General features: G+C 37.8%; 40 protein-coding genes. 24 read left to right on the forward strand and 16 right to left on the reverse strand.

The window, feature by feature from the left end:
• Positions 1-115: 115 nt before the first annotated feature.
• Positions 116-1,636, reverse strand: a complete 1,521-nt coding sequence (gene exaC / locus ACFQIC_RS11520; protein WP_204710291.1) for an acetaldehyde dehydrogenase ExaC — start codon at positions 1,634-1,636, stop codon at positions 116-118.
• A 220-nt stretch (positions 1,637-1,856) separates the two neighbouring features.
• Here exaC and ACFQIC_RS11525 point away from each other — a divergent pair, with 220 nt between their 5' ends.
• A complete protein-coding gene (locus tag ACFQIC_RS11525) occupies positions 1,857-2,732 on the forward strand; it encodes a 5'-3' exonuclease (protein WP_204710292.1) in 876 nt (291 codons plus the stop codon).
• Positions 2,733-3,028: 296 nt separating this feature from the next.
• Here ACFQIC_RS11525 and ACFQIC_RS11530 read toward each other — a convergent pair whose 3' ends face one another.
• The 4 genes from ACFQIC_RS11530 to ACFQIC_RS11545 all read right to left on the reverse strand — a co-directional run bounded on the left by ACFQIC_RS11530 (position 3,029) and on the right by ACFQIC_RS11545 (position 6,449).
• Positions 3,029-4,291 (reverse strand): helix-turn-helix transcriptional regulator, encoded by a 1,263-nt coding sequence (locus ACFQIC_RS11530; RefSeq protein ID WP_204710293.1) that lies wholly within the window; start codon positions 4,289-4,291, stop codon positions 3,029-3,031.
• A gap of 184 nt (positions 4,292-4,475) precedes the next feature.
• On the reverse strand, positions 4,476-5,108 hold the full coding sequence (locus ACFQIC_RS11535) for an SDR family oxidoreductase (RefSeq protein WP_204710294.1): 633 nt from the start codon (positions 5,106-5,108) through the stop codon (positions 4,476-4,478).
• Positions 5,109-5,181: 73 nt separating this feature from the next.
• The gene (locus ACFQIC_RS11540) at positions 5,182-6,126 is read right to left on the reverse strand and encodes a PD-(D/E)XK nuclease family protein (protein ID WP_204710295.1); all 945 of its coding nucleotides are present in this window, start codon (positions 6,124-6,126) and stop codon (positions 5,182-5,184) included.
• 14 nt (positions 6,127-6,140) lie between these two features.
• Positions 6,141-6,449, reverse strand: coding sequence for an MGMT family protein (locus tag ACFQIC_RS11545; protein ID WP_204710296.1), 309 nt, complete (start codon positions 6,447-6,449; stop codon positions 6,141-6,143).
• A gap of 92 nt (positions 6,450-6,541) precedes the next feature.
• On the opposite strand from ACFQIC_RS11545, the gene thiD reads away from it, so the two are divergent.
• The 3 genes from thiD (at position 6,542) to ACFQIC_RS11560 (ending at position 8,097) form a co-directional block, all read left to right on the forward strand.
• The gene (gene thiD, locus ACFQIC_RS11550; RefSeq protein ID WP_204710298.1) at positions 6,542-7,345 is read left to right on the forward strand and encodes a bifunctional hydroxymethylpyrimidine kinase/phosphomethylpyrimidine kinase; all 804 of its coding nucleotides are present in this window, start codon (positions 6,542-6,544) and stop codon (positions 7,343-7,345) included.
• Positions 7,346-7,460: 115 nt separating this feature from the next.
• Complete coding sequence (locus ACFQIC_RS11555) at positions 7,461-7,619, forward strand: hypothetical protein (protein WP_204710300.1); 159 nt, start codon at positions 7,461-7,463, stop codon at positions 7,617-7,619.
• Positions 7,620-7,641: 22 nt separating this feature from the next.
• On the forward strand, positions 7,642-8,097 hold the full coding sequence (locus tag ACFQIC_RS11560; RefSeq protein ID WP_204710302.1) for a YrvL family regulatory protein: 456 nt from the start codon (positions 7,642-7,644) through the stop codon (positions 8,095-8,097).
• Between the two features lie 18 nt (positions 8,098-8,115).
• Here the strand turns inward: ACFQIC_RS11560 and trhO are convergent, their stop codons facing one another.
• The 3 genes from trhO to ACFQIC_RS11575 all read right to left on the reverse strand — a co-directional run bounded on the left by trhO (position 8,116) and on the right by ACFQIC_RS11575 (position 10,999).
• Positions 8,116-9,057 (reverse strand): oxygen-dependent tRNA uridine(34) hydroxylase TrhO, encoded by a 942-nt coding sequence (gene trhO / locus ACFQIC_RS11565; RefSeq protein WP_204710303.1) that lies wholly within the window; start codon positions 9,055-9,057, stop codon positions 8,116-8,118.
• A gap of 146 nt (positions 9,058-9,203) precedes the next feature.
• Positions 9,204-9,752 (reverse strand): cysteine hydrolase family protein, encoded by a 549-nt coding sequence (locus ACFQIC_RS11570; protein ID WP_204710304.1) that lies wholly within the window; start codon positions 9,750-9,752, stop codon positions 9,204-9,206.
• Between the two features lie 77 nt (positions 9,753-9,829).
• Positions 9,830-10,999 (reverse strand): MFS transporter, encoded by a 1,170-nt coding sequence (locus tag ACFQIC_RS11575; protein ID WP_204710305.1) that lies wholly within the window; start codon positions 10,997-10,999, stop codon positions 9,830-9,832.
• A gap of 475 nt (positions 11,000-11,474) precedes the next feature.
• Here ACFQIC_RS11575 and treP point away from each other — a divergent pair, with 475 nt between their 5' ends.
• The 5 genes from treP (at position 11,475) to ACFQIC_RS11600 (ending at position 17,867) form a co-directional block, all read left to right on the forward strand.
• Positions 11,475-12,884, forward strand: coding sequence for a PTS system trehalose-specific EIIBC component (gene treP, locus ACFQIC_RS11580; protein WP_204710306.1), 1,410 nt, complete (start codon positions 11,475-11,477; stop codon positions 12,882-12,884).
• Positions 12,885-12,914: 30 nt separating this feature from the next.
• Positions 12,915-14,600, forward strand: coding sequence for an alpha,alpha-phosphotrehalase (treC, locus tag ACFQIC_RS11585; RefSeq protein ID WP_204710307.1), 1,686 nt, complete (start codon positions 12,915-12,917; stop codon positions 14,598-14,600).
• A 24-nt stretch (positions 14,601-14,624) separates the two neighbouring features.
• Entirely contained in the window at positions 14,625-15,338 is a 714-nt protein-coding gene (treR, locus tag ACFQIC_RS11590; RefSeq protein WP_204710308.1) for a trehalose operon repressor, read from the forward strand.
• 394 nt (positions 15,339-15,732) lie between these two features.
• Positions 15,733-16,236 (forward strand): DUF6933 domain-containing protein, encoded by a 504-nt coding sequence (locus ACFQIC_RS11595; protein WP_204710309.1) that lies wholly within the window; start codon positions 15,733-15,735, stop codon positions 16,234-16,236.
• Positions 16,237-16,460: 224 nt separating this feature from the next.
• Positions 16,461-17,867 (forward strand): MBL fold metallo-hydrolase, encoded by a 1,407-nt coding sequence (locus ACFQIC_RS11600; RefSeq protein ID WP_204710311.1) that lies wholly within the window; start codon positions 16,461-16,463, stop codon positions 17,865-17,867.
• Positions 17,868-18,133: 266 nt separating this feature from the next.
• Here the strand turns inward: ACFQIC_RS11600 and ACFQIC_RS11605 are convergent, their stop codons facing one another.
• Positions 18,134-19,414: a helix-turn-helix domain-containing protein gene (locus tag ACFQIC_RS11605; protein ID WP_204710313.1), complete on the reverse strand. Its 1,281-nt coding sequence runs from the start codon at positions 19,412-19,414 to the stop codon at positions 18,134-18,136.
• A 333-nt stretch (positions 19,415-19,747) separates the two neighbouring features.
• Here ACFQIC_RS11605 and ACFQIC_RS11610 point away from each other — a divergent pair, with 333 nt between their 5' ends.
• Positions 19,748-21,697: an aconitate hydratase gene (locus tag ACFQIC_RS11610; protein ID WP_204710370.1), complete on the forward strand. Its 1,950-nt coding sequence runs from the start codon at positions 19,748-19,750 to the stop codon at positions 21,695-21,697.
• A 50-nt stretch (positions 21,698-21,747) separates the two neighbouring features.
• On the opposite strand, the gene ACFQIC_RS11615 is transcribed toward ACFQIC_RS11610, so the two are convergent.
• From ACFQIC_RS11615 to ACFQIC_RS11625, 3 genes are all read right to left on the reverse strand, one after another.
• On the reverse strand, positions 21,748-22,704 hold the full coding sequence (locus ACFQIC_RS11615; RefSeq protein WP_204710315.1) for a ring-cleaving dioxygenase: 957 nt from the start codon (positions 22,702-22,704) through the stop codon (positions 21,748-21,750).
• Positions 22,705-22,815: 111 nt separating this feature from the next.
• On the reverse strand, positions 22,816-22,965 hold the full coding sequence (gene sda, locus ACFQIC_RS11620; protein WP_204710316.1) for a sporulation histidine kinase inhibitor Sda: 150 nt from the start codon (positions 22,963-22,965) through the stop codon (positions 22,816-22,818).
• Between the two features lie 17 nt (positions 22,966-22,982).
• Complete coding sequence (locus ACFQIC_RS11625) at positions 22,983-23,510, reverse strand: helix-turn-helix domain-containing protein (RefSeq protein WP_204710318.1); 528 nt, start codon at positions 23,508-23,510, stop codon at positions 22,983-22,985.
• Positions 23,511-23,799: 289 nt separating this feature from the next.
• Here ACFQIC_RS11625 and ACFQIC_RS11630 point away from each other — a divergent pair, with 289 nt between their 5' ends.
• Positions 23,800-24,411 carry a trimeric intracellular cation channel family protein gene (locus tag ACFQIC_RS11630; protein ID WP_204710372.1) on the forward strand — a complete coding sequence of 204 codons (612 nt, stop codon included), beginning with the start codon at positions 23,800-23,802 and terminating at the stop codon, positions 24,409-24,411.
• Positions 24,412-24,733: 322 nt separating this feature from the next.
• Here ACFQIC_RS11630 and cysK read toward each other — a convergent pair whose 3' ends face one another.
• The 3 genes from cysK to ACFQIC_RS11645 all read right to left on the reverse strand — a co-directional run bounded on the left by cysK (position 24,734) and on the right by ACFQIC_RS11645 (position 27,352).
• Entirely contained in the window at positions 24,734-25,663 is a 930-nt protein-coding gene (gene cysK / locus ACFQIC_RS11635) for a cysteine synthase A (RefSeq protein WP_204710320.1), read from the reverse strand.
• A gap of 94 nt (positions 25,664-25,757) precedes the next feature.
• Positions 25,758-26,417, reverse strand: a complete 660-nt coding sequence (locus ACFQIC_RS11640; RefSeq protein WP_204710322.1) for a YpmS family protein — start codon at positions 26,415-26,417, stop codon at positions 25,758-25,760.
• A 17-nt stretch (positions 26,418-26,434) separates the two neighbouring features.
• Complete coding sequence (locus tag ACFQIC_RS11645; RefSeq protein ID WP_204710324.1) at positions 26,435-27,352, reverse strand: SGNH/GDSL hydrolase family protein; 918 nt, start codon at positions 27,350-27,352, stop codon at positions 26,435-26,437.
• A gap of 174 nt (positions 27,353-27,526) precedes the next feature.
• On the opposite strand from ACFQIC_RS11645, the gene ACFQIC_RS11650 reads away from it, so the two are divergent.
• Complete coding sequence (locus tag ACFQIC_RS11650; RefSeq protein ID WP_204710325.1) at positions 27,527-29,800, forward strand: helicase C-terminal domain-containing protein; 2,274 nt, start codon at positions 27,527-27,529, stop codon at positions 29,798-29,800.
• Between the two features lie 1,121 nt (positions 29,801-30,921).
• Positions 30,922-31,986, forward strand: coding sequence for a PQQ-dependent sugar dehydrogenase (locus ACFQIC_RS11655; RefSeq protein ID WP_204710326.1), 1,065 nt, complete (start codon positions 30,922-30,924; stop codon positions 31,984-31,986).
• 51 nt (positions 31,987-32,037) lie between these two features.
• On the opposite strand, the gene ACFQIC_RS11660 is transcribed toward ACFQIC_RS11655, so the two are convergent.
• Positions 32,038-32,436, reverse strand: a complete 399-nt coding sequence (locus tag ACFQIC_RS11660) for a hypothetical protein (RefSeq protein WP_204710327.1) — start codon at positions 32,434-32,436, stop codon at positions 32,038-32,040.
• Positions 32,437-32,607: 171 nt separating this feature from the next.
• Between ACFQIC_RS11660 and ACFQIC_RS11665 the strand changes: the two genes are divergently transcribed.
• The 11 genes from ACFQIC_RS11665 (at position 32,608) to ACFQIC_RS11715 (ending at position 42,473) form a co-directional block, all read left to right on the forward strand.
• On the forward strand, positions 32,608-33,708 hold the full coding sequence (locus ACFQIC_RS11665; RefSeq protein WP_204710328.1) for a M24 family metallopeptidase: 1,101 nt from the start codon (positions 32,608-32,610) through the stop codon (positions 33,706-33,708).
• Positions 33,709-33,895: 187 nt separating this feature from the next.
• Positions 33,896-34,249, forward strand: a complete 354-nt coding sequence (locus ACFQIC_RS11670) for a lmo0954 family membrane protein (RefSeq protein WP_204710329.1) — start codon at positions 33,896-33,898, stop codon at positions 34,247-34,249.
• Between the two features lie 18 nt (positions 34,250-34,267).
• Positions 34,268-34,909: a PspA/IM30 family protein gene (locus ACFQIC_RS11675; protein WP_204710331.1), complete on the forward strand. Its 642-nt coding sequence runs from the start codon at positions 34,268-34,270 to the stop codon at positions 34,907-34,909.
• Positions 34,910-34,997: 88 nt separating this feature from the next.
• Entirely contained in the window at positions 34,998-35,717 is a 720-nt protein-coding gene (gene liaF, locus ACFQIC_RS11680; RefSeq protein WP_204710332.1) for a cell wall-active antibiotics response protein LiaF, read from the forward strand.
• Positions 35,714-36,757, forward strand: a complete 1,044-nt coding sequence (locus ACFQIC_RS11685; RefSeq protein WP_204710333.1) for a sensor histidine kinase — start codon at positions 35,714-35,716, stop codon at positions 36,755-36,757. Before liaF ends, ACFQIC_RS11685 begins: the two co-directional genes overlap by 4 nt.
• Complete coding sequence (locus tag ACFQIC_RS11690) at positions 36,754-37,386, forward strand: response regulator transcription factor (RefSeq protein ID WP_204710334.1); 633 nt, start codon at positions 36,754-36,756, stop codon at positions 37,384-37,386. Before ACFQIC_RS11685 ends, ACFQIC_RS11690 begins: the two co-directional genes overlap by 4 nt.
• A gap of 370 nt (positions 37,387-37,756) precedes the next feature.
• A complete protein-coding gene (gene rpiA / locus ACFQIC_RS11695; RefSeq protein WP_204710335.1) occupies positions 37,757-38,458 on the forward strand; it encodes a ribose 5-phosphate isomerase A in 702 nt (233 codons plus the stop codon).
• Positions 38,459-38,542: 84 nt separating this feature from the next.
• A complete protein-coding gene (locus ACFQIC_RS11700; RefSeq protein ID WP_204710336.1) occupies positions 38,543-40,069 on the forward strand; it encodes an RQC-minor-2 family DNA-binding protein in 1,527 nt (508 codons plus the stop codon).
• 110 nt (positions 40,070-40,179) lie between these two features.
• Positions 40,180-40,821: a DUF4166 domain-containing protein gene (locus ACFQIC_RS11705; RefSeq protein ID WP_204710337.1), complete on the forward strand. Its 642-nt coding sequence runs from the start codon at positions 40,180-40,182 to the stop codon at positions 40,819-40,821.
• 9 nt (positions 40,822-40,830) lie between these two features.
• Positions 40,831-41,676, forward strand: a complete 846-nt coding sequence (gene kynA, locus ACFQIC_RS11710; protein WP_390217111.1) for a tryptophan 2,3-dioxygenase — start codon at positions 40,831-40,833, stop codon at positions 41,674-41,676.
• A gap of 83 nt (positions 41,677-41,759) precedes the next feature.
• Positions 41,760-42,473 (forward strand): hypothetical protein, encoded by a 714-nt coding sequence (locus tag ACFQIC_RS11715; RefSeq protein WP_204710341.1) that lies wholly within the window; start codon positions 41,760-41,762, stop codon positions 42,471-42,473.
• Positions 42,474-43,274: the final 801 nt, after the last annotated feature.

Genomic DNA, 43,274 nt, shown 5'->3' on the forward strand with positions numbered 1-43,274 from the left:
TACGGCACCCAGACACTCGAGTCATAAGCAATCTACCTACGTGAAGACAGTACACTTCACTTCGACATTTTGCTTATGCTAGTCGTGTCTACCAGGGTGACTCCGCATTTCAACCTTAAAAGAATCCTAGTTTTTGTGGGCTGTAGCTTACGAGTAGGTTTTTGGTTTGCTGGTAGTGATCGAGCATCATTTTGTGATTCTCACGTCCGACTCCGGACATCTTATAACCCCCGAAGGCTGCGTGTGCTGGATAGGCGTGATAACAATTTGTCCACACGCGCCCTGCTTGGATGCCGCGTCCGAATCGATAAGCAGTGTTCATATCACGAGTCCAAACACCTGCACCTAATCCGTATAGTGTATCGTTTGCGATTTCCATTGCTTCTTCGTCGTCCTTAAAGGTTGTTACAGATAGAACCGGACCAAAGATTTCTTCTTGGAATACTCTCATTTGGTTATTACCTTTAAACATGGTTGGCTGGACATAGTATCCATCAGCTAATTCTCCATCCATTTGATTGCGCTCGCCACCAATCAGGCATTCTGCTCCTTCTTCTTTACCAATATTTAGATAGGAAAGAATCTTATCAAGTTGCTCAGAGGAGGCTTGAGCACCCATCATCACTTCAGGATCTAGTGGATTTCCTGTTTTTATCGCTTTGACTCGTTCAATAACTTTTTCCATGAATTTATCATAAATTGATTCATGAATAAGAGCTCTAGATGGACATGTACATACTTCTCCTTGGTTTAAAGCGAACATAACCATTCCCTCAATAGTTTTATCTAAGAAGTCATCATCCTCGTTCATTACGTCTTTAAAGAAAATATTAGGTGATTTCCCGCCAAGCTCAAGAGTAACAGGTATAATATTTTGTGATGCATATTGCATAATTAGCCTACCTGTTGTAGTTTCTCCTGTGAAGGCGACTTTATTAATTCGGGGATTTTGTGCGAGTGGCTTACCAGCTTCTAATCCAAAGCCATTCACTATATTTAAAACACCTGCTGGTAGTAAATCTTCAATCATTTCTAGTAAGTATAATAAGGAAGCGGGTGTTTGTTCTGCCGGTTTTAAAACGACTGCATTTCCTGCTGCTAAAGCAGGTGCTATTTTCCAAGTTGCCATAAGGATAGGGAAGTTCCAAGGAATAATTTGTCCAACAACTCCAAGAGGTTCCTTAAAGTTATAGGCAACCGTATCATTGTCTATTTCACCTATTGACCCCTCTTCGGAACGAATGACAGATGCGAAGTAGCGGAAATGGTCAATTGCCAAAGGAATGTCTGCATTTAATGTCTCACGAACAGCCTTGCCATTTTCCCATGTCTCGGCTACAGCTAAATTTTCTAGGTTTTCTTCCATACGATCGGCGATCTTATTTAAAATGCGGGAACGTTGGGTCACTGAAGTTTTACCCCATGAGTCTTTTGCTTTATGAGCAGCATCGACGGCAAGTTCAATATCCTCTTCCGTGGATCGAGCTACTTGGCAAAAGTTTTTTCCTGTCACTGGGGAGACATTATCAAAGTATTGTCCTTTAGCAGGAGCTGTCCATTTTCCACCGATGAAATTATCGTAACGTTCTTTAAACTGTACAATCGAACCTTCTGTGTTTGGAAATGCATAAACCATCTGATTAATTCCTCCCGTTATTATCTCATTTTAGTGCAACCGCTTACAAAAAACTTCATGCAAAAGATTGCGCTTAACTTGAAATTATCATTGTATCTGAATTTTGTCAATTATTAGACAATGATAAGGCATATAATCAGATTAAATTTCATAAGTGGACTCACAACCCTTAACCCTTTTGATATAATAGACACATCTTTAATGTAAAAGGGGAACAAGGATGACAACGACTAACCGAATTATGCTAGTAGATGGAATGGCTTTGCTCTTTAGAGCGTTTTATGCAACCGCCATGAGCAATTATTATATGATTAATAGTAAAGGGATGCCAACAAATGGTGTTTATGGAATGCTGAAACATTTATTTACGGCCATCGATACGTATCAACCTACACATGTAATCTGTTGTTGGGATATGGGTAGCAAAACTTTTAGGAATGAGCTTTTCGAAAATTATAAAGCCAATCGAAATGCTCCTCCTGAAGAGTTGATTCCTCAATTTGATCTAGCTAAAGAAGTTGTGGAAACTTTAGGAATACCAAATATAGGCACTGTAGGTTATGAAGCTGATGACTGTATGGGTACTTTAAGTCGAATGTATAGCGAGCATTCTCAAGTGTTTATCTTAACAGGGGACCAAGATATGCTTCAGCTCTTGCAACCTAATATATCTGTTGTTTTATTGAAAAAAGGTTACGGCAATTATAATGAATATCGAGAAGAATCTTTTTATGATGAAAAGGGAATTACTCCTCGACAAATGATTGATTTGAAAGCATTAATGGGGGATAGTAGTGATAATTATCCTGGTGTTAGAGGGATTGGAGAAAAGACTGCACTGAAACTCTTAATGGAGCATGAAACCATCGAGGGAATTCTTGAGAACCTCGATCAATTAACTAAGGGGCAGCGCTCGAAAATTGAGCAAGATTTAGAAATGCTTCACCTATCTAGGAAACTTGCAAGAATTGATTGTGAAGCGGATGTGGATTGCTCACTTGAGGATGCTCTGTTTTTAATCGATGAAGCACGGATGGCTAGTAAATTTGAAGAACTAGAATTTAAAAATTGGCAGAAGAACCTTATAAGTTTTTAAAAGTCGTGGTACGTCAACAGTCCAATTAGACATAATTGGACTGTTGATTTTTTTATTTAACAAGGTTTATAGATAAATAAAAGGCAAATTAGAACCAAAGAAAGAAATGTTTCACTTTCCGCGGATGAAAAGCGCTATTTCCCTGATCAACCTCTTATCATATCGATGATGGAATAACCAAACGTCTATGCTTAGTTATTCATTATGTTACCTAATATTTTTTACTCTACAACCGAACCTGTTAACTTATGAGTTCTGAGTATATTTGTTTGTCAAACAGGTTGACGAACAAATGATTAAAGCAAATCCTTTCTCTGTGTGAATTTGTAACGATTAGCTTCGATAAAAAGCATTGAACATTTTTTATACAATCTTTTTTCATAGCAAATTTCTCCGAGAAGCTCCAAATGGTTTTTGTAGTCCTTATATTCATTTAGAGTACGGAAGTCTGGAATGATTTCTTTTTCCAATTTTTCTATAAATGAATCCTGAAAGGTTGTCTCCAATAACAGATGCTTTAAAACAAAAAACTTGTGTTGGTATTTTAGCTCGTCTTGTTTTACAGCCTCCCTTTCCCCTTTATTGATGTATTTCCAACTTGAATCTTGATTATCTCTCCGATAATGGGTTTGGGCAAGTAAGTATAGAGTACTGACAGAGGAAACATTATGTTCTTCCTTCAGTTGTAGAGCCTCGTTTAAGTAATGAAGAGCTTGATCATAGCTTTCCTCTTGAAAATAAATATAGCCTAAATTGTGATATATTTTTCCGTTTTCAATCGGGCTTAATTTTTCTTTTGATCCTTTCAAGAGGTTGAAGAATAGCCTCTCAGCAACTTGGTGGAGGCCTAAATAATTATAGTTGATGGCCAGCATCATGTGGCAATCTGTAATTCTAGAATAGTTAAGCGATTTCTGATAACCCTCAAGAGCCATATCTGCATAGTAGTTCGATTCTACGAACATTTGAAGACGCGTATACGCTAAGGAAAAATGATAGTAAAGTTCACTATCGATAGTCGGAAGTTTTCCCATCATCTCTTCTGCTAGTTTAAAGTGTGTGGTTGCTTTCTTATAATCATAATTTAAGAAATGGTGGATCCCGATTGTTTTATAATAAAGGAAGCGATATTCATAAGAAGATTGGGATAACACATCATGGAGTTCCTTAGAAGTCTTTTTAGGTAGAGGCATTTTATTGATGGTCAGTTCATACCTTGAATGGACTATTTTATATAAGTTCGACAATTCAATATTATGATTCGTATTTAATAACTTTTGGCACTTTTTATATAATTCCTTCATGAGAGGGAAGTCCTTAAGTTGAATGGTCTCATGCCACTTCATTAATTGAGTATAAATTTTTTCGTCGAAATCTTCATTTAAATTCTCTAAGCGGATGTTTAATCTTTTACCTAAAAGACGATAAATTTCATCGCTGGCATTGATGGTATTATGTTCAATTTTACTTAAGTAAGACACGGAACATATACCTGAAGACAAGTCTTCTAATGTTAAATTCTTGAACTTACGGTGCTGCTTAATTAATTGACCTTTCAAAATTGTCACCTCTTCATCATACAAATAAAGTATATTAATTATATCAAAATATCTATACTAGTAGTACGAAATTGGGTAATTTGTCATATTTTTCTTGGTAGCGTTAAGGTATGTGATACTCAATTTAATGATTACATAAAAAGTGTCGGTAAGATTTAAACTCTTACCGACATTTCAAAAAATATTATAAACTTTTTAGAGCATCCTCAATTTGGGTTTCCCCAGAAACCATTTCAAATGTTTTATGATAGGCATTCGGTTCTTGAAGTGCTGAAATCATTGTTTTCGCAACATCTGCTCTTGAGATAGAATCACGCTCTACTTTTTTACCAACTTTTATTTTACTATTACTATCTTCGTTGGTTAGACCGCCGGGACGGACAATTGTATAATCTAACTCAGTACCTTGTAAGTACTCATCCGCTTCAAGTTTCATTCTCAGGTAATGCTCCATGGGACCTGAACCTTGGCTTGGATCATCGGCTGAAATCGCACTAAGCATAATGAATTTCTTAATACCAAGGTTTTCTGTTGCTTTAATTAGATTAATAGCTCCATCACGATCTACTATTGTTGTTTGATCAGAACCTGTACTTGAACCGGATCCAGCTGCGAACATTACGGCATCCATCCCTTTTACAGCGTGACCAACATCTTTTGTAAGGTCAGCTAATACGGGTATGCCTCCTAGACTTTCAATCACACTTTTCTGATCCTCTTTACGAACCATGCCATACGCTTCATGTCCATCTTCTTTTAAATATTGTATAAGCAAACGTCCAGTTGTACCATTTGCTCCTGCTACGAGTACTTTCATAAGTCAAAAATCTCCCTTCGTTGAAATCCTTATCCACAGTATAATGTAGCCGATTAATCGGAAGGCTAAACATTTAGAGAGTGGAAGGGAAGCATAATTCCTGATAATTGCAGCGAGCACATACACGAGGATCCTCTTGCATAGGGAAATACTCAATCGGCTTGGGTGCATTTTTATTAGAGTCTTCTAGATAAGATTGCATTTGTTCCATACTAATACTATAGAGGCGCTGAACGTTGATCAAGTCATATTCAGTTAGCTTATATTCCACGTGTGTAGCGTCTAGTAAATATTCGTTACGAATGATGATATCATCAAGTGATTCAATATTGTGTTTCTGTTGTAAATACAAAGCATAAAGAGCAAGTTGATTTCGATCCTCATCTGATGATTTACCTGTTTTCCAGTCTACAATCACCCATTTGTTATTAAGTAAATCTTTATAGACTAAATCCATGACAATGAAGATTTTCACACCATCAACTTTCATAAAACGAAATTTTTCTGACTCCATAAATTGCATATCCCGTTTGTTCAGTACATCAGCAAAGGACTGACTGGCGAAAAAATTTTTCACTGTAGTATGGAGACGATTTGTGATTTTTTCGATTTTTCCTTTAGGAAGTGTATTCGTCTGGCTATAGTAGATTTCATGAAGCATCGTGTAGTGTTTAGGGCGATGCTGCCATAGGTGTTCTTTTTTTGTTGATTCTGTAAAACCACGGTTTAAATGGTGACGAATCTCATCAACTATTGTTTCTTCACTAGGTATCTCTTGATTATTGAGTACTTGCTGAATAATTTGATAGATTAAATCATGAACAATACTACCAAAGTGCATTTCTAAATTGGTGATCTTTTTTAGGCGATACGCTTGTTTTGCTAATGAATCTGCGTTCTTTAACCAACCGTTATGAGACGTATAATAATCATAAGCGTATTTTCTTAAACAGGTCAGCATCGTTTTATGCCGCGATAATGACCATGACAATTCAGGATAATCTCTCACTTCAAACATGTAGCTATATCACCTTAACTTTCCTTCTCGTACTGAAATTGATTTAGGCTTATTCTTCCGTTAATAACAACAATACCCTCGCTTTCAAGAGACATCTGTTGTTCATAGGCTGCTTCCTCATTCTTCAAAGCAATTTCTCCCTTTGCATTGATCACACGATGCCAAGGAAGTCCGTATTTCCTGCTCATTGAATGCAACACCCGAGCGACCTGTCTCGCAGCACGTGGACTACCGGCAGCACGAGCTACTTGTCCATAGGTCATGACCCGTCCTTCAGGAATAGAACGAATCACTTCCAACACATCTTCGGTAAAAGGTTTCAACTTCAAACGCTCCTTTTCCGCTTCAAGAATAGCCTAAGTATAACAAAATTTGATACAATTCAGCTAACCCCAATGAGAACGGAGATTTTCCTATGAGTATACCACGAGCTTTAACCATTGCTGGTTCTGCTGCACAAGGAAGTGCAGGTATCCAGGCTGACCTTAAAACCTTTCAAGAACTAGACGTTTACGGAATGAGTGCCATTACCGCGATCGTCGCGAATAACTCAACAACCGATCAAGGTATCTTTACACAACCCCTGGAGGCGATAGAAGCTCAAATACACGCAGCATTTGAACATGTAGGACCAGACGCCCTCAAAACCGGCATGCTTTTTACAGAGGATATCATTCAATTAACAAGCGAGCTCATACAATCTTCTGGAATAAAAAAGGTAGTAGTCGACCCAGTTATGATTGGGAAAATGGGATCACAGCTTCTCCGGGATGAGGCAATTGAAACGCTAATTAAATACCTGCTGCCAGCTGCAACGATAATCACCCCCAATTTAGAAGAAACGGCGCGTATACTAGACGCGCCTGTCCCTGATTCACCTGAAGCCATGGAGAAAGCCGCCCGAGAACTTCATCAGCTAGGCCCTCAGTATGTATTAATAAAAGGTGGATCTCTTCAAGATCATGCTGCAATAGATATCCTATTTGATGGAGAGAAGATCACGAAATTTGAATCAGCTCGTGTTCCAACCATTCATACGAGTGGAGCAGGATGTACGTATTCAGCAGCTATTACAGCTGAGTTGGCTAGAGGCAAGTCTGTAGAAGTAGCCATTCAACAAGCGAAGGCATTCGTGACGCTGGCCATTCAACACGCTCTTTCTTTTGATAGAGGAATTGGCTCGACTAATCACGCTGCTTATCGGAAATATAGTGAGTAGGGGAGAAGGTTTTTGAAAAATAATCATTTGTTTTAATTTGGTCAAAAATTAATAAGGTAAATCAAACGCACCAATTGTTGTTCTCTATATTGATGCAGTTGTGGCTGCACATTAATTGAAATGGAAGGAACAACAACACCTAAAGCGGGCAGTTAAAGAATTAAATGTTCCGGTTGGATATGGAATTGCAGAACAATCAAGTATCGATATAAAGAATAAACAACTCACAACTATAGAAGGCTATGTACAGTTAGAAAACTACACGACTTCATAATCCGAGTGGAAGGGAGACTGTTATGTCGAAAAAGAAGCCATTCAACGAATTAGATATAAAAACAAGGGTCATATTCATTACAAGTCTTTCCTTTATTATTCTTTTTGGGATAACCGTTGTTTTGGTAGGGTTCTTTTTAGGGATGGTAGGTTTCTTTCAAGTGACAGGAGTTACTTATGCTTCGAAGCAATCTCTACTGCTTTTCGGCACTTTGGTTTTTTTAATCGGTTTTATATTTGAAGTATTTGGTAAGATTGTCACCTCATATAGTTTGAAATTTCAATTAAAGAGCTCAGCATATCTAAAAGTGAAAATCGCTATTGAATTCCTGTTCGCATGGTTTGCCGTTTATGCCGTTAATAAAGTAGTTGCAAGTGTTTCCATGCCTTTGTGGTCACAAGGAGTGTTCGCGTTATTACTCATTGCGGTTGATTACGCTTTTGACGATCGCCAACTAAAAAAACAAAAACTCGCTTAAATGTAAGCGAGTTTTGCTCTAACCAGAAATACGGTCATATTTGTCGATTTGCTTCTGACGTTCTGCATCCCAACGATTTTCGGGATGTTCTTTACACTCTGTTGTACAGGCTGCATGTTGTTCAATTTCACAATCTTCACAGCAAATATACTGACGGTTACACACTGGATTACTGCAGTTGATCATGCGATCTTCTGCTTTTCTGCAATGTTCACACTCAGCAACTACATTTTCTTCTACCTGATTAACCGGTACAGCGATCCGCTCATCGAATACATACATTTTTCCATCAAAAAGCTGGCCTTTAACCTCAGGATCCTTGCCATACGTTGTGATACCACCTTCTAACTGGTACACATCTTCAACGCCGTTTTTCTTAAGAACGCCGGTGAGTTTCTCACAACGGATACCTCCTGTGCAGTAGGTGATCACTTTTTTGTCTTTCCATTGATCGGCATTTTCAGCGATCCATTCTGGAAACTCGCGGGAGTGATCGACACCGGGGCGAATCGCATTGCGGAAGTGACCGATACGATATTCGTATTCATTTCTTCCATCAATAACGACTGTATCTTCATCTTTGAGCATTTCGTAAAATTCTTTTGGCTTCAAGTGTTTGCCACCAAATGATTTAGGATCTATATCATCATCCTCAATACCCCAGTTAACAAGTTCTGGTTTCACGCGGCAGTGCATTTTCTTAAAGGCATGCCCTTCGTGTTCGTCGATTTTAAAGTGAATATCTGCAAAACGTTCATCGGAACGCACATAGTTCATATATTGCTCGACCTGTTCAACCGTTCCAGAAACTGTCCCATTGATACCTTCAGGAGCTACAATGATACGACCACGCAAATCGAGATCTTTACAGAATTTTAGATGGTCATCGCAATATTCTTGATAATCAGGTAGATCTACATATTTGTAGTACAACAGAACTCGGTAATCTTTTGAGCTCATGGTGATTCCTCCTATATATGTTGCTAATTACTATTAAAATTCACAACTGTCCATATCCCATAATATTCGATTTACGCAATAAATTCAAATGGAATTTTATAGATGCAAAGTAAAACACCGTTTTAAATCAACAGTGTACAAGAAAGTTATTTAACAGTAGCTCCCAGGACAGATTCAAAATGCCCAAGCGCCCAATCATGACCTGTTTGATTAAAACTGGCTACCGCATTTCTGTGAATTGTAATCGCATATCCAAGGTTATAGGCATCAACTGCTGTGTGAAGAACACAAATATCCGTACATACACCAACGAGGTGAAGTTCTGCAATCCCTCTATCACGTAATTTGATATCTAAATCGGTCCCGCAAAAAGCACTATATCTTGTTTTATCCATGTAAAATACATGATCTTCATGTTGGTGGTTTTCATAAACATCACTTATTTTTCCGTAAAGATTACGGCCTTCTGTTCCTCGTAAATTATGCGGTGGGAATAGTTGAGTTTCAGGGTGGTAAGAATCATCCTTCTCGTGAACATCAACAGCAAAAATCACAACCTCATCCTTTGAAATAAATTCCTCTGACTGACTAATAATATTATCTTCAATACTTTGCCCTGGTTCTCCACAAGTTAAAGCTCCTTCTGATGCAACAAAATCATTCGTGTAATCGATGACTACTAATGCACGTTTCATATCGTAAGCCCCCTATGGACATGTGTATATACACATATTCTAACATAAGGAGTAGAGGATTAAACAGAATGAGTATCCTAGAGTGATGAAGAATTTTTTTGTGAAGCCATGAGTAATACCGCACCGCATAAAATGAGCAGTGTACTTGTAACGAAAAATACAGAGGAAAATCCGTATAACCCAGAAAGCATTCCGCCCATAGCAGGACCTATAATATTGCCAAGAAAACGCAAACTTGTGTTATAACCGAGGACTTCTCCTTGCATAGCAATCGGTGCTTCTTGACGAATATAGGCTGTACGTACAGGTATAATCCCGCCAATGGAAATACCGAGTAAGAAACGCAAGAGGACCAGCTGCCAAATATTTGTAACAAAAGCGGCTGGAAAATAAACGACACCCGCCATAAATAAGAGGAAAATCAATATTTTAATATAACCTATACGATCAGCGAGAGATCCCCACCGTCGGGCCATAAGTAAATTACCAAGACCAGCAGCAGAAAAAGCGATCCCTGAGAATAATGCTAAATTTTCAGGACCGTGTAAATCTTCTACATATAGCGATAATATTGGTTGGATACTAAAATGGGCGACTTGTACAAATAAGGAAATCAACATGACTACAAATAAGACCGGGTTTTTAATAATATGAACAAAAACTTCCTTAGTAGTATAGCTTGTCTTTTCATTTTCATCTTCTGTTTCAATTTGCTGCTCGTGAATACCAAAGAAAACTATAAAAGCTGAGACGAATACGAAGATTGAAACAAACTGAAAAGTCGTTCCATAACCAATGGCATCTGCGATAACTCCTCCAATCAATGGCCCGAGTAAAGCCCCTGTTATACTCCCGGTCTGAAGAGTACCGAGTACTTGTCCAGCAATACTTCTGGGAGTTTGGGTCGAAATTAAAGCCTGAGACATAGGGATGAAACCAGTGAAGATTCCCATAAATAATCTTAATAAAAATAACTGCCATACAGTAGTAACAAATCCCATTAACAAAACAGATAAGGCCAGGCCGGTAGCAGAGATGATGAGAATATTTTTTCTGCCATATCGATCGCCAATTCGACCCCAGATAGGGGAACAAATAAAAGCTGTGACAAAAGTGATTCCAAAAACCCACCCTGACCAAGTTTGTACAAAAGACTTTGAAAAATTTCCTAATTCATCAATATATAAAGACAAAAATGGCAAAACCATTGTAATACTACCCGCAATAAAAAAATTAGCGAACCACATAATCCAAACATTTCGTCTGGATCGTTGTTCCTGTGTGAGGATAACAAATCCCTTCTTCCATAATTATTTCGGTACACTAAACGTTATTTATACCATAGGAGAGAAAATATATAAAGAATATAAAATTGATTAAAAGCACTAATTCTAGGGATCTATAATAAACTACTAAACTCTTTTATAAAAACGCTTGCAAAACATGTATATACAAATTATAATCATAACTAGATCTTGTATATACACGTTATGTAAGCGGTTAAAGGGGATGCCGTTGTTTGAAAGATAGTAAGACATAAATTGTAGGGTGAGGATCAATTGTTGATAAAAACCTAGTAAAAGAAAAGACTAAGACTTCAGTCACACTAACGACCCATTATTAGCGTGGTGACTTTAAAACTAGGGTGTTCTAAAGAAGGACAAGCAAGTCTGGTCAACTAGGTAATTAAAGTTCATAACTAATAATTTAGGAGGGGAAATAATGGATCATAAAAAACAAGCCGAACAGATTTTAGAGGCAATCGGTGGAAAAGAAAATATTTCCGCCGCCACACACTGCGTAACTCGACTTCGTTTAGCATTAAACGACGAGGAAATCGTTGATGATAAGAAGCTTAACGACATTGATGCAGTAAAAGGGTCGTTCTCAACCAATGGTCAGTTCCAAATTGTTGTTGGACAAGGAACAGTTGATAAAGTATATAAAGAATTAGTCGCTCTTGCTGATATTGGGGAGTCTTCTAAAGATGAAGTGAAGGAAGCTTCTAAAGAAAAAATGAATCCATTGCAACGAGGAATTAAAACGTTAGCTGATATTTTCATTCCGATTTTGCCGGCAATTGTTACAGCAGGTTTATTGCTTGGTATTAATAACATCTTAACGGCGCAAGGAATATTTTGGGACGAACAGTCCGTCATCGACGTTTACCCACAGTGGGCTGACATAGCCAATATGATTATAATTATAGCCAACACCGCCTTCACCTTCTTACCTGGGTTAATTGGTTGGTCGGCAGTTAAGAAATTTGGGGGTAGTCCGATACTTGGTATTGTCATAGGTCTTATATTAGTTCATCCCGAATTATTAAATGCATGGGACTACGGAAATGCTGTAGAAGAAGGACGTGTACCAACTTGGAATTTATTTGGTTGGGAAATTGAAAAAATTGGTTATCAAGGACAAGTGTTGCCCGTCCTGGTCGCTTCTTATGTACTAACAAAAATTGAGTTATTTATGAGGAAAAGAACCCCTGATAGCGTTCAGTTGCTCGTTGTTGGACCTGTTGCGTTGTTAGTTACTGGTTTCTTAACATTTATGTTTATCGGTCCAGTTACATTTGGTATTGGAAACTTTATTACAGACGGACTTGTAACAATTTTTGATAGTTTTGCAACACTCGGTGGATTGATTTATGGAGGTCTTTACGGTGTCTTAGTTATTACTGGTATGCACCATACATTCCTTGCAGTTGATATTCAGTTAATCGGTAGTACAGGGACTACATTCTTATGGCCGATGCTAGCACTTTCTAATATAGCTCAAGGTTCTGCAGCATTTGCTATTATGCTTGCTACAAAAGATGAGAAGATAAAAGGTCTTGGGTTGTCTTCTGGGGTTTCAGCTTACCTTGGGATTACTGAACCAGCTTTATTCGGAGTTAACTTACGGTTTAAGTATCCATTTATTATTGCTATTAGTTCATCAGCCATTGCAGGACTTTATATTTCTGCCCAAGGCGTACTAGCGAATTCTATTGGTGTAGGTGGAGTGCCAGGAATATTCTCCATTGTCTCCGATTACTGGTTAGATTTTACGATTGGTATGTTGATCGTTATTATTGTTCCGCTAGTGGTTACTTACCTGTATGCAAAGCGCAAACGTGATGTGTAAAATCTCAAAAGGAATCGGAGGGAGCTTAATATGACCGAACAACCTTGGTGGAAAAAGGCAGTCGTCTATCAGATTTATCCTAAAAGCTTTAATGATACATCAGGAAATGGTGTAGGCGATATCCAAGGGATTATTGAAAAACTAGACTATTTAAATACACTCGGGGTCGACGTTCTTTGGCTGACTCCGATGTATAAATCCCCTCAAAATGATAATGGATATGACATTAGTGATTATTATGGTATTCATGATGAATACGGCACGATGCAAGACTTTGAACGTCTACTTGATGAAACACACAAACGTGGTATGAAGCTAATTATGGATATCGTCGTCAATCATACCTCAACCGAGCACGAATGGTTTCAAGAGTCAAAAAAGTCAAAAGATAATCCTTACCGAGATTACTATATTTGGAAAGAACCTATTAGTGGAGGGCCTCCATCCAATTGGCAGTCTAAGTTTGGCGGGAATGCCTGGAAGTATGATGAGACAACTGGTCAATATTACTTACATTTATTCGATGTCACACAAGCTGATCTCAATTGGGAAAACGAAGAGGTACGCGGAAAAATTTACGAAATGATGCGTTTCTGGGGAGAAAAAGGTGTAGATGGTTTTCGACTAGATGTTATTAACCTAATTTCTAAAGATAAAAGTTTTCCTAACGACGACGGAACTGTTGCTCCTGGAGACGGGCGAAAATTTTACACGGATGGCCCGAAAGTTCATGAATATATGAAGGAAATGAATCGTGAAGTATTTGAACCTTATGACTTGATGACTGTTGGAGAAATGTCCTCTACAACCATTGATCACTGCATTCGTTATACGGCACCTGAGCGCAAAGAACTAAGCATGACATTTAATTTTCACCATTTGAAAGTTGATTATCCAAATGGAGAAAAATGGACAAAAGCACCGTTCGATTTCCAGCAATTAAAACAAATCCTTTCGACATGGCAGGAAAATATGCATAAAGGGAAAGGTTGGAATGCGCTTTTCTGGTGTAACCACGATCAACCTCGAGTTCTATCAAGGTTTGGGGATGATGAACGCTATCCAGAAAAGTCAGGGAAAATGCTCGCAACAACCATTCATATGATGCAAGGAACCCCTTATATTTATCAAGGGGAAGAGTTTGGAATGACCAATCCTAAATTTGAGTCAATGGATCAGTACCGTGACATCGAATCGCTAAATGCCTACGAGATCATGAAAGAAAAAGGTATGAATGAAACGGAAATCATGGAGATTTTGAAGCAAAAATCAAGAGATAATTCTAGAACGCCCGTACAGTGGAATGGAGAATCGCAGGCAGGCTTCACAGACGGAACCCCGTGGATACCTGTAGCCGACAATTATTACAAAGTTAACGCTGAAAAGGTAATGAAACAAGAGAACTCTATTTTCTCCCATTATCAACGGCTTATTGAGTTAAGAAAATCACATGACATCATTACTCACGGAGATTACAAGTGGATCGATCAAAACGATGAGCGGGTATTTGCATATACCAGACAGTGGGATGGAGAAATACTGCTAGTTGTCAATAACTTTTATGGAGAAGAAACGACGTTTGAACTTCCTAAACATGCTGATATTCAAGGTGAGCCAGAAGTTTTGATTAGTAATTATGAACAATCTATGACCAATTTTCGTGAATTTACATTACGTCCTTACGAGTCCGTCGTTTACCATTTTCACTCAAAGTGATAGGATAGTAGCGGTGATGAAAGCATGAAAAACAAATATCTTGTTATATATAATGATCTAGTTCAAATGATCCAGCAAGGAGAGTTTGTGTCAGGGGATACTTTACCCTCTGAACATGAGCTCTCCCAACAATTTTCCACCTCTAGAGAAACTATTCGTAAAGCCTTGAACCTTTTATCGCAGAATGGTTATATTCAAAAGGTTAGAGGGAAGGGGTCTGTTGTCTTAGACCATAATAAATTTGAGTTTCCTGTCTCAGGCCTCACAAGTTTTAAAGAAATATCAGATCAATTAGGTCAGGATTTTAAAACCGTTGTTCATGAGGTGTTTACTGAAACGGCTAATAACCAATTAAGGTCGAAGCTAAATTGCTCTAAAGACGTAAAGATTTGGAAGATCTCTCGTTCAAGGGAAATAAATGGGGAGCGAATAATTTTAGATAAAGATTTTATCCGGGAAGATATTGTCCCTGACATAACAAAATCGATAGCTGAACGATCTATTTATGATTACATTGAGAACGATTTAGGATTAGACATTAGTTTTGCTAAAAAGGAAATTGTAGTGGAATCAGTGACGGAAGAAGATAGAAGTTATCTTGATTTAAGAGACCATTCTCAGGTTGTAGTGATTCGTAGTTACGTGTACCTCGCAGATGCAACCCTTTTCCAATTTACAGAGTCTAGACATAGACCCGATAAATTTCAATTTGTGGATTTTGCCAGAAGAACCAAATAGTGAGGTGTAACAAATACCTATAAAAATTGCTCAGAGCTTTAATGCTCTGAGCAATTTTTTATATAGCTTGTTGAAGTTACGACTCCGATTGTTGGATTTGCCTTGTGGAGTTTGGGATCACGGAACAGCGAAGCGTCTATGGATCGTCTAGTTGAAATTAGTATATTATTTAATATTTTGTACTCAAAAAACCAACCCGTTCAAAAAATCATCGGTATTTTAAAATACAGTTGTTGTACATTTTAGATCAAAGAGGAATGACATAGGCTTGCTGAGAAAGAATATGTATGAAGTGAACAAACAACTGCACAATAGCTATTAATGGTTATGAGTGGGGGGATTTCGACAAAACTGTTACACTAGGGGATAATAAAAAAATAAAAGGTGGATTTGTATGTTTGTCATTGGTGCAACAGAAAAACTTAGTAAAGAGTTGAATAAGGAATTAGAAGACCCCGAAAAATATAACGAAATACCAGATATTAATAAGTGGCATGCAAATCTAATCACAATAAATAGAAGAAAATGCCTGATCATTATAAATAATGCAACGGGTATTAATTTAACGTTGTTTGGCCTTAGAAAACAACAATTTGATAATATTGAAAATGTCATAAAAGGTTCTCTGAAACAGTTGCTGCAACTTATCAAAGTAGAAGATGATATTATTAAACAATTGTTGGATGCCACTGATTCTTTTGTATATACGGAAACAGCTAACAGCCAGATACTTGACATGATGGATCAAGTGAAATTATTAGTTGAAGACTCAACAGAAGGGTTAAAGTATGAAGAAATTGATGCTGCAGAAATTAATTATATAAGCAATGCCGAACTAATGTACAATCTGATTAACAATCGTCCTATTGAATCATTACGTGAATATTTCAACCACTAAATCGTATCCCAAGGGGTACGATTTTTTTGTCGAAGTTGCCGCTTTTTATTAAATTAGATTTGCTGGAGATAATAAATTGTAGAGATTCTATGGTGATACTGTTCAATTGCCGATTTGCCTTATAAGAATCACTGCAATCTTAGAGATAGACAAAGATTTTACAAATTACCCCTAAGGGTATATAATGCTGTGTAGAAAGAATATATATTACGGAGGGATCGGTAATGTTTTTTAAATCATTTTTTGATGAAAACTTAGCTCAAATGTCGTATATGATAGGTTGTCAAAAGACAGGGGAGGCTCTTGTTATTGATCCTGCTCGGGATATCAGTCCTTATCTAGAAACAACTGAAAAAGAAGGATTTAATGTAACGAGTATTGCTGAAACGCATATCCATGCGGACTTTTTATCTGGATCACGAGAGCTTGCAAAAGAAACAGGAGGAAAGCTTTTCCTTTCAGATGAAGGGGACAACGATTGGAAATATGGATTTGCCAAAGAATACGAGCATGAATGGTTAACAGATGGTGATCAATTCTATGTGGGTAACGTTAAATTAGATGTTTTACACACTCCAGGGCATACCCCAGAGAGTTTATCATTCTTATTAACAGATGAAGGTGGCGGCTCTCATGTGCCTATGGGGATATTCACTGGCGACTTTGTATTCGTTGGGGATGTCGGTCGTCCAGACCTGCTCGAAAAAGCTGCAGGTGCATCCGGGAGTGCTAACGAAGGAGCGGAGCAAATGTTTCACTCCATTCAACGCATTAAGGAACTTCCTGATTATGTTCAACTTTGGCCTGGACATGGTGCGGGGAGTGCCTGTGGTAAATCGTTAGGAGCTGTACCTTCTTCCACCGTTGGTTATGAAAAAATAAATAATTGGGCACTTACGAGTGAGGACGAAAAACAATTTACTGAAGAATTACTTGATGGTCAACCTGAACCACCTAAATATTTTGCTATGATGAAGAAATTAAATAAGATAGGGCCGGCTTTGTTAGATGGGGATCAGGCTGTCCCTGAACTTAGAGTGGAGGACATTCAGGAGTTTACAGGCCAAGAAAATGTAATTATTGATACACGAGCTAAAGAAGAATTTGCAAGCGGCCACTTAGAGAAAACGTTGAATATACCTTTTAATAAATCATTTGCTAATTGGGCAGGCTGGCTCATTGATTATGATCAAGACATTGTTTTAATTAGTGATGAATCTGAAGTGCACAACATTCAGCAAACACTACAGTCAATTGGCTTAGACCGCCTTGTTGGATATATAAACCGTTACGAAATTGATAAAAAAGAATCATTAGAAACGTATGAAAATATAACCGCTGAACAGCTCGATCAGAAGTTTAAAAATCATAAAGACTATGTCATTGTGGATGTACGTACTCAATCAGAATGGGATGAGCAGCACATGGATGATGCACTTCACATTATGATTGGGACACTGCCTGACCGGTTAAATGAAATTCCACAAGGGAAAACACCTATAGTTCACTGCCAATCTGGCGTACGGTCAGCAATAGCAACAAGCGTCCTGCAAGCGAATGGCTATAAAGATGTATTAAATTTAACAGGAGGATTTAGTGCCTGGAAGGAATACGGTGGATCTGTTGCATAGTTCCTAAAAAAGCCTTGTTCAGAAGTTTTTCTGAACAAGGCTTTTTAAACTTTTTAATGACAAAAAAAGACCTTTGCTACTTGGGAGCAAAGGCTAATAAATTTATAGGTATAGGATTAGGGGAGGTGTTTATTAAAAAACACTAATAAATCATTAAACTTGAACTACTAAGGGCTGTGGCCAAGCATCTTCAGCACTATCATAAACTATCGGTGCAGCTGCTGAAGCAAGTAACGTAGATAAAACTAATACAGCTAAAATTTTCTTCATAAGAGTATCCCTCCTAATTGAGAATGTTTATTTAACAATTGAATTGCTAACCTTAGATAAGATGAAGACTTTTTATACATTCGCTGTTTCTCTAATAAATCAGCTAGAAACATAGAGTAGCGAATGATGTAAATATGATCTTTTTTCTCCTGAAAGTGAGGTATAACTTTGTTTTCTAAAAACTCACTTAAAGAAGGGTCATCGTTTATAATTTTTTTATAAAAAGAGAAGTGAATTTCATAAGTAAGTGATGGATATTTTGTTAATTCTTGTGCTCCCTTATGAATCCATTCTAAACATCCTTTATTATCACCTAATCTGTAATGTTCTAGAACTAGGCTATGCAAAGTGTTTAATAAAAAATCTTGTTTAAAAGTTGAGTCAAGATCATTGTACTTCAAACTAGTTATATAACTCTCAATGGCTGTTTTGTGATTCATTAAACGCGATTCTAAAGTACCGATGTTGATATACACTAGATTCAATTGATTACGGTTATTTGTTTGAAGAGCAATTTTTCTTGCTAAATGAAAGTTTTCCAAGGATTTAGCATAGTTCTTCAACCTGCTATAGTTAATCCCACGTACAATGTGACAATCCGCACTTTTTGATAAATCATAATGCGACTGATACATTTCTAAAGCTTGATCAGCATAAAATATAGATGCTGAGATATGGTTGGCTTGACTAGTACTCAAAGCAAGCAGATAAAATAGGTCACTAGTCTCCCAGCTTTCAATCACTATAGAAGAGCTGTAGTTTTTGGCTTCCATCAACTCTTGATAAGAATCATTAAAGTCACCTTTATAGTATTTAATGAGTCCCGTAATTAAATGGTAATAGAACTCCATTTTTTCATCAAAAGAATCTTTGTGATGTCGTAAATTTTCCCAAGTTTCATAAGCCTTCTCTACCTCACTTTCAAGAAGCAAGTAGCGAATGCGAAATAATTCAAAGAAAATATACATTTGATGATTTTCCAAAGTATTTTTTTGTTGAACAAGCTCATCTCTTAACTCTCGGGCATCTTCATGTCGCTTGAATACGATGGCTTCATACCATTCCTTCAGTTTTTCCTTAGAAGGATGGCTCAATGTAGACTCGTTAAAATCTAAGCCAAGCCGTTCGTAAAGCAATTCGAGAACCTCAACTGCAGGAACAGTCTGATCGTTTTCGATCTTAGAGAGGTAAGCTGCCGAAATGATGCCGTCTGCGAGCTGGTTTTGAGTTAATCCTTGTTTAACTCGATGAAATCGAAGCGCTTTACCATATTCCATTCTCCACACACCTAGTTGATCAACTATCGATTTGTTAGAAATTTCTTTCTTTCAAATCTATATTCAGAATACACGTTCGATGTGTTTTTTTCAACTATCTTCAAGGGTTTCCCAAGTCGGTCTTTTTTCATAGCTTAAGAGGGGTTAAAAAGAATCAACTTTCACAGGTTTATAAATAATTAATAGATTTCGCTTTCTAAAACTTCACTTTAACAATAGGAGTTTTTTTAAAAAACAGATTCCTTAAATATGAGTAAACTGACCTTTATAAGGGTATAAATGATATAGGATATTCTTTTTGTGTCAGAGTATTTAGAAGAAGGAGGAGTAGACGTGGGATATAATGTTACACAAAAGTTAATCAACGACCACTTGGTGAAGGGGGAATTAACACCTGGAGCTGAAATTGGATTGAAAATTGACCAAACATTAACTCAAGATGCTACTGGTACGATGGTCATGCTTGAATTAGAGGCAATGGGAATCAAAAGAGCTAAAACCGAAGCTTCAGCTCAATATGTAGACCATAATCTTATTCAGGAAGATAGTAAAAATCCAGATGACCATTTATTTTTGGAGAGTGCAGCTAAAAGATTTGGACTATATTTTAGTAGACCAGGCAATGGGGTCAGTCACCCTATTCATATGCAAAGGTTGGCTAAGCCTGGACAAACGTTACTAGGTTCAGATAGCCATACTTGCGCAAATGGTTGTATGGGAATGTTGGCAATGGGAGCTGGTGGAATTGATGTTGCTATGGCCATAGCCGGTGAGCCTTTCTTTGTGAAAATGCCCAAAGTATGGGGTGTTAAAGTTACCGGCGAGTTTCCGGACTGGGTAAGTGCTAAAGATGCAATTTTTGAAATGCTTCGTCGTCATGGAGTTAAAGGCGGAGTGAACCATGTGTTTGAATATTACGGTCCGGGATTAAAGAATTTAACAGCGATGGATCGTCATGTAATAGCAAATATGGGGGCTGAACTAGGAGCTACAGCAACCGTCTTCCCATCAGATGAAGAAACGAAGAGATACATGAAACTGCAAGATCGTGAAGATGAATGGATTGAACTAAAAGCTGATCAAGATGCGACGTATGATCGGCATGAAGAAATAAATTTATCTGAAATAGAACCAATGGTTGCGAAACCTTCTAGTCCGGGAAATGTTGTTCCGATTAAAGAAGTAGAAGGGGAGCCTATATATCAATCTTATATTGGATCTTCAGCAAATCCAGGTTATCGAGACTTTGCTATTGCCTCAAAAATTGTTGAGGGCCGTCATATTGCCGATGGGCTATCGCTTGATTTGAACCCAACATCTCGACAAATGTTAATTGACCTTTCTAAAGAAGGTCATATTGCTAATTTCCTACAAGGGGGGGCTCGTCTCCACCAGGCAGGTTGTAACGGATGTATCGGAATGGGACAGGCGCCGGCTTCTGGTCGGAATAGTCTAAGAACTACACCTAGAAACTTTCCTGGTCGTTCAGGAACGAAAGAAGATAGTGTCTATCTCTGTAGTCCGGAAACGGCAGCTGTGTCAGCTTTAACAGGGAAAATTACGGACCCAAGAAACGCTGGATTTGCCTATCCTAAAGTGCAGGAATTGGATCAGCCTACGATTGATACGAATTTATTGGACCGCCCGTTACCTGAAGAAGAAGCTTCAAAAGTAGAACTTGTAAAAGGTCCTAACATTGCATCTATTCCTAAAATGGATGAACTACCGAATGATATGGAACTCCCTATTTTATTAAAAGTAGGTGATGATATTTCAACAGATGAAATCTTAGCTGGTGGAGCTAGGGTTTTACCTTATCGAAGTAACTTACCTGAGATTAGTAAATTCACCTTTGAGATTGTAGATGACACTTATTATGATCGAGCTATGAATCAAAAAGAGGATGGAGGCCATGTCATTGTTGGCGGAACGAACTACGGACAAGGATCAAGTCGTGAACACGCCGCTCTGGCTCCAAGATATATGGGATTAAGGGTAGCAATTGTAAAAGATTTTGCCCGAATTCATTGGCAAAACCTAGTGAACTTTGGGGTTTTACCCTTCACCTTTGTTAACGATTCAGATTATGAAAAGCTTGAACAAGGTGATGTACTTACTTTCAAAGGTTTACGAGACAAAATTCATAAAGGGAATCAATTTGAAGCTGAAGTGAAGGGGAAAGGTGAGAAGATAAAAGTTGAACATGCTCTTTCCGATAGACAGATTGAAATGATGGAAAAAGGAGGCTTGATTAACTGGTTGAAAGATCGATTAGACAAATAAGAGAATTAAATAAGCCTATGGTGGATAACTTTCTCACCATAGGCTTATTTTTATTTTGATTGGCTTGTATCTAGAGGAGTCAAACTTGCTTCTATGCTTTCGCGTTGACTTTCTAAAAATGGTGGTAAGGCTAACCGCTCGCCTAAGTGATCCATATCTTCATCCGTTGCAAAACCAGGACCATCTGTAGCTAGCTCAAATAAAATGTGGTTAGGCTCTCTAAAGTAGAGAGATTTAAAATAAAAACGGTCAACAAGTCCAGAATTTGGGAAACCAGCTTTTTGAATAACCGTTCTCCACTTTTCTAATTCTTCCTCATCTTCAACTCGAAATGCAACATGATGGACACTGCCTCTTCCGGGTTTTTCTCTTGATAAATCTGTGCGTTCTTCAATATGCACTTCTGCACCGTTCCCGCCTTCTCCAGCTTCAAGTACGATCTGATTATCAATAGTACCAACTTCTCTGAAGCCTAATATTTCGGTGAGGACTTGTTTTGTTGGAACAGCATTTGCCACCGTTAAGTGGATGGGGCCAAGACCAGTAATTCCATTTTCAGATGGAATAGAATTCCCTTTAAATGGATCCCCTGCAGGTACACCGTAATTATTTTCATCTGAAACAAGCCTTAATCGTTGACCTTCTGGATCCCGGAAACCTAATACTTTTCTATTTAAGTGTTCTTCGATCGGATCTTGATCAATTTCAAATTGTGTGAGTCGTTCTTGCCAAAATTGTAACGCTTTATCATTTTTCACACGTAAGGATGTAGTTGAAATACTGTGTGTACCTTTATAAGTTGTACCAGCTCTTGGAATTTCAAAGAAAGTTAAGTCTGTTCCTGGATTACCTTTTGCATCAGCATAAAATAAATGGTACATGGAAGTATCATCCTGATTGACTGTTTTCTTAACTAATCTCATACCTAATATATTCGTATAAAAATCATAATTTTGTTTAGCGTTAGCTGTAATGGCAGATACGTGGTGGATTCCTTTAATTTGCATATCTTATTCCTCCTCGTAGATTATAAAAAAACAATCTCGGATTCGAGGTAATTTTACATGCTTGTAATTTGTTTGTCAATTTTACCCTATAAAAAGGAAAAAGCGAATTATCTATAAATTCGCTTTTGCACCTTGCTTATACTTTTCTCTTCTTTTAATTTCTGCATGTATCCACTGAATGAATTCCTGGTCTAAGTTTAATTCTACTGCTCTTCGATAGGTTATCATAAGGGTACGAAGAGAGAGGTGTTCTAACTTCATTGGAAAAGCTCCTTTACTTAAGTTGAAAGTTCAGTAGCTACAGTGGCTACACCGATTATTTGTTTAGAATCGTTTAAAATCGGCTGACCAAATACATCATAGTTGATAAGTCCGTCTGATAAGGGGAAGGAGATTTCTCTACGCACAGAAGATTTAGAATCGATTACTGCTCGCTTTAGGTTCATAAGCTGAGTGGTTCCTTCATTGATATCCAGTTGATCATCCCTTTTTCCGATTACATTTTCTATATTGAAATCAGGATGCGAGTTAAATATCCAAGTATATTTCAAATCTAAATCACAATGAGCAACAATTATAGGAGAATTAGTTAGAGCAGTTACGAATGGTTCACTTATGTGCTCTGAGAAAAATAAAGATGTGCTCACATGGAGGAAGCCTGCGATTTGCGAAGCTACAGTCATACTAGGGTTTCTAGTACAACTTTCAATTTGAGCATAGTAAGCACGATCGATATGTGCGCCATCTGCGACTTGCTGTTGTGTGAATTTCTTTTCTTTTCTAATTTGAATAAGCCAGTCTCTCATCTGTCATCACCTTAATATATCTATAGTATTCAGTATACTTATTCGCATTCGTCCACACAGTATCCTTGTGGCAGATTGCAACAAGTGATGTGCGTATTATTATTTTCCCTTTTGCAAAATTTATAATTCCCTCTTAAAATACTTTAAGGACAGGGTTTGCAGGCAGATTCAGCAATAGATTGAAGAGGATAAAAAAATATGGACTAATCAAGAAATAGATTTTCTGCTATGATAGTTCAGGCTGCTAAGTTTTAAACAACTCGTTGTAAAAGGAGGAAGAGAGATGCCTATGCCCTATGAGCTATTAAATGTCATTGCTGTGAGTGCCTTTGCTTTTAGTGGAGCGATTGTAGCACTAAGCGAGAGGTATGATATTTTTGGTACCTTTATTTTAGGAATAGCCACTGCATTCGCTGGGGGGATTATTCGAAACATAGCTTTAGACGTACCTGTGGTTCACGTGTGGGAACAGGGCTATCTTTTCTATGTTGCTCTTATAACAATAAGTATTGTATATATATTTCCAAAGAATTGGGTGATGTTTTGGGATCGATGGAATATTTATTTAGATGCGGTAGGTTTATCGGCATTCGCTTTGCAAGGGGCTGTGTTTGCAATTGGTAATGGATTCCCCCTTGGAGGAGTAATCTTTTCTGCCATTTTAACGGGAGTAGGTGGAGGCGTTACGAGGGATGTGTTAGCACAAAGGCGTCCTATGGTGCTTCATCAGGAAATTTATGCGGTGTGGGCATTAGCTTCGGGTCTGTTAGTAGGTGTTGGTGTGATTCAAATAGATAGTGGCGTTCAAACCTATGCTTTGTTTATACTAATAATGGGTTGCCGTGTCCTTTCTTATCATTTAGGTTGGCACCTGAGATTTAGGGATTTATATAGACTTTAAAAGACAAAACACGTTTCTTATTAAAGGTAAGTGGTTCCGTTGTTAGTAACCAAGAAAGGGGATAAGGGGAACGATTCTCTTTACCATTATTGAAATGAACGGAACCGTCACTAAGAGTGAAAATGGAATATATGAAAGATTATTATTAGCGTTAACGTGCATTCGACCGTAAATCAGCAAAAAGATAGCCTTCTGAATAAATAAGAAGTCTAGTCCAAAAATAAAATGGAGCATCAAATGGCTTTGCCAATTCATGCTCCATTTCCAAATACATTTTTAATGCTCAACAGATTACTTTAAAGGAAACAAGTTTTCACAATAATTATTGTCGAAATAAGTCACCTGATAGGTAACGTTCTCCAGTGTCAGGGGCTATTACTACAACAATTTCCCCTGGTTTTTTTTGTTCAGCGACTTTCATAGCTGCCCAACAAGCTGCACCACCAGAGGTTCCTAATAGTAAACCTTCTTCGCGGGCTAGCCGACGAGTAATGTCGTAAGCATCTTCATCAGTAACTTGGTAAATCTCATCGTAAATGTCTTGATTTAGAATGGAAGGGATAAACCCTGGGCTTGTCCCAACTAGTTTGTGTTTTCCAGGCTTCCCACCAGAAAGGACGGGTGAGCCTGATGGTTCTGCAACGTGGACAGTAGCCTCTTTGAAATGCTTCTTAAGTTCTTCCCCTGTACCTGTTACGGTTCCTCCTGTACCTGCAGTAGAAACAAAAGCGGAGAGGGGTTTTCCAAGTTCCTCCATAGCTTCAATAATTTCTGATGCTGTTGTATGTCGGTGAGCATCAGGGTTCGCAACATTCTCAAATTGCATAGGCATATAAGAACCTTTAATTTCCTTCACGAGTTCTTTAGCTTTGGCGATTGCTCCGGGCATTTTCTCATCTCCTGGAGTCAGTACAATTTCAGAGCCATAAGCTTTTAATAAATTAATCCGTTCTTGAGTCATTGTATCTGGCATAACTAGTATGGCCTTATACCCACGAGCAGCGGCATTCATAGCGATTCCAATACCAGTGTTTCCACTTGTAGGTTCAATGATAGTAGAGCCTTCTTTTAAGTAACCGTCTTTTTCAGCTTGAACGATCATATTGTAAGCTGCTCGATCCTTCACGCTACCGCTCGGATTGAAGCTTTCTAGTTTTAGATAAATATCAGCCCCATTTTCAGGAGATAATTGGTTTAATTTTACAATCGGGGTATCTCCAATCAATTCGGCGATGTTGTTTACGACGCGCATGAAGTCACTTCCCTTTTCTGTATTCTTTACACTATTTTATCATAGGCTCTTGCTAAATCTGAAATCGTATGTTTGAAATAGACGCAACCACATTTTACTTGGTTGCGTCTTGGTCTTGAAGTTCACTTTCTGCTAAAGCTTCTGCGAAACTAAACGATCTTTCAGGGAAGGAGATCTTAAAAGCTAGTTGATCAGAATTTAAATTAAATCGATCGACTTTTATATCAAAGTTGCTTTTGGTATCCATTTGAGTTACCGCTACATAAATATTCTGTTCATTTGGGCTAACCGTAACCCATTCAGGGAAGTTATAATTATCTGCTACAAACTCCATAACCTTTTTATTGGGGAGAGGGAGTTGTCCTAATGAAATTCTTTCCTGTTCCAGTACTAAGTCTCCATTGTCTTGGACCACTGGATTTAATTCTACTTTGATAGGGATTGTTTGTTCAAATGCTCGAATATTTCCAGCTAAGGTGACGTTACGGTCCAAAGAAACGGAATAGTCAAACACAGTTTGTGTTGATGAAATTTCACTTAAATATTCATTAGCCAGTTGTTCAAGGTTCTTCTTTGTTGAGACAACTGTAAATTCAGCTTCTGTGTCTTTCTTTTCCCTATCGACGTTAACAAGTGTATAAGAACTAGGTAAAAAAATAAGCGAAAGAAGCCAAACTACAATAACTAGATTAATGACCGCTAATATAAAAAAGGATGATCTCCATCTATTTTTCAAAAACATTTGTTTTAACATAAAGCATTCCACCTGTATTATTGCTCTATTTCTTCTCTAATATATTCTAACACGCGCTCAGCCATTTGTTTATATCCTTCTTCATTGGGGTGGAAGTGATCACGATCCCATAACAGTTCTTTTTCACGTCCTTCAAAAACATCATAGATCGGGATAAACGATGCGTTTTCATGATCGTCAATTACTCGTTCACTGACATCATTCCATTCAGACATAATTTGTGCGAGAGCTGGAATGTTTTCAAAGTATTGATTGAAAGGATTGTATAAACCAATTAGATAGATGGAAGCATTTGAGTTGGATTCCTCAACTTTTGATATTATTTTTTCAAGCTGGGCTTGGTATTCTTCTCGAGCAGGGGAAAAATCGTTATAACTTAGACTTGTAAAATTATTTTCCACTACTTGTATGACATTATTGGCACCAATCGTTATAAGGACTACATCAGCTTCTTCTAACGAAGAGGAGATTTCCTCAGAATCCATCCGAGTGAGTAGTTGATCAGTTCTATTTCCGCGTTTTCCAAAATTATCAATTGTAAAGTTTGCTGTTGCATCGTTTTCATTAACTGTATCTTCCAAAACACCTATATAGCCACCATTTTCTGTGCTATCACCTACACCTTGGGTAAGGGAGTCACCTATTGCTACAACCTCTAAGTCATCACGGATAAAGAGATTTCGCGCATTATCAAGGACACTTGAGAAAACTTCACGTATACCTTCACTTACTGCTTCTTCGCTTTCTTCTTCTTCCTCTTCCTCTGTATCTATGGGATCTTCTTCATTGCTATACTCTTGTTCGGATTGTTCATTCGTATTTTCAGAAGTGGTTTCACTTTGTTTGTCGATCGGGTCATTGATGACGGTGACCATAATAATTGCTAGGAGAGATAATGCAAAGATCATGAGCGCCAACCATTTAAAATATTTCAATATGATCACACCTGTTGTTTTATGAGTTATCATTAGTCTATAGATAATTTTATGAATTAGATCAAATACCTTTTAACGTTTATTATAGCATGTATGACTATAAAATAGACATTCGAAATTCTAAATTTAGAGTTGTCGGTAAATTAAAAGGAATATATATGAGGGGGCAACATTATGCCTGAACATATGAGTGTTTCTGTTAGAGAATTGATGGAGTATGTGTATAGAGGCGGCAGTATTGATGATCGTTTTCGCAGCCACAGTTCTATGGTGGAAGGAACATTAATTCATCAAGCTGTTCAAAAAGAATATAAAGACTCCGATCAGAAAGAAGTAGATTTACAATATCAGTATCTGATCGATGAGGTCTCCCTGAATATCCATGGTCGATGCGATGGACTTTTACAATTCTCAGATGGGCCTGTAATAGATGAGATTAAATCCACCTCCCGCTTGCTTGAGGAAATTTCAGAGGAGAGTTATCCGATTTATTGGGCGCAGGCTAAAGGATATGCTTATATATATGCAGACAAGGAAGATTTAGAAGAGATACGTGTACAACTTACCTATGTGCAAAAACAAACAAAAGAAAAGAAGCGCTTCATGCATGTATTTGCTAAAGCGGATCTTGAGTTATTTATGCAAGATACGGTCGAAGAGTATATGTCATATGCGAGAATATTATTACACATACGAGAACAGAAAGAAAAATCAATTCCAGAATTCTCCTTCCCGTTTCCTGGTTATCGAAAAGGTCAACGTAAACTAGCTGGTGCAGTTTATCGAACTTCGCAAGAGAAGAGGAATTTATTTGCGCAAGCACCTACGGGAATTGGCAAAACGATTTCTACTCTATTCCCAGCCATAAAATCCATGCAACTAGGAGAACAAGAAAGAATTTTTTATTTAACTGCAAAAACAGTCACAAGGATGACAGCAGAGGAAGGTTTGCAATTGATGGAGGAGAGTGGCTTAAATCTTAGATCAGTCACCATAACAGCAAAAGATAAAATTTGTTTTAAAGAAGAAACGATCTGTCAGCCTGAACACTGTGAGTTTGCTGCTGGCTACTATGATCGTATTAATGGGGCTATTGTCGATATATTAAGAAATGAAACACAAATGACGAGGTCTGTTGTAGAAACTTATGCAAGAAAGCATAAAGTTTGTCCATTTGAATTTTCATTAGACTTGTCTGACGTGGTTGATATTGTTATTTGTGATTATAATTATATTTTTGATCCGAGAGTATCTCTTAAACGATTACTTCCGGAACACAAAAAGAAAACAACCTTGCTAGTTGATGAGGCGCACAATCTTGTAGAACGAGCGAGGAGTATGTATTCAGCAACGATCTTTCAAAATTCATACTGGGAAATGGAAGATCAATGGAAGGAGACAAATGAAAAGCTCGCTCAAACAGCTAAAGCTGTGCGAAAGGACCTAGAAAGTATTAGTCATAATGAACATGAAAGTACAATAGAAGCTATTCCTGGGGACCTAGAAGAAAATCTAGAACGCTTCGTCTACCGAGCTGAATTTGAATTAAAGGAACAGAACGATGGAGAAAAAGGGGAAGCCCTTTTGGATTGTTATTTTTCCACTCAGAACTTTTTAAAAATTCTAGCTTTAGTGGACGATCATTATGAGTTTATCGTCACAAACTCACAGGGGAATAAGTCTTTGAAATTATTTTGTTTAGATCCTTCTCATATTTTGGAAAGAGTCACACGGCCATTTCGATCTAGTGTGTATTTTTCTGCCACACTATCCCCGTTTGCTTATTATAAGGATATGTTAGGAGGGCAAGATGATGATTATATATTGCGACTGCCTTCCCCTTTTCAGCCTGAACAAATCGAAGTAATGATTTCTCCTCTCTCTACTCGGTTTAAAAACAGAGAGCAGACAGCCGAAAGACTTGCAGAACTTTTATATAACCAAGTGAAGAAACAACACGGTAACCACCTGTGCTTCTTTCCATCCTACCAATATATGAATATGGTTTACCATCATTTTAAGAAGTATGGTGATATTGAATCAGTTGCACAAGAACATGGGATGACAGAGGAGAGGCGAGATGACTTCTTAGCCCAATTCGTTTCTGGAGGACAGTTAGTTGGCTTTGCGGTTCTTGGAGGTATTTTTTCAGAAGGGGTTGATTTAAGGGGGGATAGGTTAAATGGTGTTGCTGTTGTTGGTATAGGAATAGCTCCGCGTAGTTTTGAAAAAGAATTAATAAACACCTACTTCACTAAACGTGGGGAAAATGGATATGATTATGCTTATGTGTATCCAGGTATGAATAAAGTAATGCAAGCTGGGGGAAGATTGATTCGTTCTGAAGAGGATCACGGTATTATTCAGCTTATTGACGATCGTTTTCTTTCAAATAAGTATACAAAATTATTGCCAGAAGAATGGAGATCCTTCCGTATCATCCGATAGTAATTTCCCGGGAAATATGTAAATAAATGTTGGAAAATAAAAAGGAATACTGCACAAAACTAAGTAGTTACGATATCGTGGAGAAAATCTAAAATAACAGGTGAAATAACATACTTAAACACACAATGTTTAGCACCAAAAAGAACAGTATATTTTCTTGTTAAACTAAATCCCCGGATTGTTTAATAAAAGAATGGCGGTTCCGTTGCTTTTCATCGAAGAATGGGAGATGGGAAACCAAACCACTCGCTTCCCGCGGGAGTCTCGCCGTTTCCCATACCCCATGACTATGAAGAGTGGAACGGAACCTTTTTTGTGAAAATCGGGGGTGCTGTGTGAATATTGTTATTTGAAATGATCTACTTGTGCCATGAAATTGATCCACTTCTGCCATTAATAGATCCTGTGTTATAAATCCAGAAACGGTCTTCACAAGAAGAGGTGGTGATGATAGGCATACACACCAGGTAAGCCCCTCGCTGCCGTTTATGGCCTGAAATTATTTCCGCAGAGGCTTTTTAAAGGTCCTTTAATAGGTACACTTCATATAAACACGCTACCACACCCGATTTTTAACATGGCTCAATAGATCTTGTGTGATGGCCATATTCCCTAGTCTGTATCAGCCTTCAATTGGCGTTATATCAGATATCTCATGCTTTAACAGGAACGATAGAATAGTACGATTCCGATGGAAATATACGGAAAGGGGCGATTCCTTCCCTGCCGCCCCTTTCTCCACACAATCATTTCGGAATCGAATCTTCAACAATCCTTCATAGAATCTACAATTTCCACTTGGTCTATAAAAATCAACATAGCAAATAGCATACCAATTAACATAGTAATTAGCACGTTGACCACATCTATTGTCATTATGTTATTTGGGTTGCAATTTTGTATAATAATTCACGTGTTATTACCCCGTAACCATGAAATTTGGTCTGCTTATTACAGTGCTATTTCGTATGGTTCTCCACCGAAACTGAACTACTTAGCACAAAACACCACTTAGACAAGCTGGTTGATTAAAGTTGATCCCCGCCGAGGGTCAACTTTTTTATTAGGTGCTGAAGCTTGCTACAATACAAGTACATAAAGAAAGTGGGTGAACGGCATATATGAAAAATCTTGTCTGGATATTGATTTTACTAGTTGTGGCCTGTCAGGAGACAGAAGAAGGGGGCCCGAACCTGCAACCTGAAGAAGAGGGAAATGAAAGTGATTCACAGGAAGAATTTACTGAGTTAACTACAAGCCTTGAGTCGCCTTGGGATATTGAAAACAGTGGAGATACTATTTTTATAAGTGAGCGCGAAGGGACGATTGCGCGGATAGAAGAAGGTGAGGATTTAGAAAGAGAGCCGGTAGAAACGGAAAAAAATATTACCCAAATAGGAGAGGGAGGTCTCCTTGGTTTAAAACTCCACCCGGGTTTTGCAACAAATCAACATGCTTTTGGTTATCACACGTATGAAGAAGAAGGTGAGGTCTATAACCGGTTAATAAAATTGGAGTATAAAGATGGTCAATGGTTGGAAATAGAAGCTCTACTTGAAAAAATCCCCGGTAATAATTATCACAATGGGGGGAGAGTTGAGATTGGACCTGATAAACTCATATATATTACGACTGGTGATGCCCAAAACGAATCTCTGGCACAGAATAAGGAAAGCTTGGCGGGGAAGATTCTACGATTGGACTTTAATGGAGATATACCGGAAGATAATCCTAACCAAAATTCATATGTGTATAGTTATGGTCACAGAAATCCACAAGGTTTAGGGTGGAGTGAGCAAGGTGAACTGTTTGCTTCTGAACATGGACCTTCGAATCATGATGAAATTAATAAAATTGAACCAGATCAAAACTATGGCTGGCCTATTATCGTTGGAGAAGAATCTAGTGAAGGGATGCAGGAACCTCTTTTTCAAACCGGGAATGATACGTGGGCTCCTTCTGGTTTACTAGTTTATGATGATCATCTTTACGTAGCTACTTTAACTGGACAATCAATACGTACTCTAGATCAACTAGGAGAGAATCCGCAAGTTGTTACAGACCAATACGGCAGGGTTCGTGATGTTGAGACAATAGATGAATCCATTTATTTTATTACGAATAATACAGATGGACGCGGTAATCCTGATAGTAAAGATGATCGGCTCATACGATACAAACCTTAATAAAAGAGCGTGATAAACTTTTGAAGGTTATCACGCTCTTTATTGAGGCATTTAATCTTCTGAAATAAGCGCGCCATGTACGAAAACCATTATAGCGAAGCAGATGAACGCAAATAACAATACTGTTCCGCCAACTATAAAGAAGATGGTATTGAAGGTCTCCATGCCAGCAACAGGTTGGGTGTAATATAGCCACATACCTGAAGTTAGTCCGAAAACACCTATAAAGGAGCTCCATACGTGGAAAGTAGCTAATTTTGAGTGTTTTGGAATCGAGAATACTTTATAAAAAATAGCGAAAGCAAACAATGACAGCCAACCAACCACTAAAATGTGTGCATGGATAGCGCTTAGCTGATAGCCGCCTCCGCCAGCCATATGAGAACCCATAAAGGCACCGATTAAGGCGAAAATTGCTGAGACTCTAACGAAAAATCTTGTACGATCCATGGAAAAACCTCCATAATTTGTTTATCTCCCGTTATTATACAAAACGCTTCACTTAAAAGAAATGATTGTGAAGAAATGTCAGAAAAGGTTCATCAATTCACCCTTATTTGGAAGGAAAGGTTTTTTAATATATGATAAGTAAGGAATAGAATTTTAAAGGAGCGATTTTACATGGAACAACGATTACAAGCATTTTCCACATATTTAAATAAACAAAACATTGATGTAGCTTTCTTGAATTCTCCGGAAAACGTTTTTTATTTAACCGGATTTCATACAGACCCACATGAGCGGCTACTTGGTCTTCTTGTGTTTCCAAAAGCTGATCCAATTGCTGTTTTGCCAGGAATGGAAACAGGTCAAATTCGTGATGCAGGCTGGACTCATGAGGTGATCGGTTATGCAGACCATGAAGATCCCTGGGCAATGATGGCCGGAAAGATGGAAGAAAAGGGTATATCCAATGTGAAGTCAGTTGGTTTTGAGAAGCAAGTGTTGTCTTATGGACGGAGTGAGTCTTTACTAAGTCTGTTTGAAGAGGTAGCTATTGAGGATGTAGAAGATGAATTGAATGATATGCGTGTAGTTAAAGATGACCGAGAAATAAGCATTATGCGTGAGGCAGCTCAATTGGCTGATTATGGTGTTCAAGTAGGTGTGGAAGCCTTGCGTGAAGGGATAACTGAGATGGAGGTGCTCGCGACTATCGAATACCAGTTGAAGAAAAAAGGTGTCGCTGAAATGTCCTTCTCAACTATGGTGCTATTTGGTGAGAAATCCGGCCAGCCCCACGGTAACCCTGGAGATCGCCCGCTCAAAAAAGGTGACTTTGTTCTTTTTGATTTAGGAGTTGTATGGAAAGGATACACTTCTGACATTACCCGTACTTTTGCATATGGAGAGGTTTCTGATGAGCAACGTGCGATCTATGAAAAGGTTCGAGAAGCATTACAAGCTTCGTTAGCCATTAGCAAACCGGGAACTAGAATTGGTGACCTTGATCAAACAGCAAGAGATGTGATAACCGAAGCGGGATACGGTGAATTATTTCCTCACAGGATCGGCCACGGACTAGGGATCAATGTTCATGAGTTTCCTTCCATGAGTCATCTGAATAATGGAATTCTTAAAGAGGGGATGGCATATACGATAGAGCCTGGTATTTATGATCCTGCATTAGGTGGAGTTCGTCTAGAAGATGATGTACTCATAACTAAAGACGGTTATGAAACGTTAACTAAAACCTCTACAGAGTTAAAAATCATCAAGTAATAGCAAAGGCCTGAAATCAACCTACGATTTCAGGCCTTTTTTATACGGGAAATTGTGTGGTACCTGGTACCGCACAATTTCCGTTCTACGCCGCAAGACCTATTCTAAAATATATCTCAGGCTCATTACGATAAATCTGTATTATCGATATGATGGAATCAAGGAATTAATAAGGAGGGAAAAAGAAATGAAGAAGTTTTTACTTTTTGTAGCAGCGCTTGTGGCACTTGGTGTCCTTCTGGCTAACTTAGGTCCAATGATCTTGTTAGGAGTTAGCGTGTGGCTACTTTATGTAGTGTTTAAAAAATTCATCAAAAGTGATTCTACAGTAGGTAAAGTGGCTTGGGTCATCCTTGGCCTGATCATATTAAGTGTTGCAGTTTCAAACATTTATGCAGTCATAGGACTAGCTGCAGCTTATGCGATTTATCTCATTTATAAAAACTGGACAACTCATGACGATGCGGATCAAATAAGTCAAGCTCGTTCAAGCGACCCGTTTACGAATTTTGAAAAGCAATGGGCAGAATTAAACAAATAATAAAGGAGAGGTTCTTGTATGACTAACTTATTTACAAGGTTGAAAGATTCAATTACAGCAGATTTCCATGAAGTTTTAGATCAAAAGGAACAAAAAAATCCAATTACCATGCTTAATCAGTATTTACGTGAAAGTGAGAAAGAAACAGAAAAGGTTCGCAAGCTTGTTGAACGTCAGTACCGTTTAAAAGACGAATTTGCTCGTGAGTATCAAAAGTCTCAAGACATGGCGGACAAGCGTAAGCACCAGGCTGAAGTGGCACAAAAGGCTGGGGAAGAAACGATGTATGAATTTGCTTTGAAAGAGCAGCAAGAATACGAAGCACGAGCAGATCGCTTGAAAGATTCTCGTTTAGAGGCTATTGAACAGTTAGAAACATTGGAGCAAAAATATGAACAAATGAAGCACAAACTTAAGGACATGTATCTTAAACGTATGGAATTAATGGGGAGAGAAAACATAGCACGTGCTCATCATCGTATGAATCAAGTGATAGAAGATTCAGCGGACAAGCCATACTCAAGATTTGCCGAGATGGACCGCTATATTGAAGATTTAGAGTATAAAGTGAATAGTTCTTACTATCGTAATACATTCGATGGAAAAGTCGCTCAACTTGAAAAAGAAATGAAGGAAAAAGAGAATATTACGGCTCAGTAAAAATCATGATATGATTAAAAGACGCAGGGATCCTGCGTCTTTTACCATAAAAAAACAAAAAAATTACTTATAGAAAGGAGGATCCACTATGTTAAAAAGAATGTCTACAGATACATTTAATATTATTTTAATCATAGGAGTGATCCTCCTTATTTTAGAGATTGCTTTCTTTAACGGTGGTTTAATATTTTCTGTGATTTTTTCTTCTGTACTTATTTATTTCGGCTGGAAAAAATACAAGAAATTTTGGGCGAAAATTATGTTTTGGATAGGGGCAATTAGTCTGTTTTTTACAGTCCTTAACATGATGGCTGTTCGTTTTCTTATAATTGCAGCTGTTGTTTTATTTATTAGACATTACTATCGTTCCAAAAGTGAACCTGAACGTATTGAACCTGTCATAATGGAAGAAGAATTTCCAGATACAGAAGGAAAACCGTTGATCAAACAAAAGTTTTTCGGAAGTGAAGCGACGCCAGATCGTCCATATAAGTGGCGTGACATCAATATTCAAGGGGGGATTGGCGACCGTATTGTCGACTTGAGTAACACGGTTTTGCCCCAGGATGAAGCGGTTATTTCTATCAGACATTTTGTCGGTAATGTTCTTATATATATTCCGTATGAAGTAGAAGTCTCCATTCATCATAGTGCGATTTTCGGCAGAGCCGGTATTTTTCAATATCGAAATAAAAAACTGATGAATCAAGTAGTTAGCTTCCAAACTCCAAGCTATACGTTAAATAAGCCTCGTATCAAGATTATCACTTCGATCGCTTCAGGGGATTTAGAGGTGAAGCGAATATGAGTACTTGGCAAAAGCAAATGCTCATTAGTACGGTTGTATGCCTGCTCTTGGCGTTTCTGTTATTAGCTGTTACATTTATTGCCTTTCCCATGGAAAATTGGTCCGATTTGTGGACGATTAAAATTCTTGATTTGCCCTATGTTTTCCTAGTGTTAGTTCTAGCTGGGACAGTGGGTTTGACTTTTGGAGTGGGGCAGGCGTGGTTTTCTCGAAAAAAATTCCATTATATTGAACATCAGCTTGATGAAATTTCTAAGGGTAACTCAGTGTTATATGATGGGGAGGATTATAGAGAGGTCTCCCATATTGAGGAAAAAATGAAGCAAATTGAATTAAAGTTTTCTGAACAAGCTGAGACAGCTCAGCGCTTAGCGACTGAGCGTGCCAAAGAACGTGAAAAAAGCCTTCAGGAGGTAGTCATCCAAGAGAGAAATCGTCTAGCCAGAGAACTCCATGATTCAGTGAGTCAACAACTGTTTGCCGCTTCGATGCTTATGTCAGCAATTAACGAAAACGAGAGCCTCGAGCGAGATGCGGACCTTAAACAACAGTTGTCTATGGTTGAAAATATGATCCATCAATCCCAGTTAGAAATGAGAGCCCTTTTATTACATTTACGTCCTGTTGCATTGAAAGGTAAAACTTTATCTGAGGGATCTAAAGAGTTATTAGCAGAATTAACACAAAAAGTCCCTATGCAAGTAGACTGGACGGTTGAGGCATTGACACTAGATAAAGGCATTGAAGATCAGTTGTTTAGAATCTTACAGGAGGCTGTTTCTAATACGCTGCGTCACGCAGAAGCTAACTCACTTCAAGTAATGCTCATTAAACGAGATGAACATATTATATTGCGTATTGTAGATGATGGAGTTGGTTTTGAAGTGGAAGAAGCGAAAACGAGCTCTTATGGTCTACAAAATATGAAGGAACGAGCCTTTGAAATTGGAGGAGCCTTAAAAGTCATTAGCTTAAAAGGTGAAGGAACAAGACTAGAAGTTAAAGTCCCGGTTTTGAAAAAAGGAGAGGAAACATCTTGATTACAGTATTGTTTGCAGATGATCATGAAATGGTTCGTATTGGAGTATCCGCTTACTTATCGGCGCAAAAGGATATTAGTGTAATAGCGGAGGCAAATGATGGTGGAGAAGCAATAGGCTTAGCTTTAAAACATCGTCCAGATATAATACTGATGGATCTTGTAATGAAGGAAATGGATGGAATAGAGGCAACGCAGCAAATCATTGATCAATGGCCTGAAGCAAAAATTATTATTGTGACTAGCTTTATCGATGATGAAAAAGTATATCCTGCTTTAGAGGCTGGTGCTACTAGTTATATGTTAAAAACTTCAAAGGCTGGAGAAATTGCAGAGGCTATTCGTTCTACATATGCTGGACAATCCATTTTAGAACCTGAAGTAACTGGAAAAATTATGAATAAAATGCGATCTCCTCAAATTTCCCCACTCCACGATCAACTAACGGCTCGAGAGAGGGAAATATTACTACTGATGACGGAAGGGAAAACTAACCAGGAGATTTCTGATGAACTTTTTATTGCTTTAAAAACAGTAAAGGTTCATGTTAGCAACATTCTTGGGAAATTAGACGTACACGACCGGACACAAGCTGTGATTTATGCATTTAAACATAACCTTACTAAGTAAATAGCCTTCACCTAGAATAGGTGGAGGCTATTTAGTTATAAGCACCCATAAAAGTGCAGCCAATAACACTAGATAAAAGATCATTAGTTTTTTATAGGCTCTTTTCATGTGTTTCACCTACTTTGGGAGTCCCTTTTTACTTTGCATAAACTGGATGCTAAAGTTTCATCGGATTACAGTTAGAGATAATAGCGAAATTAACTGTCTGTAATAAGAGATTGGACTAAGCGATTTATTTCGCTGTTAACTAATCTTGCGAGGTTCAAATAAATAGAAGTTTTACTATATCTTATGTAAGAAAAAAGGATCGATGAATTAAAGGCTTGTTTTCTATAGTTTGGGGAATAACAAGGAAGAAGAGGTGATATCAATGAATTGGGATAATCCTTTATTTAAATCACTCAGTTGGTCCGGGGAAATTACGAATCGTGAGCAAAAAGAGAAAGTTGCTAAATTAGTTAGTGAGAAAGTGTCAAAAGGTGATGTTATAGGGGTAGGTTCAGGCTCTACAGCCCTTTTGGCATTAGAATCTATATCTAAACGAGTGAAGGAGGAAAAACTTCAAATAACAGCAATTCCAACCTCTAAAGAAGCGGCCTTACATTGCAATTATTATGATATTCCAACGACTACACTCTTAGAATCCCGGCCAAATTGGGGGTTTGATGGAGCGGATGAGGTGGATGAGAAACTGTGCTTAATCAAAGGTCGCGGAGGTGCGTTATTTGCTGAAAAGTTAGTAATGGCAAGTTCTTCTAAAACTTATATACTAGTTGATGAGAGTAAGTTTGTGAGTAAACTAGGAGAAAAATATGCTGTCCCTATTGAAGTTGACCCACGAGCTATTCATTTAGTGGAATCTGAACTAATTAAGAATTTTAATCCCTTGTTGGTAAAACTGCGGATGGCTAATGCTAAAGATGGGCCTGTTATAACCGAAACAGGAAATTTATTAATGGATGTTAAGTTTCAAGAAATTACTCCTCTGATGGAACAACAGGTTAAAGCGATTCCAGGGGTTATTGAATCAGGCCTATTTCTAAATTATTCTGTAGAAATTTTATCTTTATAAGCCCAATTATCTAATAATCATTGGTATGTTCTCATACTTTTTCTATAATAGAAGTATATCCTTCCATCATAAAGGGGAATCACTATGGGACTTCCAGCTAGTTTGACATACCACGATGAGCGTTACCCGTATATTACGTTTACTCCAATCGGAAAGAAGAATAAGAATGTTCGATCAATCGGACATAAATTTGAACGAGGGATTCTTTCCAGATTAAATGAAACGATCTCTGACTATGTAACAGAAAGGGAAATGGATGTAGTAGCATTACAATCTTTTTTGAATATCGGTGAAAAAGAAATATTGCCAGTCTCATTTCTAAAAGATGATACGCTCCATCCTTATTTAATAAAGCCGGAGTTTTTTCTTTGGAAAAGCCACTCAGAAAATGATGGCTTGCCCTTTTCATCCGACTATATGTATGAAACAGACTTCACTCGGTTATCTTCTGATGAATTGGAACAGCATATTCGTCATGTAGTTGATGACTATATGTTTTTAGCGGAAATAAGTTTTAAGGAAAGAAGAGAGTGGTTGGACCATATTATTAGTGCTTTTCATAAACACCCTATTGTTGAATTAACTCATAAAAAGAAGGATATTATTACAGCCATTGAAACAATGAATCAATCGGCACTTTTGTCTCTAATAAAATATCCAGAAGACATTTCATTTTGGAGGCACCGTGTTGAAATTGTCATGAGGCCATTTCGAGCTTTACCGCAACAATGGTTAGTGAATCAAACAGCTACATGCATGCATGATAAAAAGCTTCAATTTTGTTCAATAGAACAATCCCTATGCTGTTCATGTGAAATATGTGATATTCAAATGTTTTATTTTACAAAATCTGAAGAAGTATTTTTTGAAGAAGAATTCGATGTTGATCGAGCTTTTAAACGAGTAGACACCATTCATAGGCAGTTTAATGAGGTGGCAGATCAAAATGCAGACTTACTTCAGCAACTCCGTCAACTTTCTTTTTTAAAAAGTGAATTGACACCCGCTCAGACAAAGTTGGATAAGGCAATGCATATTGCTCAACTGATAGAACGCTACAGGAGTGATGAGCAACTAATCTACCGTTATCCATTACTCGAAATGTATGAGAAGTTATCTCTTTCGCATTTACCAATTGAATCATTTGAATCTAATCTTGTTTGGCTTTCACAAGTTGAGTTAGCCGATGTTACTATGGTGAAACAAGTAGAAGGATGGTTGAAAAATATACCTGATGAATTGGATATTGCATTAGATAAACTTTTAGCAGAACTGAATCAAAGACTTGATGAAGTGGTTTACCAAGAAGATGATATCATTATAACAGTGAAGGGGCGTTCATTGGATTATGCATCAACTCAGCAAATGCTCGATTTAATTCATTATTACGGAACGGATTACCCTGCTCATACACTTGTGCAAGTATTAGCAGGTAAATCGACTAATAAACTTCGGAGATTACACCTTCATGAAACGCGTTGGTTTGGGCTATTATCAGATTGGCCAGAGAAATATATTCAAAGGTTGTTTAACCAGTTAGAAAAGCAGGGGTGGCTTACGAAACAGCAAAAGGGTTATTCCATTAGCCCATTTGCAGAGGAAGTCATGTGAAAGGTAGAGAAGGTCCTTAGTTTTCGTTTATAAAGAGAGCTTGCTTTAAGCTCTCTCTTACATAAGAAGGACGTTCTTTTAACGTACATATTTAGAAGGAGGCTAATCAAATGAAATCCATTTTCCAACAAGCACTTGGTGAAAAGTTTAATCAGTTGCATCCAGAAATCCAAAAGAAATTTGGCATCTCAAGCCAAGATAAGATTATGATCTTAGGTCAAGGGAGAATGACTGAAATTAGAGGGACTCCTTTATTATTGCGTCCTTTTCTTCATATAGGATCTAAAGATCATTTAATATTTGCAGAACGAGGAAAAAATATTCCCTTTACATTGGAAAACTATGCTTATGCAGATGAGCAAGGCCGTGAAGTAATAAGTTATATTAGGCGGTTTTTCTTCCCTTATGCTATTAGAGGACTTGATGCAGCTATGTATTATGATGAAGAGAAACAAATGATTGTAGATGAGTTAGGTAAGTCAGCTTCTCTATCCTCTGTATTAGATGTTGATGTCACAAAGGAAGGCGGTATTCTGATTCATTCACATGAGATGAATGTAAAAAACTCCTATAAAATTAACGGACCACTTACTTCTCTATACGAGCATTATGATGAACAGGAACAAGCTTTCCGTATCCACGTGCATGTGGAACATCCTATATTAGGGACAATTCTAATGTATGAAGGGCTTGTTCATATCGAATTTTTACCAATGACATATTCGTATATTCCGGAGCGAGGAATTTTGTGATAGAAAGGAGTGATAAATTTGACTGAGCGTGAATCAAAAGGAAATGAGCATGTTCATACTGATTTTCATGAACGAATGACCTACGGAGACTACTTGAAATTGGATAAACTTTTGTCTGCTCAAAATCGTTTATCAGATCATCATGATGAGATGCTATTTATCATCATTCACCAAGTGAGTGAACTTTGGATGAAGCTTGTTCTTCATGAATTAAGGGCTTCTGTAGAAGTAATCCGAGAAGGGGAGATGCAGGGAGCTTTTAAAATGTTATCAAGGGTTTCAACTATTCAAACACAAATTATTCATGCATGGGATGTTCTCTCTACGTTAACCCCTGCAGAATATGTGCAATTCCGTGACTCGTTAGGTCAAGCTTCTGGATTTCAGTCTTATCAATATCGAATGGTCGAATTTGCCTTGGGTTATAAAACACCTCATGTTTTAAAAATCTATGAAAAAGACCCTAAGTTATTCGGGGAACTAAAAAAAGCTTATGAAGCACCAAGCATCTATGATGTAGCTATTGAAAAGTTAGCAGAAGCAGGTTTTTCGATTAATCCACAGTTACTTAATCGCGACTATACTAAAATGTATGAGTCGGATCCTTCTGTAGAAGCCGCGTGGGTTAAGGTCTATCAAAACGTTGACAAGTATTGGGAATTGTACCAGTTAGCTGAAAAACTTGTAGATATTGAGGATTGGTTACAACAATGGCGTTTTCGCCATATGAAAACGGTGGAAAGAATTATCGGTCATAAAGCTGGCACAGGTGGATCATCGGGAGTGGGATACTTAAAAAAGGTTTTAGATCACCGGTTCTTCCCTGAACTTTGGGATGTTCGAACAAAAATTTAAATAATTATAACAAATGTATTAATTCATTATTACATTTGTGTTACACTATGGTTTGAAAAGATAAAGGTAGAAGAGGGAAGATTATGAATTCATTCTATATATATTTATCACTCCTTAGTGTAGTGTTATTGTCAGCTTGTTCTTTTATAAAGGCAGATGCTACCGATCCTTCAAGTGAAGCATCGGCATCAAAGGAAAAATCCTATGAAGTTATGAACAAAAAAGAAACGGAAAAATTAACAGAATACGAAATATCGATAGATTATCCGCAAACACCTAATGATCAAATTAACCAATCCATTATTGATTATGTGAATCAGATGAAAGACAGTTTTAAAAAAATAAGCTATGAAGCTAACAGTAATGAAAAGCATAATCTAAATACTAACTATAATGTTCTTTACGAAGACGAACATATTTTTGTTGTGAAATTCACTGGAAAAATAGATACAGGTGACGATTCACCTAAAGAGATTCAAGAAGTGTTGAATTTTGATAAGTCCAAAGGCAAACGCTTGAATTTGGAACATATTTTTTCGGAAGATAATGATTACCTACTAAAGTTAACGAAACTAGCAAATAAAGAAGCAAATGGATTTGATAATCTAACTGTAAATTCTAAAAGTCTCAGAAATCTGGCTCTTAAAGGTGATCGCGTAGAGATTCACCTTACGAAGGAAGAACAAGAGAATTTACAATTCGATTCAGATCGTATCAAAATTAGTAAGGCTGACTTGGAAGGTATGATTAGTAGCCGTTATACTGAGGTTCACAACTCGTGGGTAGAGGAAAAATAATAAATTACTATAAGAAATAGCCTAAGACGACATCTTAGGCTATTTCTTATGGCTCTATACTAAATGTGGTAGTATCCTCAGTCATATCAATGTGCCAAAATGTATATTAGCAATGAATGCTTCTACTATTGAAGCATTTCACAAAGTGGTGAAGACATGTTGTGACCGCTTGAAAGAGTTGACACAGTTTTTACTTGTTGAAATACAACACTTTTTTTCCAGTTAAGGACTGCCCTTATATTTGTAACAATATCGATGCTCACGAAAAGGGTATACATACGAATAGTTATGCACATTGACGAAGTTGTGCTTGTTGCGCTAACTTAGCAGGATTGTTGAAGACTCGATTCCGAGGTGGTTGTGTAGAGAAAGGGGCGGTGGGGAAGGAGTCGCTTTCCGTGGGCGTGCGCTGAGCCTCCTCAGGCTGGTGCCGAGGCCACGGAAAAAGTCCGGTAAATTTTAAGAAAAGCAAATCCCTAAAAATTCTATCCCCATTTTCAGTTTATAAATTAGGGGTAAATTGGACTTAATCCTCCACTTTGACAGGAAAAAACACTCAGCTTCGAGAGATGTTGTTTCCGTTATGGTTGAAGGCGTTTGGAGGTCCGGGAAATCACTCGCTTCGCTTTCCATGGGCATGTGGCGAGCTTCCTCAGGCTATCGCCCTGCGGGATCTCACCGATCATGTTCATCCCAGCTCTTACGCCTTATAAGGACGAAGGCTAAATCTAGTTCATAATCCTATCGGGCGTTATCCAGCTCCAGCGCCTAGCGGCTAGTGAGACTTCCCTCGCTTCTGTA

Origin of the sequence: Halobacillus seohaensis, from assembly GCF_042663045.1 — a bacterium.
Classification (GTDB): domain Bacteria; phylum Bacillota; class Bacilli; order Bacillales; family Halobacillaceae; genus Halobacillus_A; species Halobacillus_A seohaensis.

Excerpts from the sequence above, each read along its gene's own strand:
- ACFQIC_RS11650 (WP_204710325.1), top strand. The coding sequence starts at position 27,527 with ATGCCTGAACATATGAGTGTTTCTGTTAGAGAATTGATGGAGTATGTG.
- treR (WP_204710308.1), top strand. The coding sequence starts at position 14,625 with ATGAAAAACAAATATCTTGTTATATATAATGATCTAGTTCAAATGATC.
- exaC (WP_204710291.1), bottom strand. The coding sequence starts at position 1,636 with ATGGTTTATGCATTTCCAAACACAGAAGGTTCGATTGTACAGTTTAAA.
- ACFQIC_RS11675 (WP_204710331.1), top strand. The coding sequence starts at position 34,268 with ATGACTAACTTATTTACAAGGTTGAAAGATTCAATTACAGCAGATTTC.
- ACFQIC_RS11575 (WP_204710305.1), bottom strand. The coding sequence starts at position 10,999 with ATGTGGTTCGCTAATTTTTTTATTGCGGGTAGTATTACAATGGTTTTG.
- ACFQIC_RS11560 (WP_204710302.1), top strand. The coding sequence starts at position 7,642 with ATGTCGAAAAAGAAGCCATTCAACGAATTAGATATAAAAACAAGGGTC.
- ACFQIC_RS11540 (WP_204710295.1), bottom strand. The coding sequence starts at position 6,126 with ATGTTTGAAGTGAGAGATTATCCTGAATTGTCATGGTCATTATCGCGG.
- ACFQIC_RS11670 (WP_204710329.1), top strand. The coding sequence starts at position 33,896 with ATGAAGAAGTTTTTACTTTTTGTAGCAGCGCTTGTGGCACTTGGTGTC.
- cysK (WP_204710320.1), bottom strand. The coding sequence starts at position 25,663 with ATGCGCGTCGTAAACAACATCGCCGAATTGATTGGAGATACCCCGATT.
- ACFQIC_RS11665 (WP_204710328.1), top strand. The coding sequence starts at position 32,608 with ATGGAACAACGATTACAAGCATTTTCCACATATTTAAATAAACAAAAC.
- ACFQIC_RS11605 (WP_204710313.1), bottom strand. The coding sequence starts at position 19,414 with ATGGAATATGGTAAAGCGCTTCGATTTCATCGAGTTAAACAAGGATTA.
- trhO (WP_204710303.1), bottom strand. The coding sequence starts at position 9,057 with ATGAGCTCAAAAGATTACCGAGTTCTGTTGTACTACAAATATGTAGAT.
- ACFQIC_RS11615 (WP_204710315.1), bottom strand. The coding sequence starts at position 22,704 with ATGCAAATTAAAGGAATCCACCACGTATCTGCCATTACAGCTAACGCT.
- ACFQIC_RS11525 (WP_204710292.1), top strand. The coding sequence starts at position 1,857 with ATGACAACGACTAACCGAATTATGCTAGTAGATGGAATGGCTTTGCTC.
- ACFQIC_RS11660 (WP_204710327.1), bottom strand. The coding sequence starts at position 32,436 with ATGGATCGTACAAGATTTTTCGTTAGAGTCTCAGCAATTTTCGCCTTA.
- ACFQIC_RS11595 (WP_204710309.1), top strand. The coding sequence starts at position 15,733 with ATGTTTGTCATTGGTGCAACAGAAAAACTTAGTAAAGAGTTGAATAAG.
- ACFQIC_RS11535 (WP_204710294.1), bottom strand. The coding sequence starts at position 5,108 with ATGAAAGTACTCGTAGCAGGAGCAAATGGTACAACTGGACGTTTGCTT.
- treP (WP_204710306.1), top strand. The coding sequence starts at position 11,475 with ATGGATCATAAAAAACAAGCCGAACAGATTTTAGAGGCAATCGGTGGA.
- ACFQIC_RS11570 (WP_204710304.1), bottom strand. The coding sequence starts at position 9,752 with ATGAAACGTGCATTAGTAGTCATCGATTACACGAATGATTTTGTTGCA.
- ACFQIC_RS11630 (WP_204710372.1), top strand. The coding sequence starts at position 23,800 with ATGCCCTATGAGCTATTAAATGTCATTGCTGTGAGTGCCTTTGCTTTT.
- ACFQIC_RS11685 (WP_204710333.1), top strand. The coding sequence starts at position 35,714 with ATGAGTACTTGGCAAAAGCAAATGCTCATTAGTACGGTTGTATGCCTG.
- ACFQIC_RS11705 (WP_204710337.1), top strand. The coding sequence starts at position 40,180 with ATGAAATCCATTTTCCAACAAGCACTTGGTGAAAAGTTTAATCAGTTG.
- ACFQIC_RS11625 (WP_204710318.1), bottom strand. The coding sequence starts at position 23,510 with ATGAGAGACTGGCTTATTCAAATTAGAAAAGAAAAGAAATTCACACAA.
- sda (WP_204710316.1), bottom strand. The coding sequence starts at position 22,965 with ATGAAGTTAGAACACCTCTCTCTTCGTACCCTTATGATAACCTATCGA.
- treC (WP_204710307.1), top strand. The coding sequence starts at position 12,915 with ATGACCGAACAACCTTGGTGGAAAAAGGCAGTCGTCTATCAGATTTAT.
- ACFQIC_RS11700 (WP_204710336.1), top strand. The coding sequence starts at position 38,543 with ATGGGACTTCCAGCTAGTTTGACATACCACGATGAGCGTTACCCGTAT.
- liaF (WP_204710332.1), top strand. The coding sequence starts at position 34,998 with ATGTTAAAAAGAATGTCTACAGATACATTTAATATTATTTTAATCATA.
- ACFQIC_RS11600 (WP_204710311.1), top strand. The coding sequence starts at position 16,461 with ATGTTTTTTAAATCATTTTTTGATGAAAACTTAGCTCAAATGTCGTAT.
- ACFQIC_RS11715 (WP_204710341.1), top strand. The coding sequence starts at position 41,760 with ATGAATTCATTCTATATATATTTATCACTCCTTAGTGTAGTGTTATTG.
- ACFQIC_RS11640 (WP_204710322.1), bottom strand. The coding sequence starts at position 26,417 with ATGTTAAAACAAATGTTTTTGAAAAATAGATGGAGATCATCCTTTTTT.
- ACFQIC_RS11655 (WP_204710326.1), top strand. The coding sequence starts at position 30,922 with ATGAAAAATCTTGTCTGGATATTGATTTTACTAGTTGTGGCCTGTCAG.
- thiD (WP_204710298.1), top strand. The coding sequence starts at position 6,542 with ATGAGTATACCACGAGCTTTAACCATTGCTGGTTCTGCTGCACAAGGA.
- rpiA (WP_204710335.1), top strand. The coding sequence starts at position 37,757 with ATGAATTGGGATAATCCTTTATTTAAATCACTCAGTTGGTCCGGGGAA.